This is a genomic window from Bartonella sp. MR30HLJHH, from assembly GCF_042194195.1.
Taxonomy (GTDB): domain Bacteria; phylum Pseudomonadota; class Alphaproteobacteria; order Rhizobiales; family Rhizobiaceae; genus Bartonella; species Bartonella grahamii.
The window spans coordinates 1-44,058 of the sequence record NZ_JBHIMO010000014.1 but is presented as its reverse complement, the minus strand read 5'-3'; the positions used below and the strand labels follow the sequence as shown (position 1 = coordinate 44,058).

Genomic DNA, 44,058 nt, shown 5'->3' with positions numbered 1-44,058 from the left:
TTAGCTATAATCCAAACTTTGTAGGCAAATCTACTGGTTTGAGAATGAAAGTCAAACGCGTCCTCCGTGATGAGAAACACATTGAAGAGATTAATAAAGCGGTCGAAATCTTTTTAGGGGAAATAGAACAAGAGATGCAAAAGATTTTGGCAAAAGCTGCTTAAACCTATGGGGGTGCTCTCTCCTTCTCCTCTTGCTTAAGCACCCCCACCCATTTAATTAACATAAAAAAGAGAAAGGTAATGAGATGATATTTGATGATGGAGATAGATATGTAACAACACGTGAGTGTGCACAGCTTTTTAGTGTATCCACAACAACGATTCGCAATTGGGTGCTTCAGGGGTTGTTTCCGGAGCCATATAAGCTAGGGAGAGCAGTGAGATGGAGAAAAAAAGAGATCTTAGCCTTCACTCCAAAGAAAAATAGGGAGCAAATAAGAACAAATTAGGTAAAATTATATAAACTGTAGAAGGTGGTCTGAAAATGGCTATTTAAAGAAAAAAATCTATATATTTCAATATGTTGAAGATATAAAATGGTGCCCAAAAGAGGACTCGAACCTCCACGCCTTGCGGCACAGGTACCTGAAACCTGCGCGTCTACCAATTCCGCCATCTGGGCTCATAAAATTGATCTAAGCGTATGAAGCAATTCTGTCAATGAAATTATAGAATTTATTTTTTAGCTTAAAACGATTGAATTAAATTTTTTGGGAGATCATGGTTTTAGAAGTTTAAGGTGTGAGGACTGTCTTTGATAAAATTGTTGAATCCGGATTAAATGTATAAATAATAGGAATGCCGGTCGCTAATTCTTGAGATATAATTTCCTCACCGGAGAGACCTTCAAGCGCCATAATAAGAGCACGAAGAGAGTTTCCATGCGCTGCGATTAAAACAATTTGGGAGCGCAAAATATGAGGCTGGATATGGTAAAGATAATAAGGCCAGATGCGCGCACCGGTGTCACGTAGGCTTTCTCCATTCGGAGGCGCAATCGTATAAGAGCGGCGCCACATTTGCACTTGCTCTTGCCCCCATTGTTGACGTACTTCATCTTTATTTAGACCAGAAAGATCACCATAATTACGTTCATTTAATGCGGGATTTTTTATCACTTCTAAATCTGATTGTCCCATTTGTTCTAAAATGTGCTGAGCCGTTTTTTGAGCACGCTGTAAGGCAGATGTATAAGCGATATCAAACTTCAAACCATGTTCTTTCAGTTTTTTTCCTGCTGCTATCGCTTCTGCATGACCTTTTTCTGTTAAATCGGGATCTTTCCAACCGGTAAAAAGGTTTTTGAGATTCCATTCACTTTGTCCATGACGAATTAGTACAAGTATGCGTTTCATTATGAATTGCCTCTATTCTATTGATTGTTTAAAATTCATCGTTCAATCCCAAAACATCGAGCATTGAATAAAGACCGTTTTCATGATTTTTTGCCCACAAAGCTGCTTTTAATGCGCCATTGGCAAAGATAGAGCGTTCTTGCGCTGTATGTGAAAGAATAATGCGCTCATGGGAACCAGCAAAAATGACACTGTGTTCTCCAACAACTGTTCCACCACGTGAATAAGAAAAGCCAATGGAGCCTTTTTCGCGTTTACCTATATGACCATTGCGTTCGTTGACACGCACATTTTTAAGCATAACATTGCGTCCTTCAGCTGCTGCTTGGCCAAGAAGAAGGGCTGTTCCAGAAGGGGCGTCAACTTTGTTCGCGTGATGCATTTCATAAACTTCGATATCAAAATCATCGGCGCCTAATGCTTTAGCGGCTTTCTTTACAAGGTTGGCCAAAAGATTTATTCCAAGGCTCATATTTCCGGATTTGACAATTGTTGTATATTTCGCAAAATCTGCAATTTTTTCTTCTTCTGTTTTGCTAAATCCTGTGGTGCCAATAATATGGACAAGGCTTTTTTGAGCAGCGTAGTTAGCATAAAGAATACTGGCTTTTGGTTGAGAAAAATCTAAAATACCTTCTGTGTTAGAAAAGGCATTTTCAGGATCGTCAGTAATGCCAATTCCAAGAAAATCTGAACCAATTAAGGCACTGGCATCTTTTCCTACAAACGGTGAGCCTTTGCGTACAAGAACAGCACAAAGCTCTACATCTCTCCTCTGTTGGATTGCTGTAATGAGTTCACGTCCCATTCTTCCATTTGCACCAACAACTGTAAGGCGCATTCTTATCTCCTTATGACACTTCACTGTGCAGTATAGGCAAATTCTTGCCTTCTTTCCAATGGTTCTTTTTCTTTATAGGAAAAAATTTTTCCTGCTTTAATTTATCTTCTTGTGCTGTAAAACACTGTTGTTTAGAGAAAGTAATATAAGATCTACAAATTTAAATAGAGATGTTTTTCGTTAGAGTGTGTGATGAATATTCCTAAATAAGGTTTGCTTATGAAACCTAATGGAGATTGTGTATTACTTTACGCTTTTATTTCTTTCGTTCTTTAAGGGGGAGTGTTCTTCATGCAAAACAAGATCTCCTAAACAAAATACACCTATGTTGTCAATTCATGCGCTTGTCTTAAAAAAACATTTCTCAATACGTCTAAACTTATTTTATGATAGTGCTTGTGAGTGGTATCACGAGAGAGTATCCATGAATAATATAAATCTATTCTGCGCCACTATCTTTATGCTTCATAAAAGAGCAAATCAGCACTATCATACGTTTTGTTAGTCTTTAATGTTTTAACAATCCTTGGCACTTAGGCATTTTCATTCTTTTCTTTAATATTTTTTTCACGCACCAATTCCATTTGTGACGCATAAGAAAGCGATTTTGATTGTTTTAAATGTGATGAAGGTAATGAGAAAAAGGTATTTGGAATTGATGATTCAAGTTAAAAACGATTATTTATCGTTGTATATCAATAGGCTATACATAAATAAAATCACGTAAAAGGGGGGGTAAAACAAGGGACGAACAAGAAGTTGGATTGTTTACACACGAGAGCTGGTCGGATTCTTCATCTTTTAGGAAAGCCAGTTGAAAAAATTGTTATGTTGTAAAAACGCATGATGAGTCTTTAGTTTATTATAGAGCAAAGAGTATATATGTTATGCAATGCGTTTTTTCATATATTGGGGAGAATGGAGGATAACATGCGTTAAGTATTGTTATTTCATTTTCCTAGCTTCCAGTGATGCTACAGCTCTTATATTTAAAGAGAGTCTTTAAAATCCTTTCTTATTATTCCTATGCTAATCTTTTTTGTGACACGTCAAGAAAGTGATTTTTTCATGCATTATAAGGGGGGATAAAATAAGAAAATATTATGGGGGGCTTATTCTCTGTTTAATATGATTCTAAATCAATGTATTATCGTATTGTTTATACGCATGCATAAAAATTCATAAGCCTATAAATATCCTTTAGATAAAATATCGTTTTTACTTTTATTTGTGGGAGAAGACTAGAAGTCAAGATCTGCATAGTGAGCACTTGCAACAATTCCGCGGACGCGATCTGTTAAAAGAGAACGAAAAGAAGGGCGTGATTTAATTCTCATATACCAGTCTTTGGCAGCAGGAGATTGTTCCCAGTCAATTTCCCCTAGAAAGTCAAGTACAGAAATAGAGGCTGCTGCTGCTAGGTCTGCATAGGACAAGGCAGAACCGACTAAGCTATCGCGAGAGGCACAGAGCCAGTTGAGATAGTTCATATGTGGTAAAATATTGGCACGTGCATTACGTAAAATTTGTGAATTAGGAGCACCACCACCAATGGCAAGTGGCATTTCACGTTTATGGATTCGTTCTCGTACGATATGGCGCGTTGCTTCATTTTCGAATTTATTTAAGAACCAGTCATTGAGACGGCGTACTTCCGCACGATCTAAAGGATTTTCCGGAAAGAGCTTATTGTCTTGTCGTAAACTTCCATGTGTTTCGTCTAAATATTCGCAGATAACAAGAGGACCTGATAATGGAACCTCGTGTTCATCGAGAAAAACAGGAACATGACCAGCGGGATTGAGGGCTAGAAATTCGTGTCTTCTTGCCCATTCATATTCTTCAATCAGTTGAGTGGTTACACCATATTCCCCAAGAACGAGGCGTATGAAGCGCGAGGCAGCGGATAGGGGAGAGTGAAAAAGTGTCAGCATAATTTACACTATCAAATAGAGTTGATGAGAATTCTTTCAAGTAATCATTTTTATAAAGATGCTTGACTAGAAGTACAAGATCATTAGCAGCTGCTAGCAATTATAATTAATAAATTGTTAATAATAGCAATTGTTCTTTTATGCGATGGTTTGCAAAATGGCAGCACGTAATTCTTCTAAACCGAGAGCTTTTTCTGAAGAGGTTACAAGAAGCTCAGGATAAGCTGCCGGACGTTTGAGAAGTTTTGTTTGTGTGCTCATAATTAATTTTTCCAAGGCATTTGATTTGATTTTATCGCTTTTTGTCAAAACAATTTGATAAGAAACGGCTGCTTTATCAAGGAGAGAAAGAACATCTTCATCATTATTTTTGATTCCTCGCCGTGAATCAATTAAGATATATACACGTTTTAATGTTGTGCGCCCCCGTAAATAGCTAAAAATCAAATTTGTCCACGCATCAACCAGATTTTTAGGAGCAGCAGCGAAACCATAACCAGGCATATCTACTAATGCTAGAGGGGGAAGATCTCCCAGCTGCCCACTGAAGCCATCGGGAACAAAATAATTAAGCTCTTGAGTCCGTCCTGGTGTATTTGAGGTGCGTGCTAAGCTTTTTTGTTGGACGAGTGCGTTTATTAAAGATGATTTTCCAACATTGGAACGTCCTGCAAATGCAATTTCTGGTGGTCCTTCAGGGGGGAGAAAGCGTATCGCTGGTACACCACGAATAAAAATCCAATTGCGAGAAAAAATTCCAGAAAGGGAAGAATTTCTTGTCATTCATGCACTTCTTTTTTGGGTGATCTTCTCCACATGGCTTTCAGATTATCAAAAAGCTCAATTTTCACTCCTTGGCGCTTCATCATGATACCTTGCTGAATGATTGATAATATATTGTTCCATGCCCAATAGATGACGAGACCAACAGGGAAAGAGGCGAGCATAAAAGTAAAGACAACAGGCATCCATGTGAATATCATCGCTTGGGTTTGGTCTTGAGGAGCGGGATTCATACGCATTTGTAAAAACATCGTTATTCCCATAATCAAAGGCCATGCACCAATCATAAGAAATGTTGGCGTTGTATACGGTAAGAGACCAAACAAGTTAAAAAGAGAAGTTGGATCAGGTGCCGCTAAATCTTTAATCCAGCCAAAGAAAGGGGCATGGCGCATTTCAATGGTTATATAGAGAACTTTATAAAGAGCAAAGAATATTGGGAATTGAACCAACATTGGCCAACAACCTGCAAGGGGATTAATTTTTTCGGTTTTATATAGTTCTATTATTGCTTGTTGTTGCTTGGTTCGATCATCGGGATATTTTTCTTTTATTTCTAGCAACCGCGGTTGTAAAAGCTTCATGCGTGCCATAGATTTATAAGATTTATTGGCTAGAGGGAAAAGAAGAGTTTTTAAGAGCACCGTGACAAGAAGGATGGCGATACCAAAATTTCCTGTTTGTTTATAAAGAATATCAATGAGAGAAAACATTGGTTTGGTGATGAAATCAAACCAACCCCAGTCAATTAAAAGAGCAAACTTTTTGATTTTTAGGTCATTTTGATAGTTATTAATAATTTCAACTTGTTTTGCACCAGCAAAAAGACGATTTGTAATAGTTTTTGTTTCATTTGGGGCAATCGTTAAAAGCGATCCTAGCAAGTCAGACTGATAATGCGTTTGCAAACGATCAAAATAAATAAAACGGCTTGTATATTCTTTATTTTGCGGGGGAATAACTGCTACAGCCCAATATTTATCGGTAATACCAATCCAACCTCCTGTTACTTTGGAGAAAGTCATACTCTTCTGCCCATTATCAGGATTCGGGTCAAGCTCTGCTAAGGTTTTATATTTTTCAGTTTTGAGCGAATCTCCTGCAATACCTATCATACCTTCATGAAGTAAATAGGTTGCATTTGTATGTTCTGGTGGTGCTGCACGTGCAACGCGGGCATAGGATGAGAGATATATTGGTTGATCACTTTCATTGCTGATAGAATCTTCAATGGTAAACATGAAATGATCATCAACAGAAAGAATACGCCGGAAGATCTGTCCTTGTCCATTATTATAAATTAAAGTGATGGGTGTTGAAGGAGTCAGGATTGTATTGTTTCCCTCTATTTGCCATTGTGTATCCGATTGTGGCAAAGCTTTTGCTGGTAAAGATGCACTTGCAAAACCAAATTCAGCAAGGTAGGTCGTTTTGAAACCCTTAGGATTCAGCAAATCGATTTCCGGTGATTTTTTATCGACTGTTAAACGATATTTTTTGAGGTGAAGATCATCAAATTGTGCACCAACAAGATTAATAGAGCCTTCCAGTTCATTGGTTTTGATCGCAATACGCTTTGTTTTGGCCAATACAGCTTTCCGGATTTCAGGTGTCATTGGTTGTTCGATGATAGATGTTGCTTGATGCGTTGAGGTATCGTCAGAAAAATTCGTCGTGGTAGTAGAAAGGGTTGATTGTTGTTTTGACAATTGCTGTGTGATGACTTGTTGTTTTTGTAACTTTGCTTGTTTGGGAGCAACATGAAGAAATTGCCATGCGATGAGCACTACGAAAGATAAGCCAATAGCGATAAAGAAATTGCGGTTATATTCCATCCGTACACCCTTGTTGTTGTTGCTGATGTTTTATTTTTGGTTTTATTCGCCGATTTAATTCACTAATTAAGGATGTAAAAGGCGCATGTAACGCATCACGATATGCTACAATGACATAGTCTGTTCCTGCTTCCATGTGGTTTGTTACACCAACTCTTACGGCTTCACGCAAGCGCCTTTTGATACGATTACGTTTCACAGCATTACCGTTTTTACGAGTAACAGTGAAGCCTACACGTGCAACAAGAGAATCTTTTCTTTCTGTTGTTTGTTCACGAGATTTAACTTCGAGCAAAAATAAAGGACCACGCCGCTTTTCTCCTGTACGGACAGCCAAAAAGTCTGCTCTTTTGCGAATACGGCAGGGATATTTTTTCTTCATAAAAGAACATTTCGCAATTTCACTAAATGCCTGCAAGCAGGCATTAGAGGTTCATAACAAAAGTTTCACAACGAAGAAATGGTGAGCAATCCTCAACGGTTGTGAAAATTTAAATGGTTAAGCAGAGAGCCGCTTACGTCCACGAGAACGTCTTGCAGCAATAACTTTACGTCCTCCAGCTGTGGCCATGCGTGCACGAAACCCATGGCGGCGTTTACGGACAAGTTTAGAGGGTTGGTAAGTACGTTTCATTTATTTAAATACCGCGGAGTGCGGCCCTTCTTAATCTTCGTTTTATGAGCAGTTATGCGCGAGATGAGCGATTTTATCCTATCATACGGCTGTTAACCCATAAGAAAAAATATAAAAAAAGTCAATCTTAGATTGTTTTTCTCGCTCTTGAAAGAATACAAAACACCTTATAACTGTCTGTGATACTTTTTTACGATACTGTAAGAGTGTCAGAAAATAACGATTGAGTCTACAGAAAATAAATGACTAGGGCGTTAAAGAATTAAAGTAAAGTGTGACTGATTACTGTATACTCAATTTAAAGTATTCTTTAATATTAAAATTTTTTTGAGTTTTTGTTTTTACAAAATTTTTATCAGAACATTCATTAAAGTGGTTGTAGACAAACACGATTGATAGGATTTTATAGCAGATTTTATGTTTGAGATTCTTTATTTAAGGATGGTTTCATATTTTTAAAGAGAAAAAAGAGATAAGATATAAGTAATTTATACTTTATAATTCTGAGTAAAGTAGAAAATTAGCAGGTGATAAACCTGTAAGTATTTTTCGTTCTTATGCTTGTATTTGCTGGTATTTTTATAGAGAGGAAAGAACGTGGATTCTATTACAAGTGAGGCTGTCCGCAACGTATTACGTAAAATCAAAGGACCAGATCTTGAAAGCGATATTGTGTCGTTGGGGCTTCTTTCAGAAATATTGATTGCTGATAGTAAGGTTTTCTTTTCCATTACAGTTCCTGATGGAGGTGCACAAGAATGGGAATCATTGCGTCGTTCTGCTGAAAAGGTGGTATGTGCTTTGGAGGGAGTGGAATCTGTTGTTGTCACACTTACAGCAGAAAAAACAACAAAGGCAGCACCTAGACGGAGAGGAAATCCCTTACCTATCAAAATGCCCATAGAAGGTGTGCGGCATGTGATTGCTATTGCTTCTGGAAAAGGAGGGGTCGGAAAATCTACGATGGCAATAAATATCGCCTTAGCTTTACAAGATTCTGGTTTCAAGACGGGGATGATGGATGCTGATATTTATGGTCCATCTTTGCCGCGTTTGACAGGACTTGTTAATCAAAAACCACAGCTCGTTGGAGAAAAAAAGATTCAACCTCTTGAAAAATTCGGACTTAAATTGATGTCGATGGGATTTTTGGTTGAGGAAGAAAAGCCGGTAGTATGGCGTGGTCCTATGGTTATGGCAGCGGTAACGCAATTGTTACGAGACGTTTTATGGGGACCTCTGGACGTTTTAGTCGTTGATATGCCGCCCGGTACAGGGGATGCACAACTAACGCTTGCACAACAGGTACAATTAACAGGTGCGTTGGTTGTCTCTACGCCCCAAGATCTTGCTTTAGTGGATGCGCGTAAAGCAATAGAAATGTTCATGAAAGTCAATGTTCCTATTTTAGGAATTATTGAGAATATGAGTTATTTTATCGCTCCTGATACGGGAAAACGCTATGATATTTTTGGCTATGGTGGTGCACGGGCAGAAGCGGAACGTCGAGAAGTCCCTTTCTTAGCGGAAATACCGCTTGATGCAGCTTTACGATTTTCTTCAGATGAGGGGATCCCTATTTTTGTTGCTAAGCCTAGTAAAGAGCATACTAAACTGTATCGTAAAATTGTTGATCAAATAAAAAATCAACTCTTTTAAATGGATGTTTGTTTGAGGAAGTTTATTAAAACACAATCATGGAAGACGTAAAAATAGTTGCTTCTTTGTAGGGGAAGTTTTAATGTGTGCGTGGAGTATATAGGTTAAATAAACAAAAAATTATTCATGCGTTTGGATAACCTGAAGGGGAACGAAATTAGAAGAGATAGAGCCATGAGGTAGAAAAAAATATTGGTATTGAGGCTAAAAGAAGAAGACAGAAAATAAAAATAATTTAGAAAAATTGTAAAAGGTTGTAAAAAATATTTTAAAAATCAATTCTTTTCATAAGATGGTATTTTTTTCAGGTGTAAAAAGCATTTTTCGATATGAGTTTTCTTGATATAAATCTTCAACATTTAGCTCTTTCTTATTGAGATGATAAAAAAATGTTGGTCAAGTCTTTTTAGAAGCATTCATTTTTTGCAAAGTAGCCTCAAGAGCTGTTGTTAAAGCATTCCTTCCCCCTTGATGAGAAAAGTAATTTGACAAAAATTCATTTGTTCCACCCTTTGTTGAAAACTCTTTTTCAAGCAGTGCAAAATCGAGAAATGCAGAACGATTCGTTGCTATAATTTTACGCATTTCATCCGTAAGATTTCCAAACATCATGGTAAGGAATTCTGCTGATTGCTGTTTTTTTAACCCCTGTGTTATAAACCACTGATGGGCTGTTTCTATAAAATTAAAATATACTCCCATCAGAGAACCAGCTGTCATAAAAAGATTAAATTGCTCTTCCTTACCAAGCACCAATGTGCCCCCCAATACATCAAATAAAGTGCGTAAAAAGGGATGATCGGGATAGATTGGTGTCAAATTTTTGCATTCTGCAACAAAAGGTAATGGAACAGCACGATAAACTTTATGATTAATCCACTCTTCTACTTCTGCTGCTTTTGCCATAGCAAGTACGGAAATAACCAGCTGTTCTGGACGAAAATGAAGAGAGCGCAAAACGCCTTCTGCAATTTGGTTGGGCAAGCAAAGAAAAACACAATCACTAACATCAAGCAACGCTTGGTTATTTTCAGCAATTATAACTTTATCATAAGTGTTTGAAAGGCGCTCTGCTGTTTGTGCATTGCGAGGTGAAACAATAATGGAAGAAACATCAAAGGTGCTTGTCATGAGTCCATTCACCATTGAAGCACTGATTGTACCCGTTCCCAAAAAGCCAAGTTTCATTTCTATTTCTCAGTTTTATATTTTAAAAGGAATCTCAATCAACATCTCCGGTGTTTTAACTAACATAAGCGCTAATTGAAGAGGCAACACATATCATAGCAAGAATAATCAAGCCCAAATAGATTTTTGGTTTGTCAAAGAGAACGGCAAAAGCAGAAAACCAACCAACAACAGCTGCGGCTAATGCAAATAAAAAACCTGGTTTATTCATAAGTACAATATGCATTGCCATTAAACCACCAATAATCAGCGCTCCAAAAACAATGAGTAAACCTGTTGCAAACTTTTCATAATCATCCATATTTCACTCCTTATAGCGCTCAAACGGTTACACACTTTTTAACGCATATGCACATAAAAACGAAATGTTTTTTATAGAGTATGGTTAAAATGGGGTCTGCCTCTTATTGATCAGATGTAAAAAATGCAGGGATATGCTGCGGCCAACGCCAAGGTAAAATTGCAATCAAATCAAAGCGTACAGACAAAAGGGCATGATCTTTTTGCCGTGCGAGCCAAATATCGGCTGCTGCCTCAATTCGCCTTTCATTCATTCGGGAAACCGCTTCCATTGCTTCAGCCAACGTTGAACGTGCTTTAACTTCAACAATTAACACAAGATTTCCACGTCGTGCAATTAAATCAATTTCCCCACATTTTGTTTTAAAACGCATTTCGGCAATGTGAAACCCTTTGCAACGTAGCCACCAAGCTGCCAATTTTTCTGCACGGATCCCTCGATAAAAAGACTTTTGTCTGCGTTTTTTTTGTATCATCTTACGCATTTTTTAAAAAAACTAACCGCTGAAAAAGTTCCTGCTTTTTAAAACCGGTCTCTTTTGCAACCAAAGCTGCTGCTTGAGCAGCAGAATGTGTCTGCGCGCGTTCTAATAGCATTTCATCAATTTCTTGATCACTTATCACATTTAAAGAAGAGGATGATTCTCCAACAAGCACAACAATTTCCCCACGAATATGTGCTTGTTTTCTGTAATTTTCCAACAAATTCGCTAAATTGGAAACATCTACTGTTTCAAACTTCTTTGTTAATTCACGACAAATGGCAGCAGGTCGATCAGCCGAAAAAAGAGTGACCATATCCTGTAAAGTTTCAACAAGACGATGCGGTGATTCATAAAAAATCAAAGTTGCTGGAATCTCTTTTAATTGTTCCAACCGTTTTCTGCGCTGTAGCTTGCGTGCACTCAAAAAACCTGCAAAAAAAAAGCTATCAGTAGGAAGCCCTGTCGGTATAAGAGCGGCTAAAAGAGCGGATGCTCCAGGAATAGGAATAATTTTATGACCAGCTTTACGGGCTTCTTCTACTAATCTAAATCCGGGATCAGAAATAAGTGGTGTTCCCGCATCTGAAACAAGCGCTACTGTTTTGTTTTCTGCTAAAGCCGCTAAGAGCTTCGGACCCGCTTTTTGCGCATTATATTCATGATAGAGAAAAGTTTTTTTTTGAATACCGTAACGTTCCAACAAAATACGTGTTACCCGTGTATCCTCACACGCTAAAATATCAATTCTTGCAAGCACTTGCAAAGCACGAAGCGTAATATCTGCAAGATTTCCGATAGGCGTTGCCACAAGATAAAGCCCTGATTCTATAACGGGTGCAGAATAAGCATGCGCACCTATAAAATATGCTTTTTCACACATGCTCTTTTCTTTTCATCAAATTTCCCTCACCATAAGAGTTTTATCCATACTCATAAGTCATTTTGGCTCATTTTTATCAGCGCATTTTTTTATCATTATAAAGGCTTACCTTACTCGAATAATCGATTACACTACAATAAGATAATCTCATATTTAACGTCTTAATCTAACATTATTATCTATTTTGATCCGCGTTATCTTTTTTAGTAAAACAAATTCCAGATGTAACCAATATTCTATCAGCTCCACGATTTTCTATAAAGTTTTTCCTTCGAGAACCAAAAAACAATTTCACCTATGCCACCATCTCACGCTTGGCTGTGCTCTTTTAAAAGCTAAGCTTTTTAGACTATTTCCATAACGCCTATCTTTCAAATATTCTATTGATATCCAAATTATTTTTCTGAGCAAATGTAAACAGCCTCTTTTGAAACATAAACAGCTAACTGTATTGTTATTGATCAAATATAAGTCCTTATCAGCAAAATATTTCATTTTTTTCATACTCTCTAAAGCTTTAACAGTATAATAAGTACCTTAGAAACGTTTAAGATTAATTTTTATCTTAAAAATTTGATTTATAACGGAGCGTTTATCATTTTGCATATTGATTAGGAGCTTTAAATATCGTAAAATCGTCTTATCTTAAGTCTTCTTATAGTCAATTAATCAAAATCATTTTCGTGCACCTTGAAACCTGCTTAAAGCAAAGATTATCGCATCATTGGGGTTCGCAGAGAAAATGAGGCTGTTAGCTTGTACTTTTATTTCGTAAATATGGAAGTGTTTGTTCACAGGAGCACGTTATATCTTTTTTGGATAGTGCCGTAAAATAATTGTTCGATATGTATTAAGAGCTATCTCTTAAAAACAAGCCCATGAATATAATGCGCAAAAGCGGGAATAATCCGTGGTCTCTCCTTTCAGATTTCATATTCTTGCTAAATGAAGTTGTATTTTCGTTTCAGAGATTACTCAAATAGAATAGACAATATTTTTGCTCTAACTACAGAAGCTGGAACGGTGCGCAGAGCTTTCATTTACCTTAATCTTTTTTTTAAATATACCACTTGTGTTAAATTTGGATGTTGATTGACAAGCAACAGCGAAAGCACAAGCTTTATAAGAAAAATAACCCTATAAAACGCGTCATAGAGTGGTTATGAAAGCTATTTTGTTTTTTATCAGATGGTTTTGCTAATAGCGATAGTCTCCATGGCTTGGCATCTGCTTATTCTTACGGTGTTTGTACACATTCATTGCAATATATTGGTAAAGGTTAGACGCGAGGCGATTATCCTTGATGAAAAAATAAAAGATCAATGTGATATTAAAGATTTTTTCGTGTCATTATTAGTAGAAACATTGAAAGGGCTTGAACAAGCGAGCTCTTTATCTCGTTATCTTGCAATGTTTTTTCTACATTTGTCTGTGGTTTTTTTTAGTGAGTAGTACTTGGCAAAGTGTAGGAGAAAAAATAAACTTAAAGCGCATCTTCATGAGTTTTGTTCTTGGCTAGTTAAAACAATTGATGTTTCTTATGAGGGGCTAAAAGCATTTTGGATCATGTGGGAGAGGGGGCAAAGTAGATCGGGCTTATTTTCCTTCAGATTTTCGAGAAGCGCGGCTGTTTCTTTATGGCAGAATTATCAAGATATATTCGTTATTGTTTTGTCATTTAGATAAAAAAATTTTGATAAAAATATGTTATGTTTTTCTATTGAAAAAAGTCATGCGGTGAGGAGAGTATTTTATATAAGAATAGAGTCCTTTTTACATTGTGAAAGAACGTATGCAGGAAGGTAATTGATAGATTTCTGATCTGAGGGGGATATTTTTATTTATTGCGTTTTGTATATTTCAATTTTAGGAGAATGAACAATGATTATACATTGGGCATTACATACTGGGATAAAAGGGCCCCTCGTTGCCTTGCGGACAGGTCCAAGTGATATTTTTGTTTGGATCTTTGATATCGCATGTTTTACAATGTATGCAATTTGAAGCGTTGATAATATAAGTCAGATGACCATTATACTCTAGCCACTCGTAGACAGCGGCGGGGCAATAGTGTGTGGAAGGTGCCCCATAGATTGCATATTCGGAGTCTTTTTGTTTTCTTAATGAGGCTATTTTTAAATGGCAAGGTTGATTTTCTTCATGGTGCGTATTGGAAAGGGCAACACTTGAAAGGCGATCAAAGGTTACAACACCATCTGGTTTTGGGTAAGCAATGGGTTGAAATTTTTCTGCTGGTTCAAGATATGCATAATCTTCCTTTTTGTGGGGGAGTGTTTTAAATAAGGAAAATCCGAACAGTTGTTGCCACCACATATCAAAACCGGCAAGTTTAATTCCATATTTTGTCCCATATTTTGCCCAGAGTGGTTTGGCATTTCGCACTTTATAAAGATCTTTGCCAATGGGACCTTTTCGCCACTGTTCTTCGATTTCTTTGACCTCATCATGGGCACGCCCATGCGCGAGAGCGGTAGCGATTTTATCGGCAGCTAATATACCAGATAAGATGGCATTGTGTGACCCTTTGATACGAGGAACATTGACAAAGCCAGCAGAGCAGCCAATAAGTGCTCCACCAGGAAAGGTGAGTTTTGGTACAGATTGCCAACCTCCTTCGCTGATAACACGTGCACCATAGGAAAGACGTTTTGCACCTTTAAAAATTTCATAGAGTTTTGGATGTGTTTTAAAACGTTGAAATTCTTCAAAAGGAGAAAGATAAGGATTTTTGTAATCTAAGTGCACAACAAAACCGACAGAAATGACATTATTTTCTTGGTGATAAAGAAAGCCACCACCACCGGTATTATTGTCTAAGGGCCAACCAGTGAAATGTTGCGCTAAACCGCATTGGTGTTTATGAGGATCAATTTCCCAGAGTTCTTTGAGTCCAAGACCAAATTTTTGTGGTTCACGATTTTTGCTAAGGTTGAAATGTTTTATCAGTTGTTTTGCAATTGAGCCGCGTGCTCCTTCCGCAATCAGAGTATATTTTGCCAATAACGCCATACCAGGCATATAATTTTTTCCAGGGGTTCCATCTTTGTTAAGCCCCATATCACCGGTGAGAACACCAATGATAGCTCCGTTATCTTTTTGGATAATGGGCTCTGTTGCTGCAAAACCAGGATAGATTTCAACACCCAATGCTTCAGCTTTTTTGCTTAGCCAGCGGCAGACGCTCCCAAGCGAAACGATATAACATCCGTTATTTGATAAGATTTTGGGATGCAAGATATTGGGCAATAGTGTCGCTTTTTGAGGCTTTAGAAAAAAAAATTGGTCCTGGATGACAGGGGTTGTGAAGGGATGGTCGTTGTCATTTCTCCATTCTGGTAAGAGTGTATCGATACCAATGGGGTCAATAACTGCGCCCGAGAGAATATGTGCACCAACTTCGGTCCCTTTTTCAACAATTGTAACAGAAAGCTCAGGATTAATTTGTTTAAAGCGAATTGCGGCAGAAAGCCCTGCAGGTCCTGCTCCGACAATGACTATGTCAAACTCCATACTTTCACGTTGGTCATGCGGAAATGCATTCATAACTTATAAAGCTTTCTCTAATTCTGGAATAATTTGGTGGAGATCACCTACAAGGGTGTAATCGGCAATTTGCATGATGGGAGCTTCTTCATCTTTATTAATGGCAACAATAATTTGTGCATCCATTATACCGGCTAAATGCTGGATTGCACCGGAAATGCCAACGGCGATATAGAGTTCAGGGGCAACAACTTTTCCTGTTTGTCCAATTTGCCAGTCATTGGGAGCGTAGCCTGCATCAACTGCTGCGCGGCTGGCACCTAAAGCGGCATCTAATTTGTTTGCAAGGGGAAGAAGAAGTGCCATAAATTGTTCTTGAGAACCAAGACCACGCCCGCCTGATATAATAACACGTGCAGAGGTAAGATCAGGACGATCAATTTTGTTGGTTTCTTCTTTTACGAAAGAAGAAAGATTTGGATTGGGAGCTGGTGTTATTATTTTAATGGGAGCAGAATTATTTTGGGAAGGCGTTGGTGTGAAAGAAGCTGTGCGAACTGTTATAATTTTTTTGTGATCATTGGTACGGACAGTTTCAAGTACATTGCCTGCATAAATGGGTCGTTTGAAGGTATCGGGTGAAAGAACGGCGGTAATATCTGAAATTTGCATAAGATCAAGAAGGGCTGCTACGCGTGGCATCACATTTTTTCCAGTGCTGCTGGATGCAGCCATGATCACATCATAATTATTTGCTAACGTGAGAATTGTATCTGCCATAGGCTCGGCAAGTTGATGGGCTAAATAGTCTGCTTTTGCAATAAGAACTTGCCGCACACCATTAAGTTTAGCACTATTTTCCGCTATCGTTTGAATTTTTTCTCCGCAAACCAGAATATCGATATCATTACTGAGTGCGCGTGCAGCGGTAAGCACTTTTGCTGTTTCTTCTGTATTATGATCAGCCAATAAAAGAATTGCCATAAATTTTTGCCCTTTTATGAGAGTGTTGCTTTTACTCTAGTGGTGAGAATATTAAATGCAGTTCCTTTGTTTTAGTGCACTGACAAGCTCTACTACATTCGCCACTTTAATACCAGATTGACGGGGTTTTGGCTCTTCAACGCTTAAAATTGTTAAGCGTGCTTCCGTATCGATGCCAAGATCAGCAAGAGATTTTTGTTCAATGATTTTCTTTTTTGCTTTCATGATATTGGGGAGAGAGGTGTAACGCGGTTCATTGAGCCGTAGATCGGCGGTCATGACTATGGGAAGGGGAAGACAAAGAGTTTGTGTTCCATTATCAACTTCACGAGTAACTGTAGCATGCCCATTTTCTATGTTAAGATGTGAGGCAAAAGTTGCCTGGCCCCAACCAAGAAGAGCAGCGAGCATTTGTCCTGTTTGGTTACTATCGTCATCAATTGCTTGTTTTCCTAAAAAGACCATATCAGTTTTTTCTTCATCAACAATAGCTTTAAGAACCTTAGCAATTGCTAAGGATTCAAGTACTTGATCCGTTGTGACAAGAAGTGCGCGATCAGCGCCCATTGCAAGTCCTGTTCGTAGAGTTTCTTGGGCTGCTTCTGGGCCAATTGAAACAAGAAGAACTTCTGAAATTTTACCGGATTCTTTCTGGCGAATAGCCTCCTCCACGGCTATCTCATCAAAAGGATTCATAGACATTTTTACGTGAGACAGATCAACACCGGTACTATCGGGTTTGACGCGTATCTTGATGTTATAATCAACAACACGTTTGACAGCGACAATTATCTTCATAATGATCCTCTTTATTTGTATGACCACAAGTTTATAGCAATACTCATAAGAAACCAAATTGTTTAGAATGAAGTCTCATTTATAACTTATGTTCTCTTTCATATAAGCTTTTTTACGTTTACTTGTACTTTCTCGTCGTTATTTTCAATCTTCATATTTTTGCATTGCTATAATTGCCTTATTTGCTTGAATAAAAAGTAAAAAAATCAATCTGTCTTGTGAGAATATTCTTTTTTAGTTTCTTATGCTTTGTTTATGATGGTGCAATAGGTCCTTTATACAATGAAAAATTAAGTGAAAAAGATAAAAATGGGGGAATGATTTTGCTCTTCAAATCTTGAAGACAGAAAAATTAAAGATCTGTCTTTCAAACAAATATTTTGGATAAAGATTGGGGAAAATATTTCTAACAAAAAAGTTTTTAGGAGTTCTTAAAGCTCTATTTACTAAAATAGAGCACACTATCTCATCATTTGTTGCGATTCTTTTCAAAAAGATTAATGAGGGGTAGGCGTTTGTGAATACGAAGGGTCATACGATCGATCAGGCGACCAATCAGGTTAGGAATGGTAAATTCTTTTCTTTTGTTGAACAGAAAGAAAGAATGGATGCTTCTGTAGAAGTAACGATGTCGGATATTGCTCAAAAATTACGCACCGTTTACGCGCAAATGCAAATGAAGCATTCACCCCGTTCTTTGATGCAGCAAAGTTCTGTAGAAGAGCATTTAAAATCTTACTTAGATGATATTAGTCGAGCCATTTTGGCTGAACATTATATACGTCGACAAAGAGAAAAAAAACTTTTTGAGTCTTTAGAGCAGATTAAAACAATTGTTAAAAGTTTGCAGAGTGAAAAAAAAAGCTTAGAAGAAGAAGCGGTAACACGACGGGTATCTCGTTCAAAATCTCCTGATTCTGTTGTACAAAAACTTGCTCATATGGAATGTAAGGAAAATCAAGAACGTTTATTCCTTCAAAAAGTGCAAAATTTTTCCAAACAAAACGGTATAATTCCACTCCAAACAAATGTTGAAAATACGTTGCAGCAAGAAAATAAAAACTCTTTGCCCAGTGATGCTCTGAAATCTTCTTTTAAAAAGGATGAGAGAGTAGTGAAGCGTGCTGTGATAGAAGAAAAGGGTATGGTGGGTGTTCAGACATCTAATCATTGCATTGAGAATGATTTTTCTTCTTTAAAGGTGCAGTCTCGGGAACATATCTCGTTTTTATCTTATTTGGTAAAAAAAAGTGTTCTTTGTTTTTTAACCGTTGTATTTGTGCTAGCGATAACGTTATGTCTTTAATAGCTTTTTAAAAGGAGCTCGTTTTTTTAATTTGTATGATGTTGATGTTAATAGATGTGAAATGTATTGCGCATTCGTGTTTGTGCGAAAGCTATAGCAACTAAAATTATTCTTTTTAAACACGCAACAGAGATTATTGGAAAAGAGGATAATTGGAGAAGGATTCTCTAATTGTTAAAAAACCTCAAATTATCTTGAAGGTTCTGTAAGTGAGTATTTATTTACCAATTGCTGAAATGTCACTCAATATGCTGATCTTGATTGGTATGGGAGTCGTTGCTGGTTTTTTTTCAGGCCTTTTTGGAATCGGTGGTGGGTTTCTCATCACACCGTTATTGATTTTTTATAATATTCCTCCTGCTATTGCTGTTGGAACAGGTGCTAACCAGATGATTGCGTCATCTGTAACAGGAGCAATTACACATTTTAGAAGACGTACGCTCGATATTAAACTTGGTATTCTTTTGGCGATTGGAGGAGGGGGTGGTTCTTTAATCGGGATTCAGGTTTTCTCTGTTTTGAAAAAGTTAGGTCAATTAGACTTAATGATTTCGCTTCTTTATGTGATTCTTCTTGGAAGTGTAGGAAGCTTGATGATCGTTGAAAGTTGGTATGATATGATGCGCAAGCGTAAGGCAGGAAAAGCCAATATTCGTCTTGCTGGTCGACATAACTGGATTCATCGCTTACCCTTAAAAATGCGTTTTCGGACATCTATGATATATGTTAGCATTATTCCAGTTTTAGGGATTGGTCTCATTGTGGGGTTGTTGTCTTCTATTATGGGAATTGGTGGGGGGTTCTTTATGATACCAGCATTGATTTATCTTCTGCGTGTTCCAACCAGTGTGGTGATTGGGACTTCACTTTTTCAGATTACATTTGTGTCTTCTTTCACGACAGTTTTGCAAAGTATGACTAATCAGTCCGTTGATATTGTCTTGGCTTTTTTGTTAATGCTTGGAGGAAGTATTGGTGCGCAATATGGAACAAGGGCTGGACGGAAGTTAAAGGCTGAACAACTGCGTATGGCGCTTGCATGTTTAGTGTTGATTGTGTGTATGCGTCTTGCTTTTCAATTATTTATACGCCCTGATAATCTTTTCTCTCTGGATGTTCTTATGAGATAAAAATGGGTAGATTATTTTTTTTATACATCATTGCAGGTTTCTTTTATTTTATTTCTTTTTCTACATGGTCACATGTTGGGACGCCAGCTACATCCATTGATCAACTTGACCACGAAACTGTCCAAATTATCGTAACAACGAATACGATTACTGTGGATGCAAATTTTGCTGGTCGTGATCTTTATATTGCTGGTGTTTTGGAAAATATTGATCCGTTATATTCTCGACAGAACCGTTATGATGTTGTTGTAAGCTTGGAGGGACAAGATCGGACAATGGTGATGCGAGAAAAAAAACGCAATGCCGGTGTATGGGTTAATACAGATTCTCTTATTTTTAAAAAGGTTCCTCTTTTTTACTCTATGGTCACAACACGTGAAATTGACGATATTACGAGCATTGAAGATTATAAACGCTTAGGGTTAGGATTACTCTATTTGCCATTACAGACGGACGAACAAGATCAGAAAAAAATACAAAGCTTTCGCGATGAACTTATAAAATTGCAAAAAGCTAAAAGCCTTTATTACGAGGAAGTAGGTGGTGTTCGTTTTGGTTCTGACACACTTTTCACAGCACATTTTCGTTTGCCAGCAAATATTCCTGTTGGACATTATAAAGTTCGTGCTTATCTTTTTCGTGATGGACAGTTTATTGATAGTGCAACAACGACTCTTGAAATTGTTAAAGCACATATCGCTTATACAATTTTTTATGCAGCGCACAAGTATCGTTTTTTATATGGTATTGTTGCAGTGATTATTGCTATTACTACAGGATTTTTATGTCGTTTGATTTTTCGAAAAGATTAGCACAAGGAAAATGTTAAGGCTTTTATTTTTTATGAAAAATTCGTAAGATAAGAAAAATAGGTACAACAATAATAGCTCCCGTCATAGTTATATGAAAGAAATTTGTAAGCGTTATAAATCCTGCTTCCCATAGTGATTGAAAAAAATCTACTATTCTTTGTATGAGGTTTCGAGGTGTCCATCCCAAAAAATTCATTACGATGCCAATGAAGAATGAAAGGATAAGCAATTTTAGACTAACACGGTTTAATGTTCCTCCAAGAAACGCATGAGAAGAATTTAACAATTTTTTCTTTCGGTTCATTTTAATATACTTTCGAAGATCGTGTTTTTTATTGTATTAACATAGTACAGCGATGTTATTATCATAAAAGAAAAACATTTTTTATTTTTTCTTACTTTTTTAAGTTCACTACCTTAGTACTGGTGTAACAACAGTACTGTTTTTTGAAATATACGTGTATTTTATTGCATTTTCGCGATATTTTCATGGCGCTTCTTTCATTAAATGAAGGGATATCCTTTTGTTTCTGAGAATTTGTAGAGAAATTTTATAACGTTTCGATATTCCGCGTCAGGGTGAGAGTTTTTGTTCGTTGAAGATTTTGTAACCGACTTATTGTTGTTGTGTATAGAAATAATATTTCAAGATAGTTTACTTAAAAAAAGACTATCTATTCTGATAAGGGTGTGCTTATATAGGTATTATATTTAGGTATTTCAACCTTAGTCATTGAAAAGATTTTTTTCTGAAAAAATGCAAGCAATGAATTGAGTGTTGTTAAAGGAGCAAAGGTATTTAAAATACGACATTGAAAAAAGTTTTGTTATGGACGGACGCGTGAGGGAATGTCAGAGGTTTGTGGTGCCCGTACTCCTTTTATTTGGAAATAAGATATAATGAGAAGCTGTTATTTAGTGGGGAATTATGGAAAAATCCAAAATTCCTTTTGCAGAAGGGGTAGAGGTGGTTGATGTTGGGCGATGGGCAAATTTTTCTGTTTTGTTGAAATATCAAATTATTATAAAGGCTCTTTGTTATTAAGGTTTTTGAGCTAACAGGGGATAGTCCTTTGATGGCATAAAAACGCTAGAGTAAAGAAGAGCTGAACTTGTCCGACAAGAGAGAAGAAATCTTTGTCTTATAGCCTTCAATGGTAGACGTTGTAATATCATCAATAATTGGTGATGGGTTATGTCATTCATCATACATTAGATTGTTTTTCGGTGCATATTGGGGGGTGACTATGGGCAGGAGGAGTGGTTGATAAGTAATGTTATTTGAAAGTTCTAAAACGTTATCTCTCAGAGCCTATGGTTTGTCTAATTTTATTATTTTGCACATTCTTGTTGCGTGGGGAATTTATACAATAAACTTTAAAAGGAAAAGTCTATGAACTTAAAAAGAAAAATATTGAAAAGTAGCGGATCTCTTGTTTCTGCTCTTATTGCACTGGGAGTAGTTGTACAACAGGTTTCAGCAAAAACACCGGCTGATACCCTTGTGATGGCTTGGAATCTTGATGCAATCAGTACGTTTGATCCTGCGCAGCTCACGGATGTTTATGGAAGTGAAATTGTTCGCAATGTTTGTGATAACTTAGTCAGTACAGCGACAGACGATCCTGCTAAAATGGTTCCCGCTTTAGCAACTCATTGGGATGTTTCAGGTGATGATCACAGTACGGTGATTACCTTTCATTTGCGTGATGGTTTGAAGTTTAATAATGGCAAGCCAGCCAATGCCAATGATCTTGTTTGGGGTATGAGGCGGGTTGTCAAATTGAAGATGGGTAATGCGGCAATTTTTAATGAATATGGAATTACAGAACAAAATGTTGATGAGGCGTTGCAAGCTGTTGATGAGAAAACAGTGGTGATGAAATTTGATAAGCCTTATCCAGCAGAGCTCATTCTTAATAATATTGTTGCAAGTCCTGCAACAGCTTTGCTTGATCGTAAGACGATCATGAAACACGAAAAAAATGGTGATTTGGGAAATCAGTATTTGAAAACTCATGCTGCTTGCGTTGGTCCTTATCAGTTAAAAAGTTGGCGCCCTGGAGAAGCGATTTTGTTGCGTGCAAGCTCTCACTATTGGGGACAAGCACCTAAACTAAAGCAGATTGTAATTCGCCATGTTGCGGAGCCAGGAACACAACGCTTGTTGTTGCAAAAACATGATATTGATGTTGCTCGTAATTTGACACCTGAAGATCTTGCAGATCTGCAAAAAACAACAGATGTTAAAATCAAAGAAGTGTTAGAACCATCCATGATGTATTGGGGATTCAATACGACGAATCCGATTTTTGCTAAGGAAAAAGTACGTTTGGCGATGCGTTATCTTATAGATTATGAAGGTCTTGGCAAGAAACTTCTCAAAGGGATTGGTATTCCACGGGCAAGTTTTGTTCCTCTTGGCAATCTTGGGGCTTTGGATGAAAAAGAAGGGCAACCCTTTAAGCTTGATATTCAAAAAGCCAAGCAGCTTTTAGCAGAGGCCGGTTATCCGAACGGATTTGAGGCAAATTTTCTCGTGTCAAATGCTCCTTATACTTTATTACTTGCTCAGTCACTCCAAGATAGTGCTGCGCAGGCGGGTGTGCGTCTTAAAATTGAGCGATTGGCAGGTACACAGTTATTTTCCAAACTTTATGCCCGGGCTTTTGATACAATTTTTGTCGGATGGAATAATGATTCTGCGGATCCTCATACAATGGCTTCACGTCTTGTTTATAATCCAGATAATCGTTTTGAGACAAAAAATACAGCTTATCCTAGTTGGCAGCATGGATATTTTGATGCCAAGATGAATCAAAAAGTTGAAGAGGCGTTGTTTCAAAAAGATCCGCAAAAACGGGCGCAAATATATGCTGATTTACAACGTGAACTTATGCAAAAAGGACCTTACGCGTTTATCTATCAGAAATATGGCGTTGTCGCGATGACACCGGATATCAAAAAGTGGGTTTGGAATAGTGCACCACATATTTTTTATAGTAAAATTGAAAAATAAGGGTATCTTCAATACTGTTAAATAAATAAAGAACATCGTTATGATATATTCGGCGTATTGTATAATTTTCAAGCTTTGCAATACGTCGAAGATCATAGGTAATGCCTGATATATTGTTCAATATCTTTCTGAAGACATTCGTTTAAAGAGATTTTTCATTCTCATTAGAGGTGTATTTGTGTGGATGTTAAGATTGAATATTTCAATTTCTCTGAATTGAAAAGTGGTCAATTTATTTGTTAAAAAATTAAGTGTAACAAATGTCGCGGAATTGAGTAGTACTAAAGGTGCAAAGGTTTTGCGATGTTGAAAGAAAGTTTTGTTATGGGTGGGTACACAAGGGATATCAGTTTTTTATGGTATTCATATTTTCTTTTGCTTTGAAAGATGATGAGATGCCAATTGGAGGGTGTTATTTTACGGGGAATGATGAAAAACAATCAAATTTCCTTTTGAAGAAGGAATAAAAGTCGTTGCACTTAGCAAACTAACGAATTTTCCTGTTTTATCAAATCGTCAAATTATTATGAAAGTTCTTTGTTATTAAGGTACTTGAGCCGAAAGGGCTAGTGCTTTGATGGTATGCAAAACGCTGGAAGAAATAAGAGACAAGCTTGCTGAACAAGATAGAGAAAAAATATTGGTTTTATAGTCTTCAATAGTAGGCGTTATGATATCGTGAATAAGCTCTATTCTTGGTGAGCGTTCATTGTATATCAGAGTGTTTTCCTTTGTATGTTTTGGTTTGGCTTATAAGTGTAGGCAGGAGGAGTCATTGGCAAGAGGTGCTTGTTCTTGAAGATTTTAAAGCTTTGTCTTTAGGAGCCTATAGTTCGTCTAAACTTAATTATTAAGCACGTTTTGCTGCATGGGGGAATTTATACAGTAGACGTTAAAAGGAAAATTCTATGAACGTGAAAAGAAAAATATTGAAAAAGAGCAGTTCTTTTGTTTCTGCTGTTCTTACAATGGGGATGTTTGTGCAACAAGTTTCAACAAAAACACCTACCGATACGCTTGTGATGGCTTGGAATCTCGATTCAATAAGTACATTTGACCCTGCACAACTTAATGACCGTTATGGAATTGAAGTGGTTAACAATATTTGTGATAATTTAGTCGTTTCTGCTACAGATGATGCAGCTAAAATGGTTCCTTCTTTGGCAAAGAGTTGGGATGTTTTAAGTGATGACCAGAGTACGGTAATTACTTTTCACTTGCGCGATGGTTTAAAGTTTAACGATGGTCGTTCTGCGAGTGCCAATGATCTTGTTTGGGGTATGAAGCGGATTGTGAAATTGAAATTGTCCAATGCGGCAACATTTAATGAATATGGGATTACAGAACAAAACGATTAATATTTGATATTTCAATTTATGTGTATAAAAAAGTAATAAATTTGTTTGTTGCAAAAAACAGATGTAACGAATAAAGCAAATTTTAGTGTTTCTGAAAAAATGGGGGACTTTAAAATGTTTTGGTGAAAAAAACTGTTGTATGCAGGTACATGGAAAACATCAAGCTTACTCTTCTCTTACCTCAGACTACACTCCTTATGACTTAAAATATGATAATCTACAGGTTCGAAGCTGTTATTTGATACAGAGTTATAATAAAGTTCGAATTTTCTTCTGAAGAAGGGTAAAAATAGTTACAAAAAATTTATTCAGGATCATTAAAATATCAAATTGTTTTGAGTTTGAGGCAATTAGAATAGCGCTTTGATGATACTTTTTAGAAAATCACAAGAAGAAATCTTTTTGATGAAGTAAAGAAGGATTTTGGCCTGATATGTTCTGAATTGTAAGTGCCGTGATGTCGCGTGCTATCGTGCGTGATAGATTCATTTTAATCAGATCGTTTTGCGTTGCATATGTTCGTTTGTCCTATACGTGTTTGGGGGGAATGAGCTTTTGAAAAGTGGCTGCTGCTCTTGGAGGTTTTGATATTTTGCCTCTAAGAGGTGTGTTTTCTAAGCATGATGTTATCATTTTTGCATGGTGTCACATGGGGAAGTTATACAATAACCTTAAATCTTAAAAGGAAAATTCTATGAACGTAAAAAGAAAAATATTGAAAAAGGGCAGTTCTTTTGTTTCTGCTGTTCTTGCAATGGGGATGTTTGTGCAACAAGTTTCAGCAAAAACACCTGCTGATACGCTTGTGATGGCTTGGAATCTTGATACAATAAGTACATTTGATCCCGCACAAATCAATGATCGTTATGGTAATGAAGTTCTTGTCAATGTTTGTGATAATTTAGTCGTTTCTGCTACAGATGATGCAGCTAAAATAGTTCCTTCTTTAGCGAAGAGTTGGGATGTTTCAAGTGATGATCACAGTACGCTGATTACTTTTCATTTGCGTGATGGTTTGAAGTTCAACAATGGTCGTCCTGCGAATGCCAATGATCTAATTTGGAGCATGAAGCGGGTTGTTAAATTGAAGATGGCTACTGCGGCGACATTTAATGAATATGGCATCACAGAACAAAACGTTGATGAGGCTTTTCAAGCACCGGACGACAAAACGGTGGTGATGAAATTTGATAAACCTTATCCAGCAGAGCTCATTCTTAGCCATTTTGCCACTAGTCGTACTCTTGCTTTGCTTGATCGTGAGACACTCATGAAACACGAAAAAAATGGTGATATGGGAAACCGGTATTTGGCAAGCCATTCTGCTTGTGTTGGTCCTTATCAGTTAGAGAGTTGGCGCCCTGGAGAAGGGATTTTGTTGCGTGCAAGCTCCAATTATTGGGGTGAGGCGCCTAAATTGAAGAAGATTTTAATTCGCCATGTCGCGGAGCCTGGTACACAACGTTTATTGTTGCAAAAACACGATATCGATGTTGCACGTAATCTAATGCCAGAGGATTTGGCAGATCTCCAAGCAACAACGGATATTAAAGTTGAAAGAGTGTTAGAGCCATCCGTGATCATATGGGGGTTCAATGTGACAAATCCTATTTTTGCCAATGAAAAAGTGCGTTTAGCGATGCGCTATCTTATTGACTATGAAGGACTCGGTAAGACTCTTCTCAAAGATGTTGGTGTTCCACGTGCAAGTTTTATTCCTCTTGGTAATCTTGGGGCTTTGGATGAAAAAGAAGGACAACCCTTTAAACTTGATCTTCAAAAAGCAAAGAAACTTTTAACAGAGGCAGGTTATCCGGATGGTTTTGAGGCCAGTATTTTTGCTGGTACTTCTCCTTATCCTTTTGCTTTGCCTATTGCTCAGTCCCTTCAAGACAATGCAAAAAAAGTTGGAGTACTTTTTAAAATTGAACGTTTTGTGGGCACGCAGTTATTTTCAAAACTATCTGCACGTACTTTTGATACGATTTTTTTCGGATGGAATAATGATTCTGCGGATCCTCATACAATGGCTTCACGCCTTATTTACAATCCTGATAATCGGCTTGAGGCTAAAAATACAGGCTATGCGAGTTGGTGCCATGGGTATTTGGATGAAACTATGAATCAAAAAGTTCAAGATGCGTTGTTTCAAAAAGATCCCCAAAAACGGGCGCAAATGTATGCTGATTTGCAACGTGAATTTATGCAGAAAGGACCTTATGCTTTTATCTATCAGACGTATCACACAATAGCGATGACACCTGATGTCAAAAAATGGGTTTGGAATAGTGCACCACGTATTTTTTATAGTGCAATTGAAAAATAAGAAGGTATCAAGTTTATAAAATATAAAAAACATGATCATGATATATTTGATGTATTGCAAAGCTCTTTAACACTTTGCAATACGTTGAATTTTATCGGGAATGGATTACTATGTTGTGTAGAGAATTTTATTTCAGGAATTCTTATGAAAGATGTGTTTGTGTGGATGTTAAGATTGAATATTTTAACTTCTATTGATACGGCTTTCGGATGGAATAATAACTTTGGAGATCCCCATACAACGGCTTCAAGCTTTTTTATAACTCGGATAATCGGTTGAAATTCAAAATATAAGCTGTTCTAGCCGGTGCTATGGGTATTTTGATGAAGCTATAAATAAAAAGTTTAAAGATTGTGTTGTTTCAAAAAGATTCACAGAAACGGGCGTAAAGAATTGAAAAATGGTAAGTTTGTTTAGTAAAAAAACAGGTGTAACAAATGTGGCAGAATTTACTGTTTCTGAAATAGCAGGAGCTCTAAAGCGTATTGTTGAAGAAAAGTTTGGTTATGTACGGGTGCGTGGGGAGATATCAGGTTACCGTGGTACTCATGCTTCAGGACATGCTTATTTTGCTTTAAAAGATGATAAGGCACGGTTGGAAGCTGTTATTTGGCGTGGAGTGATGGAAAAGCTCAAATTTCCTCCTGAAGAAGGGATGGAAGTGGTTGCTGTTGGTAAACTTACAACTTATCCAGGGTCATCGAAATATCAAATTGTCATTGAGGCTCTTGAACCAACGGGGGTTGGTGCTTTGATGACACTTCTTGAAAATCGTAAGAAAAAGTTTGTGGAAGAAGGCTTATTTGATGAAGCAAAGAAAAAACCTTTGCCTTATATGCCCCGAATTATAGGCGTTGTAACATCACCAACAGGCGCTGTGATTCGTGATATTATTCATCGTATATCCGATCGTTTTCCGTTACATATTTTGGTTTGGCCTGTACGTGTTCAGGGGGAAACAAGTGGGAGAGAGGTAGCTGTTGCTGTTGAAGGTTTTAATGCTCTTGCTCCAGGAGGACTTATTCCAAAACCTGATCTTATTATTGTTGCACGAGGAGGGGGAAGTTTAGAAGATTTGTGGGGGTTTAATGATGAAGCTGTTGTTCGTGCTGTTTATGCTTCTGCTCTTCCCGTTATTTCTGCTGTTGGGCATGAAACGGACTGGACTTTGATTGATTATGTCGCTGATTGGCGTGCTCCAACCCCTACAGGAGCTGCAGAAAAGGCTGTTCCCGTTAAGCTTGATCTTGAAGTGTGTGTTGCGTCTCTTGGGGCACGTTTGCGAAAGGGACTTGTACGTTCTTTTGATTTTCATCAACAAAAGTTGCGTGCAGCCAGACGTGGTTTTCCCACTGTCGACCAACTTTTTGCTCTACCGCGGCGTGGTTTTGATGAAATCTCAAATCGATTACAGCGTGCTCTTTGTGTGAGCTACGATAAAAAATGTTTTTCTTTTCATGCTCTTCATTTACGTCTTTCGCTACGTTTATTAAATAGTGAAAAAGCACAACGCAATACAAAGGAATATACGGCGCGCCTTCATCGTGCTTTTGTGCGTAGTGTGGAAAAACAACGTGCCCAAATGGAGCTTGCATTTAGGCTTTTAAAAAGTACTTCTTATCAGAATATTTTAGAGCGTGGTTTTGTTTTGGCTTTGGGGCAAGATAATAAGCCCATTAAACGGTTGACTCAGTTTCCTAAAATAGGGCAAATAAATTTACGCTTTTTTGATGGTGATATCAGTGTTGCAATACAAGAATCTGTTTTTTCTAAACGTTCAAAACACAAGCAGATAAAGTCGCCAAGCGATGATCAAGGAACTCTCTTTTAATACGGTTAATGCCATGCTTGCAGAAGGTCTTCTTAAGGGAGTGGATGGAAAAGTTCGTTGCGCATGGGCTGGAACGGATCCACTTTATTGTGCCTATCATGATAACGAATGGGGAAAACCTGTTTTTGAAGATCGCCGTTTATTTGAAAAAATTTGTCTTGAAGGTTTCCAAGCGGGGCTTTCTTGGTTTACAATTTTAAAAAAACGCTCTTTTTTTCGCATTGCATTTGATCACTTTGATGTTGAAAAGATTGCTCATTATGATGAGCTAAAGGTGAAAATGTTAATGCAGAATAAAGACATTGTTCGCCATCAAGGAAAAATTCAATCAGTGCTTAATAATGCACTTAGAGCACAGGAAATTATAACAGAGTGGGGGAGCTTGTCCCGCTATTTTTGGTCTTTTCAGCCACCACAATCAGAGCGTTATGAAAAGATAGACTTTCAAACACTGTTGGCTCATCCTATAACCCCTGCTTCTCTTCGTCTTTCTCAAGACTTGAAGAAACGTGGCTGGACATTTATTGGTCCCACAATTTGTTATGCTTTTATGCAGTCCGTAGGGATTGTTAATGATCATCTTGAAGGATGTTTTTGTCGATAAATTAGTCAACGTTCTTTTGTAAGGGTAATGATCAATAGGATAATAATTGAATTGTTTAATAAATGTATAGATTATACAACTCCACTGTATAAGATAATCGAAATATACAAACTATACAAGATCAATGATTTCCTACTGTTGTTGGCACTCAAAACGATAAAGGTATAATTTTGAAGATGAAAAAACAGATGCAAAAAGGAGAGATACCTCAACTGTCATGTATCTGAAGTAAGATAATGGTAATGTCTTGTATGTTTAAAAAAACATCTAGTGTACCAAAGCCTATTTTGCGACGTAGCCCATGAATGGTATAGCGGTCAATCCATTGTGCACTCCATCTTTACGATTATGAAGGAGCAAATCAGCGCCATCACACATTTTACGAGCTTTCAATGTTGTGCAACAGTTCTTGGTATTTTGAAATGGTTCAAAAGAGTTGTTTTTATTTCTGTTAATGACATGAGCGTTATAATAAGTAATGAATATTTTATTCATGTTTATTGACGAAAGCAAAGTGGTTTTTAGAGGGGGGATGTTATTGCATTGTTATATTTTACTTTGGTTGTATGATAGTTGGTTTATTTGTGTGTAGGTCGATTGCCCAATACTTAGTCTAGGCAATAAAAATAAAATGCAGCGATGAAAAATTGAAGTTAAATGACTCAAGCGGCTTGTGTTGGGGGGTATTATCTGATAGTTTTCTTCTATTAAAGAGTGATCTTGCTGCGTGTGCGCTCCAATTTTTGGGAAGATGATTAAGCTCAGGTAGGCTTGTATCCACTACATTGTTTAGGTGAATCTCTGTATATTTCTGCTGGAAATGAGAGTTTTGTTGCAGTATGTTGTTTTCTGTTCTATTTTTATAGTGGTAAAGCAATGATGCATACTAAAGTTTAGAAGGGTTTATATTCGTTATGTCTTTGGGGGGTGGTCTAGTAAATTTTGTTTTTATCAATGGAGAAGTACATTTTAGTGTGTATTCTTTTATTGCAAGCTTCATTTTTCAAAAGACAAAGCTTGGAAGGGGTAATTCTTCTCATTGTTCCTTTATTTTTGTTAATGTGTTTGTTTTTTTTGTAAAAACGTAAAGCTTTTGATACTTTGGTTTCAAAAGATTAAGCAGATTTTTGTGGAGGATAGAGTTTTAGAAAAGATCTTTTCTTATGCCTTTTTGCTGTTTTAGTGCAGTTTTGATCATGTAGTAAAGATGCGCCGCATCTTGAAATTGAGTGTTTGAGGAGAATAACGATTTTTAAAGTTTGCATATTTTATTTTAAATACCGCCTAAAGGTATAGAATGGTGAATTCATAAATTTTTGCGCAATGATTTTTTTAAAAGCTTACCATTTTTGGGCTACAAGGTTTATCGTTTTGATGATTGATGGGGATGGTATACGGCATTATCATATGCAAAGAAAGGTTATGATAGAATATGATACTGGTTAGCAAAACATATTGCATGTTCACTATGGTTTGATTGAGATGTAAGTCAATGAATTTATAAAGTAGATGACTCTGTATAGGCGATTAGAATGTATTTGTTCAATGTGTATAATTATAAATTTGCCATGTTATTTCAGCGTCATTAATTAATAAAAAATAAATAAAGGGAAACATTTATGAACTTGAAGAAAAAAATATTGAAAAGTAGCAGCTCTTTTGTTGCTGCTTTTATAGCACTGGGGGTAGTTGTACAACAGGTTTCAGCAAAAACACCGGCTAATACTCTTGTGATGGCTTGGAATCTTGATGCAATCAGTACGTTTGATCCTGCCCAAAGCAATGATGTTTATGCAAGTGAAATTATTGGAAATGTTTGTGATAATTTGGTCAGTACAGCGACAGATGATTCAACGAAAATAGTTCCGTCTTTAGCAACGCATTGGGATGTTTCAGGTGATGATCACAGTACGGTGATTACCTTTCATTTGCGCGATGGTTTAAAGTTTAACGATGGTAGATCAGCCAATGCCAATGATCTTGTTTGGGGTATGAAGCGGATTGTCAAATTGCAGATGGCTAATGCAGCAATTTTTAATGAATATGGAATTACAGAACAAAATGTTGATGAAGCTTTGCAAGCTCTTGATGAGAAAACAGTGGTGATGAAATTTGATAAGCCTTATCCAGCAGAGCTCATTCTGAATAATGTTGTTGCGAGTCGTGCAACAGCTTTGCTTGATCGTAAGACGATCATGAAACACGAAAAAAATGGTGATTTGGGAAATCAGTATTTGAAAACTCATGCTGCCTGCGTTGGTCCTTATCAGTTAAAAAGTTGGCGTCCTGGAGAAGCGATTTTATTGCGTGCAAGCTCTCATTATTGGGGGCAAGTACCTAAACTAAAGCAGATTTTAATTCGCCATGTTGCGGAGCCAGGAACACAGCGCTTGTTATTGCAAAAACATGATATTGATGTTGCTCGTAATTTGACACCTGAAGACCTTGCAGATTTGCAAAAAACAACAGATGTTAAAGTTGAAAAAGTGTTGGTGCCAACCATGATGTATTGGGGATTCAATACGACGAATCCGATTTTTGCTAAGGAAAAAGTGCGCTTGGCGATGCGTTATCTTATAGATTATGAAGGTCTTGGCAAGAAGCTTCTCAAGGGGATTGGTATTCCACGGGCAAGTTTTATTCCTCTCGGCAATTTTGGGGCTTTGGATGAAAAAGAAGGACAACCCTTTAAGCTTGATATTCAAAAAGCCAAGCATCTTTTAGCAGAGGCCGGTTATCCGAACGGATTTGAGGCAAATTTTCTCGTATCGAACACTCCTTATACGTTATTACTTGCTCAGTCACTCCAAGATAGTGCTGCGCAGGCAGGGGTGCGTCTTAAAATTGAACGTGTAGCAGGTACACAGTTGTTTTCAAAAGTGAATGCACGGGCTTTTGATACGGCTTTTGTCGGATGGAATAATGATTCTGCGGATCCTCATACAATGGCTTCACGTCTTGTTTATAATCCAGATAATCGGTTTGAGGCTAGAAACACTGCCTATCCTAGTTGGAAGCATGGATATTTTGATGCCCAGATGAATCAAAAAGTTGAAGATGCGTTGTTTCAAAAAGATCCGCAAAAACGGGCGCAAATATATGCTAATTTACAACGTGAACTTATGCAAAAAGGACCTTATGCGTTTATTTACCAGCAATATAGCGTTATAGCGATGACACCGGATATCAAAAAATGGGTTTGGAATAGTGCACCGCGTATTTTTTATAGTGCAATTGAAAAATAAGAGTGTCTTTTCGTGTTGTCAAAGGTAAAAATAGCTTGATCATAATTGCATGATGAAAATATTCTTTCACATAAAAGTCCTTCAGTTTTTTAAAGGATGAAACAGTGAGGGATGTTTGTGCTGTATGTGATGGAGGTTGTTTATTAAGGAGGGAGGAATATAGAAAGTTATATTGGAGAGGATCTTTGTTTGTAGCTACAGATTCTCTGTATTCCGAATATAGATTGACGTATGAGAGAATTATTTTATAGATGCTTAGTTTGATTAAATGAAATTGATGTTTGGTACTATGCTGTTTAAAAGATGAAAGAACAAAATCACAACGGCTATGTGTGAAAAGGTATAAAAATATAATGGGAAAAAAATGTTGAAAAAAATTTCTATTTTATTAGGCATAACAGCTTTTTTAAATGGGGCTATAGCATCAGCATTTAGTGCTTCATCTAAAGATATATTGGTGATGGCATGGAATATTGATTCAATGAGTAGTTTTGACCCAGCGCAAACTGTTGAAGTTGTGACGAGTGAATTATTGACGAATATTTGTAGCGCGTTAGTGCAATATGATGAGCATGATCCTGCAAAAATTCGCCCTGCTATGGCAAAATCTTGGGATGTTTTAGATAATGGCAAAAGAATAGTTTTTCATCTTCGTGATGATTTAAAGTTTAATGATGGAAGAACAGCAACGGCGCAAGATTTGGTATGGTCGATGCGACGGATTATTAAATTAGGATTGAGCTATGCCCAATCTTTAATGGATTATGGGTTTACTAAAAACAATGTTGAAACAAATATTCTGGCTCTTGATGATAAAACTTTGCAATTAAAATTAGATAAAGCCTATCCTATTCAGCTCATATTGACTGTTATTGGACAATCTTATGCTTCTGCTTTGCTTGATCGGAAAACAATTGAAGCCAAGAGTGTTGATGGGGATATGGGGAATAAATATTTAGCGACACATTCGGCTTGTGTTGGACCTTATAAATTGGTGAGCTGGTCTCCAGGAGATAAAGTTGTATTAGAGGCTACACAGCATTATTGGGGCGATGTGCCTAAAATTAAGAAGATTGTTGTGCAGCACGTAGCAGATTCATCAAGTCAAAGACTTCTTTTGGAAAAAGGTGATGTGGATATAGCGCGTGATCTTTCTTCAGAGGATATTTTAGATCTTGAAAAAAAGGGAGGCCCAGTCAAAATTAGTCGTGTTTTGCGCCCCCAGATTATTTATCTATCATTAAATAATAAGAATGCAATTTTTGCAAACGAAAAGGTCAGATTGGCACTTCGTTATTTAGTTGATTATGAAGGTCTAGGAAAAACTGTTTTGAAGGGGATTGCTATTCCGCGGGCAACTTATATGTCCTTGGGTGTTCCTGGTGCTTTGGATGAAAAAGAAGGTCTGCCTTTTAAGTTGGATTTGAAAAAAGCAAAACAGTTGATTACTGAGGCTGGTTATCCGAATGGTTTTAAAGCTAATCTTTTAGTTGGAAGCCTTAGTTATATGTCGTCTGTTGCACAGTCTATTCAAGCCAATGCACGTAAAGTTGGTGTTGAGTTGACAATTGAAAAAATGGCACAAAATCAATTGTTGAGCCGTGTACGTGGTGGAAATTATGATACTGCTATTATGGGGTGGGGGAGTGCCGATCCTGATGGACATCCTGCTTCATTAAATCACGTGTTTAATCCTGATCCAACATTTACAAAAAAGCACAATATGTATTTGGCTTGGCGCGCTGGGTATTATGATGAAAATATCAATAAAATGGTGATGGATGCTTTGTTTGAGAAAGACCCCAATAAGCGTATCATGCAATATCGTACTTTACAGCATTATGTGCTAGAGCATGGTCCTATGGTTTATTTATTTCAGACATATTATACCGTTGGTATGGGACCTGATGTCAAAAAATGGATTTGGAACAGTTATAGACTTTATTACAATGAAGCAGAAAAATAAAAAGAAGCATGTTATAGAGAAGGATTGTAGAACATGCTTAATAAGAGGTTGTTTCGTTATATAAAAAAAGGTATTTGCTTTATGTTTTGTCGCTACAGAGGGGATTGTTATAATGGTTTTGCCACTTTCAGAGACTGAAAGAGCTGTATCAGAAAAGCAGAAAAGATTATTTTTATGGGATTTTTTATGCAAAGGATTGAAACTTCTTATTTCAGTTTTTATCACATTGCTTGGATTGGTGACGATCACTTTTTTTCTTGGTCATCTTCTTCCTCTAGATCCAGTTCTGTCTATTCTTGGTGATAATATCAGTCAGGAAGCTTATGATGCAATGTATTATAAGCTGGGTCTTGATAAGCCGTTGATTGTTCAATATTGGAAGTATCTTCATAATGTATTTTTCTTTGACTTTGGAGATGCTTTAACTTCTGGGCGTCCTGTTCTATCTGATATTATGCGTGTATTTCCTGCAACATTAGAGCTTGCAACCGTTGCGATTGTTATTGGCACAAGTCTTGGAATTCCGTTTGGTGTTTTTGCAGCAATGTATCGCGATTCATTTATTGATTATGTTGTTCGTGTTTTTACACTTGTAAGTTATTCTACTCCAACGTTTTGGCTCGGGTTAATGGCTTTGTTAATATTTTACGCCAAGCTTGGCTGGGTTGGTGGTCCAGGACGTATTGATTTTCTTTATGAATATTCTTTCGAAGCAAAAACAGGATTTTTCCTTTGGGATACTGCAAGCCAAGGACAATGGGAGGCTTTTGGTAATGTTTTTAGTCACATTATTATGCCTGCTTTGATCTTAGCTTTCGGTGCTATGGCTTATATTAGCCGTATGACTCGTGGGTTTATGATTGAGCAGCTTAATCAGGAATATATCATTACTGCACGTGTAAAGGGTTTATCGTGGGCGCGAACGGTATGGGGACATGCCTTTAAGAATGCTGCTGTTCAGGTTATTACCGTTGTTGCGCTTTCTTATGCTTTTTTATTAGAAGGGGCTGTTTTAACGGAGACAGTTTTTGCTTGGCCTGGTTTTGGACATTACTTGACAAATGCTCTTTTAGCCGGAGATATGAATGCAGTTGTAGGGTGTACTTTACTTGTAGGATTTATCTTTGTCGCCATTAATTTATTTTCTGATTTGCTTTATCGCATTTTTGATCCAAGGACACGTTGAATATGACAGTAAGTAATCATCATAAATCGCAATCATCATCTTTTTTTGGCGGTTGGTTAAACGACCCTGTTCCAAGCTCCATAATTCAAGCGAACATACAAAGAATTTATCACGCACTGGTTAAGTTTTTTCATAACTTTTCGGCTGTATTCGGTCTGCTTATTATTTGTATTATTATCATATGTGCATTTTTTGCTCCTTGGATTGCTACGCATGATTTTCTTAGCAATGATCTAGGGCATCGGTTGCAGCCACCCTCTATGGCGCATTATTTTGGAACAGATGAATTAGGACGTGACATTTTTAGTCGCCTTGTTTTTGGTTCCCGTATTACTCTTTATGTTGTTTTTCTTACAACAGTTATTGTAGGTCCAATAGGGCTTATTGTTGGAACTGTATCTGGTTATATGGGCGGATGGGTTGATACTGTGCTCATGCGCATTGTCGATATTTTTCTTGCTTTTCCAGGTTTGATTTTAGCTCTTGCATTTTCAGCCGCATTGGGACCAGGGATTGAAAATGCTTCTATTGCAATTTCAATTGCAGCATGGCCCCCAATCGCACGTTTAGCACGTGCTGAGACTTTGACAATACGTTCTTCTGATTATGTTTCTGTCGTTCGCTTGCAAGGGGCTTCTGCTTGGCGAATTATTTTGTTTCACGTTGCGCCCATGTGTATTCCTTCAGTGATTGTACGATTAACTTTAGATATGTCGGGAATTATTTTAACGGCTGCTGGTCTTGGTTTTTTAGGGTTGGGAGCTCAACTTCCAAGTCCTGAATGGGGTGCGATGCTTTCTTCAGGTCGGGAATTTATGATGACAAATTGGTGGTTGGCGGCAATACCAGGCTGTGCAATATTATTTGCAAGTCTTGCTTTCAACCTTTTAGGTGATGGTCTTCGTGATGTATTGGATCCACGCAATGGGTAATAAATTATTAGAAGTAGAAGATTTACGTATTTCTTTTCCTACAACGCGCGGTATTTCAGAAGTTGTGCGTGGCGTTAGTTTTTCTGTTGGAAAAGAAAAAATTGGAATTGTTGGTGAATCCGGATCTGGAAAATCGATGACTGGGCGCGCAATACTAAGGTTAAGTCCAAGAGCAGCCATTGTTAAAGCTAAAAAAATGCGCTTTGAGGATGTTGATTTATTGACCGCAAGTGAACCTCAGATGCGAAAAATCCGCGGGAAGCGTATTTCAATGATTTTACAGGACCCAAAATATTCACTTAATCCATTAATACGGATTGGTGAGCAGATTATGGAGGCTTACCGTATTCATTACCGCGTTTCAAAAGTTGAAGCGCAGGAACGGACTATATCTATGTTAGAATCTGTTCATATTCGTGATCCTGAACATGTGATGCGCCTATTTCCTCATGAAATATCAGGGGGAATGGGGCAGCGTGTGATGATTGCAATGATGCTCATTCCAAAACCTGATTTAATTATTGCCGATGAGCCAACATCTGCACTTGATATTACGGTCAGACGACAAGTTTTATCTGTATTAGATGAACTTGTGACAAAATCTGGAACGGGACTTATTTTCATTAGTCATGATTTGAATATGATTGCTGATTTTTGTGATCGTATTTTGGTGATGTATGCAGGCCGTGTGTTAGAAGAGTTGCCTGCTTCTGATTTGTCTCACGCTTGTCATCCTTATACGAAGGCATTGCTCGCGAGTTTGCCACGGCTTGATAATCCTGTTGATGTTTTGGCTGTTCCTGAGCGTGATCCTGATTGGTTATATAATCCTACGATTGTTAATGGTGTTGAGGAGGTTCCTCATGACAAATTGTGAGAATATTATTGATGTTTCTAATTTATCTGTAACTTTTGGTCATAGGCATAAGGCAGTAACAGTTGTTAAAAATGTTAATTTTCATATTAAGCGTGGTGAAGCTTATGGTTTGATTGGTGAATCCGGATGTGGAAAATCAACAATTTTGAATACATTGGTGGGGCTTATTCCAGATTATAGTGGAAAGTTCCTTTTTGCTGGGCAAGAAGTCGAAAAGAAAAGAAGTAAGGATTTTTTACGCTGTATTCAAATGGTTTTTCAAGATCCTTATGCTTCACTTCATCCAAGAAAAATGGTCCATACGGTTCTTTCTGAATCTCTTAAAATCCATGGGATGGATAATCAAAAGGAGCGGGTGGAGGATGCTTTAGATTCCGTTGGTTTAGATTCTTCATTTCTTTATCGTTATCCTCATGAGCTGTCTGGGGGGCAGCGTCAGCGTATTGCTCTTGCACGTGCTTTAATTATTGAGCCAGAGGTTTTGTTGCTTGATGAGCCAACATCTGCATTGGATGTGTCGGTACAGGCTGAAATTTTAAACTTGTTGAAATCGTTGCGCGTGAGAAAAAAGCTTACTTATTTGATGGTATCCCATGATCTTGCTGTTGTTGCACATATTTGTGAACGTGTTGGAATTATGCATAAAGGGATTATTCTTGAAGAGCTTAGCAATGATGAATTACGTAATTTACATGCGCAACACGATTATACAAAGGCGTTTTTTGAAGCAAGTATAGAGCCTATTGTCCATAGAGAGCAAAGAGTATGATCGATTTTTCAAAAGAGAAAATACATTTTTCTGTTTTAGGTTTCGAGAAGTATTTAGTATCTTTGTTGTAATAGAGAGTTTTTGTATTTTTTATAGTGTGAAATCTTATCGATATAATTTATTGAGAGAAATTTTAGCTCTCATATTTTTCACTTTATTAGGCGCACAACGTTATGAGTCATCTGCATGACTCATAACGCGCATTATGTATTTTTTGTATAGTTTGTTGATTATAAATGTATGTTTAGAAGTTTTCATTGTAGATGAGCATTAAGCTTGTAAAAAATAATAGGTGATTAATAATGCTAAGTTTTATTCTTTGCAAAAGAAGAAGCTGTTATGAAAATTTTTCAATGGTACATGAAAATGATTCAACTATTTTTGTTGTTTTTTATTCTTAAAAAGAGGTTCTTTGAAAGAAAAACAGATTTTATGAATAAAAAAAAGGCAGCATATTATGTTGCCATTTTTGATAAAGTATATAGAGATAACAATACGTCTGTTGTTACAGTCTTGTCTTGAAACTAATAGCGTATTCTACCTGAAAAATTTGCTTCGGATATACCAGTTTTTTTTTAAGCTGTTGCTAATAGCTGATTTCAATTTTGCGGTTTTGTCAATGATGGCATCGATGATATCTTCTTTTAGGATTTCATAGGGTAAAAGAGTACCAAGATAAAAACCACTGTCACGGCTGTATACCGCCATAGGCGGTGAGTGAAGTGACCATTTATTCAATATGCTCTTACTTGCTGTCTTGCATATTCTTTGGAGTGAAAGAGAGTTGTCCATAGGTTCCTATAAGACCAAAATGTATTGTAGGTATTTTTTGTCCTAGCGCGACAAAGTTAACAGCTCCTTGTAGAGCCAGCATAGCGAAGATTAGCACTGCTATAACCATATTTACTAGGAGCACTACTTATCAAAAAATAAGGTTCCTGTTTTTCTATAGGCGTATAAGAAGAAGCCATTCCGTTTGCCTTATTCTTTCCCTAAGACAGATATTCACATATTGGCTAACAGTTGCACTTTGCTTAGCCATATCGGTCAATCCAGCATACAAGAGAGCACTGTGGGCATGATCAAAGAGTTTGTATTTATGGCACGGTGTTTTTTACTTTTGAGTCGCTATCAAGCAGTACTGGTTGTAAGCGAAAATCCCAAAAATTTTTATTTTCTCCTAAAAGGTTTTGTTCAGTATTTGTTTTACTCTGGTTTGATTTTGGTCCATAAGCTTTCAGTATATATTTATAAGGTGAACCACTTATTGTGATATAGCCCTTTGCAAGTTTGAAAGAGTTTTGATTTACTTTTCCAGAAACTTGAATGAGTGAATGACCACGTACACTGGTAAGAGCAGAAGTGTCTGCTTTAATATTGTTCTTTTCTAAATGTCCAGTGATATAAATCAGTGTAGTCCCTGAAACATCACCGTGAATCAGAAGATGGTCAGCTTTTTGTTTGTTTACGGCAGCGCTATCACTCCATTCGACATTGAAATGAATTTCTGCTTTTCCTGTAGCATTGTAGACTTTTTTAGTATTTGGTCTGCCAGATCCTATGTGCAACGTGTGATAATGATCTTCTGTTGGCTCTTCAAAAACAATAGAGCTGTCATTGATGTTAAGGACAGAAATATCAGAACGTACTCTTTGAGCAATATCAAGCAGTTGTTCGTTCTGGCTTTTTTTATTTGTGCTTGTTTTCAATGTCCATTTCGTATTGTTTTGCAAATCAAAGATTGTTTTGAATTTTTTTTCGGTGCTCACTTTGCCGTCTAAGATGGAGTGATCGGCGTTTAGTGTAAAAGTAAAATCATTTTTTTTCGTTGAAGCTTCGGTTACTAATAAAACATTGGCACGGATTTCTGAATTTTTGAGATTGACTTTACCAATTGATTCATTTGCATTAATTCCAGTACCATTTTTAATGTGAAGTTTTGTATTGGTTAAATTGATTTCTGATGCTTTATTGTTCTTAGATTTTTCAAATGCGATACCTCTATCTTCTGCTGTGGCAGAAACATCTGTCACATCAATATGTCCATTATTATTTACAACAAATGCACTATTTTCGGCAATCACTGTTCCTCCGATCATTTTAATCATCCCGCCATTTTCTGAAGAAAGTCCGATCTCAGCATTTTTAATCGTTGTATGGCCATATAATTCAACTAAACTACCAACATCCTGGCTTTCCGCACCGGATCCGTTGCTATCTGCTGTTATTAGAGTAACATTAGTGGCTTTAATACGTCCACCATTTTCGGCAGATAATGCAGTAGTTTTACCTTGCACTGTTCCTCCCATTACAGTAACGACAGATTTTGAGTCTTTTGCATAGAGTCCAGCGTCGTCAGATGATGTAATTTGAGTATTGTCAGTTAAAGTAATGGTACTGCCGTTTATGGCAGATATTGCTGCACCTTCTGCGTTAAATGATCCTCCAGAAACTGTTATTTGAGAACCATTATCTGAAATTATGCTATTGATTGCTTGCGGAACGGTTACATTTTCTAAAGTAATGGCACTTCTTCTTGCAATTATTGCGTTGATCAGTAGTGCATTGTCCTTACTATTTAATATCGTTACATCTTTCAGTTTGTTATTGCTCTTATTTTTTAACAAATGAACGCCAGATTCGGAAGCAGTAATTGTTCCTCCGATCATTTTGATTGTACTATCGTTTTGCGCATCAATTCCGATTTTAACGTCACTGATCGTTGTATTTCCAAGCAATTCAATCACACTGTTAGAGCCAGAGGAAGCTGCACCAGCAGCTACACCACTGCCATTATTAGTTGCTTTTAAAGCAACATTTGTAACCGTAATATGGCCACCTATATCTGCTTCTAAGGCTGTATATTTTCCTGTCACACTTCCTGTTGTCATTATAATCGTGGATTTTGAGTCTTGTGCATAGAGTCCTGCTTCATCATATGACGTAATTTGAGCATTGTCCGTTAAGGTGATGCTGCTGCCGTTTTGAGCACATATTGTTGCATAGCCTGAATCAAAAGATCCTCCAGAGATTGTTATGTTAGAACGATTATTTGCAATTACGCTGTTGCCTGTTTGAGTCACTTTTACATTTTTTAAAGTGAGTCTACTTTCTTTCTCTAGACGTATTCCGTTGCCTGAATTTTTATCTTTACCGGTTGATATTATTACATTTTCTAGTTTATTTTCGGTGCTCTTACTGTTCACGAAGCCAACACCAGTTGCAGAAGCCGTAATGGTTCCCCCTATCATTTTAATTACGCCATCATTACTTGCCAAAAGCCCGACAGTAGCATTCTTAATCGTTGTATTTCCATATAATTCAATCATACTATTATTGCTATCAACTCCTGCACCTCCCCCATTGCCATTTGTTGTTGTTAGAGAAACATCTGTGACCTTAATATGCCCACCGTTTTCTGCATTTAATGCTAATTCTCCGGTTACTGTTCCCCCCGTCATTGTGATGGTAGAATGTAAACCATTTGTATAGAGTCCTTTGCTGTTCGATGATGATGATGTAACTTGCACATTGCCTTTTTTACTACTAGTTAAAGTAATGTTACTACCGTTTCCAGCGTATACTCCTACGGTTTTCCCCTCAAATGATCCTCCAGAAACCGTTACTTTAGAATGATTATTCGCAGCTATACCGCTTTTTGCCTGCGTAACTGTTACATTTTCTAAAGTGACTTTACTTTCCTTGTCGGCACCTATTCCTGTGATTTTAGGATCTTTATCGTTACTGCTCGATATTTTCACATTTTCTAGCTTGTTTTTATCGCTCTTACTATTGTAGAAACCAGCACCGGTTTCAGAAGCTGTAATGGTCCCTCCGATCATTTTTATCATTCCACTGTTTTGTGCATGAAGCCCGACTACAGCATTCTTAATTGTTGTATTCCCATGCAATTCAATCATGCTGTTCGGACCGCCGGCGACAACTGTTCCGATTTTATCATTCGTCGCTGTTAACGCAACATCCGTGACCTTGATATGTCCACCGTTTTCTGCAACCAACGCCATTTTTTCTGTGATTACGCTTCCTCCCGTCATTTCGATTGTGGTTTCTGAATCTGTTGCATGAAGTCCAGTGCCATGAGATGATGTAGCTTGAACATTGTTGGTTAGAGTTACGCGACTGCCATTGTAAGCAGATATTGCTGCCTTTGTGGCATCAAATGATCCTCCCAATATCGTGATTTCAGATTTATTATTTGCAGTAACGCTATTCATTGCCTTAGTCACTTTTACATTTTCTAAAGTGACTTGACTGCCGTTGTACGCAAATACACCACCGGATAGTGGTGCTTTACCTTTTCCACTTGATATTATTATATCTTTTAGCTTGTTTTCAGCGTTCTTACTGTTCAAGAACTTAGCGCCAGTGTTGGAAACTGTAATAGTTCCCCCAGTCATTTTTAGTGTAGCACCATCTTTTGCTACAAGACCGGAGAAAATGCTAGAATCAGTTCCTTTAATGGTTGTACCATCCAGTAATTCAATCGCAGTGTTAGAACCTTCAGCTGTTATAGCGTGCGTATTTGTGCTTATATTGGTGTTTGTTTTTTTGTTTCCGATTATCGTCAAATGCTTGCCGATAATTTGGCCGCCTTTTTTTGCGTGAATAATTTCATAGGTTTCGTTGGAAACTTCTTTTTTACTTTCTGAAATTTCAAGATTTTTAGCTTGTGCATTAAGATGGATAGCAGACAGTACAACTGCCACAATTGCTGTGCAGGATAGAAAAAATTTTTTAGGCATTAGTCCACTCCTTTTAAAGCCCCCAACATTCATTTTTCCGCCGACTTCATAAAAAGAAGTGAAAATAGATGGTCTTCAATAAAATAACTGATTCAGCCTATTTTGTTTATTCTTACCTGTCAAATTAAAGTATATAATTTATATTAAATTTAAATGTATTATTAAATAATAATTATTTTTTGCTTATTATTTAATAATTAAATATTTGTTATAAATATAAATGAATATTCAGCAACAATATTTGAAGTGAATTTTAGCTTATGTAGATTTTTGTTGAAGGCGCATAATATCGGTTACAATTTTTTCCGCATTAAAGAAAAAGGGGAGGGCAAGCGCAGTTGAGAGCAATAAGCAAAAATGAAAAAAGTTTCCTCATTTTGGATTTAAAACGCGTTTTCTGTTTAAGATAAAGAATACTGCTTGATGTGTTTTTACAAAGCGTAGCATTCTTCTTGAATGTATCGCATAAATTTGTTGAGGATTCTTGTTATGTTTATTGTATCTGATTGAATAAGTTTCGTAGAAGAATATTCTGCGCTGTATTTTTCACATGAAGAGAAGAGAGGTCCTTGAAAAGAGAAAGACGGCTTTAATATACAAAAAAAGCAGCATATTGTGCTGCCTTTTTTGATAAAATTTACAGAATAGCAATACGCTTCTTGTTACAGCTTTGCTTTAAAACTGATAGCGTATTCCACCTGAAAAGTTTGCACCACTTATACCAGTTTTCTGAAGCCTTTGTTGATAGCTTA

The 44,058-nt window shown here is 37.1% G+C and carries 31 protein-coding genes, 1 tRNA gene and 3 pseudogenes; 17 read left to right on the top strand and 18 right to left on the bottom strand.

From position 1 onward, the window contains the following. Together ACFIKR_RS07545 and ACFIKR_RS07540 are read left to right on the top strand one after the other, a co-directional pair. A pseudogene (locus ACFIKR_RS07545) lies at positions 1 to 164 on the top strand (exonuclease); the annotation flags it as partial. An 83-nt stretch (positions 165 to 247) separates the two neighbouring features. Beyond that, positions 248 to 451 (top strand): helix-turn-helix transcriptional regulator, encoded by a 204-nt coding sequence (locus tag ACFIKR_RS07540; RefSeq protein WP_375659427.1) that lies wholly within the window; start codon positions 248 to 250, stop codon positions 449 to 451. Positions 452 to 539: 88 nt separating this feature from the next. Here ACFIKR_RS07540 and ACFIKR_RS07535 read toward each other — a convergent pair. The 8 genes from ACFIKR_RS07535 to rpmH form a co-directional block, all read right to left on the bottom strand. Further along, a tRNA-Leu gene (locus tag ACFIKR_RS07535) sits at positions 540 to 624 on the bottom strand. Between the two features lie 112 nt (positions 625 to 736). Next, on the bottom strand, positions 737 to 1,357 hold the full coding sequence (locus ACFIKR_RS07530; RefSeq protein ID WP_375659426.1) for a 2,3-bisphosphoglycerate-dependent phosphoglycerate mutase: 621 nt from the start codon (positions 1,355 to 1,357) through the stop codon (positions 737 to 739). Between the two features lie 28 nt (positions 1,358 to 1,385). Continuing rightward, positions 1,386 to 2,198: a 4-hydroxy-tetrahydrodipicolinate reductase gene (dapB, locus tag ACFIKR_RS07525; protein WP_375659425.1), complete on the bottom strand. Its 813-nt coding sequence runs from the start codon at positions 2,196 to 2,198 to the stop codon at positions 1,386 to 1,388. A 1,241-nt stretch (positions 2,199 to 3,439) separates the two neighbouring features. After that, positions 3,440 to 4,132: a glutathione S-transferase family protein gene (locus ACFIKR_RS07520; RefSeq protein WP_375659424.1), complete on the bottom strand. Its 693-nt coding sequence runs from the start codon at positions 4,130 to 4,132 to the stop codon at positions 3,440 to 3,442. Positions 4,133 to 4,270: 138 nt separating this feature from the next. Further along, positions 4,271 to 4,915, bottom strand: coding sequence for a ribosome biogenesis GTP-binding protein YihA/YsxC (gene yihA, locus ACFIKR_RS07515; protein WP_375659423.1), 645 nt, complete (start codon positions 4,913 to 4,915; stop codon positions 4,271 to 4,273). Continuing rightward, the gene (gene yidC / locus ACFIKR_RS07510; RefSeq protein ID WP_375636320.1) at positions 4,912 to 6,750 is read right to left on the bottom strand and encodes a membrane protein insertase YidC; all 1,839 of its coding nucleotides are present in this window, start codon (positions 6,748 to 6,750) and stop codon (positions 4,912 to 4,914) included. Before yidC ends, yihA begins: the two co-directional genes overlap by 4 nt. Next, a complete protein-coding gene (gene rnpA / locus ACFIKR_RS07505; RefSeq protein ID WP_375659422.1) occupies positions 6,740 to 7,132 on the bottom strand; it encodes a ribonuclease P protein component in 393 nt (130 codons plus the stop codon). The genes yidC and rnpA overlap by 11 nt, the downstream gene beginning before the upstream one ends. A gap of 117 nt (positions 7,133 to 7,249) precedes the next feature. After that, positions 7,250 to 7,384: a 50S ribosomal protein L34 gene (gene rpmH / locus ACFIKR_RS07500; RefSeq protein WP_375659421.1), complete on the bottom strand. Its 135-nt coding sequence runs from the start codon at positions 7,382 to 7,384 to the stop codon at positions 7,250 to 7,252. Between the two features lie 597 nt (positions 7,385 to 7,981). Between rpmH and ACFIKR_RS07495 the strand changes: the two genes are divergently transcribed. Beyond that, the gene (locus ACFIKR_RS07495; protein WP_375659420.1) at positions 7,982 to 9,043 is read left to right on the top strand and encodes an Mrp/NBP35 family ATP-binding protein; all 1,062 of its coding nucleotides are present in this window, start codon (positions 7,982 to 7,984) and stop codon (positions 9,041 to 9,043) included. A 396-nt stretch (positions 9,044 to 9,439) separates the two neighbouring features. Here the strand turns inward: ACFIKR_RS07495 and ACFIKR_RS07490 are convergent, their stop codons facing one another. From ACFIKR_RS07490 to ACFIKR_RS07460, 7 genes are all read right to left on the bottom strand, one after another. Further along, the gene (locus tag ACFIKR_RS07490) at positions 9,440 to 10,231 is read right to left on the bottom strand and encodes a pyrroline-5-carboxylate reductase (RefSeq protein ID WP_375659419.1); all 792 of its coding nucleotides are present in this window, start codon (positions 10,229 to 10,231) and stop codon (positions 9,440 to 9,442) included. Positions 10,232 to 10,286: 55 nt separating this feature from the next. After that, positions 10,287 to 10,532 carry a hypothetical protein gene (locus ACFIKR_RS07485; RefSeq protein ID WP_015856281.1) on the bottom strand — a complete coding sequence of 82 codons (246 nt, stop codon included), beginning with the start codon at positions 10,530 to 10,532 and terminating at the stop codon, positions 10,287 to 10,289. Between the two features lie 103 nt (positions 10,533 to 10,635). Then, positions 10,636 to 11,004: a YraN family protein gene (locus ACFIKR_RS07480; protein ID WP_375659428.1), complete on the bottom strand. Its 369-nt coding sequence runs from the start codon at positions 11,002 to 11,004 to the stop codon at positions 10,636 to 10,638. 4 nt (positions 11,005 to 11,008) lie between these two features. Further along, positions 11,009 to 11,896 carry a 16S rRNA (cytidine(1402)-2'-O)-methyltransferase gene (gene rsmI, locus ACFIKR_RS07475; protein ID WP_375659418.1) on the bottom strand — a complete coding sequence of 296 codons (888 nt, stop codon included), beginning with the start codon at positions 11,894 to 11,896 and terminating at the stop codon, positions 11,009 to 11,011. A 1,899-nt stretch (positions 11,897 to 13,795) separates the two neighbouring features. Continuing rightward, a complete protein-coding gene (locus ACFIKR_RS07470; RefSeq protein WP_375659417.1) occupies positions 13,796 to 15,460 on the bottom strand; it encodes a 4Fe-4S dicluster domain-containing protein in 1,665 nt (554 codons plus the stop codon). A 3-nt stretch (positions 15,461 to 15,463) separates the two neighbouring features. Continuing rightward, positions 15,464 to 16,384 (bottom strand): electron transfer flavoprotein subunit alpha/FixB family protein, encoded by a 921-nt coding sequence (locus ACFIKR_RS07465; RefSeq protein WP_375659416.1) that lies wholly within the window; start codon positions 16,382 to 16,384, stop codon positions 15,464 to 15,466. 51 nt (positions 16,385 to 16,435) lie between these two features. Continuing rightward, complete coding sequence (locus tag ACFIKR_RS07460; RefSeq protein ID WP_375659415.1) at positions 16,436 to 17,182, bottom strand: electron transfer flavoprotein subunit beta/FixA family protein; 747 nt, start codon at positions 17,180 to 17,182, stop codon at positions 16,436 to 16,438. A 517-nt stretch (positions 17,183 to 17,699) separates the two neighbouring features. On the opposite strand from ACFIKR_RS07460, the pseudogene ACFIKR_RS07455 reads away from it, so the two are divergent. The 3 genes and pseudogenes from ACFIKR_RS07455 (at position 17,700) to ACFIKR_RS07445 (ending at position 20,430) form a co-directional block, all read left to right on the top strand. Then, positions 17,700 to 18,585, top strand: a pseudogene (locus ACFIKR_RS07455) (hypothetical protein). 112 nt (positions 18,586 to 18,697) lie between these two features. Further along, positions 18,698 to 19,618, top strand: coding sequence for a sulfite exporter TauE/SafE family protein (locus ACFIKR_RS07450; RefSeq protein WP_375659414.1), 921 nt, complete (start codon positions 18,698 to 18,700; stop codon positions 19,616 to 19,618). Positions 19,619 to 19,620: 2 nt separating this feature from the next. After that, complete coding sequence (locus ACFIKR_RS07445; protein ID WP_375636335.1) at positions 19,621 to 20,430, top strand: TIGR02186 family protein; 810 nt, start codon at positions 19,621 to 19,623, stop codon at positions 20,428 to 20,430. 22 nt (positions 20,431 to 20,452) lie between these two features. Here the strand turns inward: ACFIKR_RS07445 and ACFIKR_RS07440 are convergent, their stop codons facing one another. Then, the gene (locus ACFIKR_RS07440) at positions 20,453 to 20,734 is read right to left on the bottom strand and encodes a DUF6460 domain-containing protein (RefSeq protein WP_375636337.1); all 282 of its coding nucleotides are present in this window, start codon (positions 20,732 to 20,734) and stop codon (positions 20,453 to 20,455) included. Between the two features lie 1,089 nt (positions 20,735 to 21,823). Between ACFIKR_RS07440 and ACFIKR_RS07435 the strand changes: the two genes are divergently transcribed. The 11 genes and pseudogenes from ACFIKR_RS07435 (at position 21,824) to ACFIKR_RS07385 (ending at position 38,543) form a co-directional block, all read left to right on the top strand. Further along, entirely contained in the window at positions 21,824 to 23,449 is a 1,626-nt protein-coding gene (locus ACFIKR_RS07435) for an ABC transporter substrate-binding protein (RefSeq protein ID WP_375659413.1), read from the top strand. 908 nt (positions 23,450 to 24,357) lie between these two features. Continuing rightward, positions 24,358 to 24,801 (top strand): annotated as a pseudogene (locus tag ACFIKR_RS07430) (ABC transporter substrate-binding protein); the annotation flags it as partial. Between the two features lie 700 nt (positions 24,802 to 25,501). Then, positions 25,502 to 27,133, top strand: coding sequence for an ABC transporter substrate-binding protein (locus tag ACFIKR_RS07425; RefSeq protein WP_375659412.1), 1,632 nt, complete (start codon positions 25,502 to 25,504; stop codon positions 27,131 to 27,133). Positions 27,134 to 27,533: 400 nt separating this feature from the next. After that, positions 27,534 to 28,964, top strand: a complete 1,431-nt coding sequence (xseA, locus tag ACFIKR_RS07420) for an exodeoxyribonuclease VII large subunit (RefSeq protein WP_375659411.1) — start codon at positions 27,534 to 27,536, stop codon at positions 28,962 to 28,964. Then, on the top strand, positions 28,942 to 29,568 hold the full coding sequence (locus ACFIKR_RS07415; protein ID WP_375659410.1) for a DNA-3-methyladenine glycosylase I: 627 nt from the start codon (positions 28,942 to 28,944) through the stop codon (positions 29,566 to 29,568). Before xseA ends, ACFIKR_RS07415 begins: the two co-directional genes overlap by 23 nt. Positions 29,569 to 31,187: 1,619 nt before the next feature. Continuing rightward, entirely contained in the window at positions 31,188 to 32,813 is a 1,626-nt protein-coding gene (locus ACFIKR_RS07410; protein WP_375659409.1) for an ABC transporter substrate-binding protein, read from the top strand. A gap of 364 nt (positions 32,814 to 33,177) precedes the next feature. Next, the gene (locus tag ACFIKR_RS07405; protein WP_375659408.1) at positions 33,178 to 34,779 is read left to right on the top strand and encodes an ABC transporter substrate-binding protein; all 1,602 of its coding nucleotides are present in this window, start codon (positions 33,178 to 33,180) and stop codon (positions 34,777 to 34,779) included. A 112-nt stretch (positions 34,780 to 34,891) separates the two neighbouring features. After that, positions 34,892 to 35,965: an ABC transporter permease gene (locus ACFIKR_RS07400; RefSeq protein ID WP_375659407.1), complete on the top strand. Its 1,074-nt coding sequence runs from the start codon at positions 34,892 to 34,894 to the stop codon at positions 35,963 to 35,965. 2 nt (positions 35,966 to 35,967) lie between these two features. Then, positions 35,968 to 36,897: an ABC transporter permease gene (locus ACFIKR_RS07395; protein WP_375653873.1), complete on the top strand. Its 930-nt coding sequence runs from the start codon at positions 35,968 to 35,970 to the stop codon at positions 36,895 to 36,897. Continuing rightward, positions 36,890 to 37,774, top strand: a complete 885-nt coding sequence (locus ACFIKR_RS07390; protein WP_375620438.1) for an ABC transporter ATP-binding protein — start codon at positions 36,890 to 36,892, stop codon at positions 37,772 to 37,774. The genes ACFIKR_RS07395 and ACFIKR_RS07390 overlap by 8 nt, the downstream gene beginning before the upstream one ends. After that, complete coding sequence (locus ACFIKR_RS07385; RefSeq protein WP_375659406.1) at positions 37,761 to 38,543, top strand: ABC transporter ATP-binding protein; 783 nt, start codon at positions 37,761 to 37,763, stop codon at positions 38,541 to 38,543. Before ACFIKR_RS07390 ends, ACFIKR_RS07385 begins: the two co-directional genes overlap by 14 nt. Positions 38,544 to 39,391: 848 nt before the next feature. Here the strand turns inward: ACFIKR_RS07385 and ACFIKR_RS07380 are convergent. After that, on the bottom strand, positions 39,392 to 39,514 hold the full coding sequence (locus ACFIKR_RS07380) for a hypothetical protein (RefSeq protein ID WP_375659405.1): 123 nt from the start codon (positions 39,512 to 39,514) through the stop codon (positions 39,392 to 39,394). Positions 39,515 to 39,640: 126 nt separating this feature from the next. Beyond that, positions 39,641 to 43,306 (bottom strand): right-handed parallel beta-helix repeat-containing protein, encoded by a 3,666-nt coding sequence (locus ACFIKR_RS07375; RefSeq protein WP_375659404.1) that lies wholly within the window; start codon positions 43,304 to 43,306, stop codon positions 39,641 to 39,643. Positions 43,307 to 44,058: the final 752 nt, after the last annotated feature.

Bases quoted from the DNA above. Each gene is read 5' to 3' on its own strand.
- ACFIKR_RS07445 (WP_375636335.1), top strand. From the start codon at position 19,621: ATGGGTAGATTATTTTTTTTATACATCATTGCAGGTTTCTTTTATTTT.
- yihA (WP_375659423.1), bottom strand. From the start codon at position 4,915: ATGACAAGAAATTCTTCCCTTTCTGGAATTTTTTCTCGCAATTGGATT.
- ACFIKR_RS07375 (WP_375659404.1), bottom strand. From the start codon at position 43,306: ATGCCTAAAAAATTTTTTCTATCCTGCACAGCAATTGTGGCAGTTGTA.
- xseA (WP_375659411.1), top strand. From the start codon at position 27,534: ATGGTAAGTTTGTTTAGTAAAAAAACAGGTGTAACAAATGTGGCAGAA.
- ACFIKR_RS07440 (WP_375636337.1), bottom strand. From the start codon at position 20,734: ATGAACCGAAAGAAAAAATTGTTAAATTCTTCTCATGCGTTTCTTGGA.
- ACFIKR_RS07395 (WP_375653873.1), top strand. From the start codon at position 35,968: ATGACAGTAAGTAATCATCATAAATCGCAATCATCATCTTTTTTTGGC.
- ACFIKR_RS07490 (WP_375659419.1), bottom strand. From the start codon at position 10,231: ATGAAACTTGGCTTTTTGGGAACGGGTACAATCAGTGCTTCAATGGTG.
- ACFIKR_RS07390 (WP_375620438.1), top strand. From the start codon at position 36,890: ATGGGTAATAAATTATTAGAAGTAGAAGATTTACGTATTTCTTTTCCT.
- ACFIKR_RS07435 (WP_375659413.1), top strand. From the start codon at position 21,824: ATGAACTTAAAAAGAAAAATATTGAAAAGTAGCGGATCTCTTGTTTCT.
- rsmI (WP_375659418.1), bottom strand. From the start codon at position 11,896: ATGTGTGAAAAAGCATATTTTATAGGTGCGCATGCTTATTCTGCACCC.
- ACFIKR_RS07540 (WP_375659427.1), top strand. From the start codon at position 248: ATGATATTTGATGATGGAGATAGATATGTAACAACACGTGAGTGTGCA.
- ACFIKR_RS07400 (WP_375659407.1), top strand. From the start codon at position 34,892: ATGGTTTTGCCACTTTCAGAGACTGAAAGAGCTGTATCAGAAAAGCAG.
- ACFIKR_RS07460 (WP_375659415.1), bottom strand. From the start codon at position 17,182: ATGAAGATAATTGTCGCTGTCAAACGTGTTGTTGATTATAACATCAAG.
- ACFIKR_RS07405 (WP_375659408.1), top strand. From the start codon at position 33,178: ATGTTGAAAAAAATTTCTATTTTATTAGGCATAACAGCTTTTTTAAAT.
- ACFIKR_RS07380 (WP_375659405.1), bottom strand. From the start codon at position 39,514: ATGGCTTCTTCTTATACGCCTATAGAAAAACAGGAACCTTATTTTTTG.
- ACFIKR_RS07385 (WP_375659406.1), top strand. From the start codon at position 37,761: ATGACAAATTGTGAGAATATTATTGATGTTTCTAATTTATCTGTAACT.
- rnpA (WP_375659422.1), bottom strand. From the start codon at position 7,132: ATGAAGAAAAAATATCCCTGCCGTATTCGCAAAAGAGCAGACTTTTTG.
- ACFIKR_RS07465 (WP_375659416.1), bottom strand. From the start codon at position 16,384: ATGGCAATTCTTTTATTGGCTGATCATAATACAGAAGAAACAGCAAAA.
- yidC (WP_375636320.1), bottom strand. From the start codon at position 6,750: ATGGAATATAACCGCAATTTCTTTATCGCTATTGGCTTATCTTTCGTA.
- dapB (WP_375659425.1), bottom strand. From the start codon at position 2,198: ATGCGCCTTACAGTTGTTGGTGCAAATGGAAGAATGGGACGTGAACTC.
- ACFIKR_RS07425 (WP_375659412.1), top strand. From the start codon at position 25,502: ATGAACGTAAAAAGAAAAATATTGAAAAAGGGCAGTTCTTTTGTTTCT.
- ACFIKR_RS07520 (WP_375659424.1), bottom strand. From the start codon at position 4,132: ATGCTGACACTTTTTCACTCTCCCCTATCCGCTGCCTCGCGCTTCATA.
- ACFIKR_RS07470 (WP_375659417.1), bottom strand. From the start codon at position 15,460: ATGAATGCATTTCCGCATGACCAACGTGAAAGTATGGAGTTTGACATA.
- rpmH (WP_375659421.1), bottom strand. From the start codon at position 7,384: ATGAAACGTACTTACCAACCCTCTAAACTTGTCCGTAAACGCCGCCAT.
- ACFIKR_RS07415 (WP_375659410.1), top strand. From the start codon at position 28,942: ATGATCAAGGAACTCTCTTTTAATACGGTTAATGCCATGCTTGCAGAA.
- ACFIKR_RS07410 (WP_375659409.1), top strand. From the start codon at position 31,188: ATGAACTTGAAGAAAAAAATATTGAAAAGTAGCAGCTCTTTTGTTGCT.
- ACFIKR_RS07530 (WP_375659426.1), bottom strand. From the start codon at position 1,357: ATGAAACGCATACTTGTACTAATTCGTCATGGACAAAGTGAATGGAAT.
- ACFIKR_RS07485 (WP_015856281.1), bottom strand. From the start codon at position 10,532: ATGGATGATTATGAAAAGTTTGCAACAGGTTTACTCATTGTTTTTGGA.